Here is a 41,812-nt window from a genome sequence, read left to right on the forward strand (position 1 = left end):
TCGATCTTGTCCATTGATCGGTATAAGGAAGCATTTCCATTTTTATTTGTATTACCCAACCAATACTTAATAAAAATCCAGCTGTCCATATACTGAATAAAATGGCTGCAGATTTATTCTTCATGCTATCTCTCCTTCTGTTCTCTCTTTTATGCTAAACAGGTTTACTGAAAATAACAACGGTAAATATACATATGGAAGCAAAATTTTATATTCTCTTATATGAATAATATATTTCAACACACGAAATATATTATTCTACAGTACAATTAATTAGTGATATAATAAAATAGATTGGAAATAAAATGAGATTTCACACAATTCTCAGTCGTACTACAATACTTAAGAGGTGATCAAATGTTATCAGCTATTCATTCGCTAATTGATAACACATATGAAGAAATGGTTGACATTCGCAGATATTTGCATCAGCATCCGGAATTGTCATTTCAAGAAACGGAAACAGCTAAATACATTGCGAATTATTATGAAAAATTAGGTATCCCATATGAAAAAAATGTGGGCGGAAATGGTGTTGTAGCCACACTTAAAGGGGCAAAACCGGGGAAAACAGTTGCCTTCCGCGCTGACTTCGATGCCCTGCCGATACAGGATGAAAAGGATGTCCCTTATAAATCACAGGTTCCGGGTGTCATGCACGCTTGCGGCCATGATGGACACACAGCTATTCTGCTTACATTTGCAAAGGTTATGCAGCAGTTTCAGAATGATTTGGAAGGAACCATTGTTTTTATTCATCAGCATGCGGAGGAGTATGCCCCGGGCGGAGCCAAGCCAATTGTTGAAGCAGGCGCCTTAAAAGATGTAGATGCTGTATTCGGGACACATTTATGGGCTCCTCTCCCGCTTGGCACTATATACTCTTCGCATCAGGCAATCATGGCCGGTGCAGACCGGTTTGAAATTACCATTCAAGGGAAGGGCGGACATGGCGCTATTCCACAGGATACAAAAGATGCTATTGTAATTGGTGCTGAGGTGGTGTCACAATTCCAGCAGATTGTCAGCAGACGATTAAGCCCGCTGGCATCCGCTGTTATCTCTATCGGCATTTTTGAAGCAGGAAATGCTTTTAATGTGATTGCAGACCAGTCGAAGCTGGTTGGAACAGTCAGACATTTCGATATTGCTGTTCAGGAAAAAATCATTGGAGAAATGGAACAAATTCTGAAAGGGATTTGTGATTCTTTTGGCGCTTCCTATGAATTTAACTATGTTAAAGGGTATCCGCCAGTTATTAATCATCCGGAACAAACGGATCTCGTCCTGGAAGCAACAAAGGAAATTGACGGGGTAGATCTCACTGCTATTACAGAACCATTAATGGTCGGAGAGGATTTTTCTTATTATTTATTAGAAAAACCCGGCTCTTTCTTCCTGACAGGTGCTAATCTGGAAGGTAATGATTACCCGCATCATCATCCTAAATTTGATATTGATGAAAGATCAATGGTCATTGCTGCAAAAGCGTTCGCCAATATTTATTTATCTTATCAGGATCAAGCAAAATAAAAAACAAGCTGACGGCTATATCACATGGCCCTCAGCTTGTTTTTTATACTTTATCTAATTTAGGTTTTACATAGAGCTTAATATAAGCCCAAACAAAGGTAAGACCTCCAAGTAATATGATCAAACTTCCCAGCCACTCCAGCTGGAAGATAAATAAAAAGGTAAAAGCAAATGCCTGTACATAGCCGAGCTTCCGAATAATCCGGATAACAGCTGTCTGCTTCAAACCCGGGTCAACCGGATAAAGATCCAGCCACATTTGGGTACGGTGATGCTGATAAAGAGTCATCATTTGAAAGACACTTAAATAGATAAACAGAATAGCAAATACCATTTTAATCCAAATGTTAGGAATCACCCAAATAAAAATACCGCCAATGACGACAAGCCGGATATACATTCCTAAATAATCCCCGCTGCGCAGAAAGGAAATCTGATATAAATAATCATAGGTTGCCGACCGTTCAAATGGAATTCTGCTGATAAACGTTTTCGTCAGCCAGTCCCTTCTCTTTACTTTATTTTTCAAATGCGGAACATCTGCAAATAAATTAGCAATACGGTAAAAGGATTGTAAACGGATCTGATCCTTCTCAATCAACAAGTCCCAAAAAATTCCGGGCTGCTTCGATGCGACAATAAAATCATATACAATAACCAGAAAAAGCAGCACAATCGTTATAACAGCATATAAAGCCTGCCCCTCAATAACAAAATAGGCTATGACAATATTTAGCAGCGTCCGTACTGTTAAATCAATAGTTCTTGAGTTTTTATCCCGGACTTTCAGCATGTACCAGTTTATCAGCATATTCATCCCTTTTAAAAGAAGAAATAAAAGAACTGTAACAAGAAAAACACTCCCTGCCCGTTCGTCGAAACTGGTAAAATACAATGGACTGAATGCAGCGGATGCTAACACAATCAAATATGTCTGAATGACGAAGCTATAAATTATACTATTACGGAAATACGGACCCATCTGCTGTTCTGCCGCAAGAAGAAATACCAGATCCGGCTCCTGCAGCAGCGTCCTTATTGGATTATAGCTTATCATCAGTCCTAATACGATTCCCATGATAATGCCTGTCGGGAAATTAGGCGGCAGCTGTTCCAGCCACTGCTGATAGTAATAAGCTGTTGCAGCTATGAAAAAAAACATAGCAAATGCAATATGCCCGTTAAACATATACTTTAAATACCTGCTTAAATTCTTCACATGTGCAGATAAGCGTTTTTTATAGAATGCATGGGAATCAAACATGATCATCTTCCTTTGTCAGCTGAACATATAAATCATCCAGTGTTGCATCCGGCATCTGGAACTCTCCACGAAGTTCCCCCAAGGTCCCTTCTGCCCGTAATTTCCCATCATGTAAAATGATAAAACGGTCACAGTATCTTTCCGCTGTGGCCAGGATATGTGTGGACATTAACACCCCTGCCCCCTGCTGCTTCATGGAATCCATCATCTGCAGATAAGATTGGATTCCCAATGGATCCAGTCCAACAAATGGTTCATCGACAATATAAAGCGGCGGTTCAATAAGAAAAGCACACATAATCATGACTTTCTGCCGCATTCCTTTTGAAAAATGAACCGGGAACCAATTCAATTTCTTTTCGAGCCGGAATTCTTTTAAAAGCTTAGGCAGCCTCTGCTCAAACACCTCTTCCTCAATTCCGTAAGCCATTGCGGTCAGCCTGAGATGTTCGTATAAAGTCAGTTCATCATAGAGGATAGGCATCTCAGGAATATATGCCATCTGATTACGATACGCTTCCGGATCATTCTGAAAGCTTTTTCCCTGAACCAGCACTTCTCCTTTTTTGGGCTGCATTAAACCGATAATATGTTTAATGGTTGTACTTTTTCCAGCCCCATTTAGTCCAATGAGTCCGACGATTTCTCCTTTATTTAAATCAAATGATATATCATGTAAAACATTTTTATGGGTATAGCCCCCATATAAGTTTTCTATATGTAATAAGGTAGTCACCCTGTCATCCTCCTTTGTTCATTACTTTGATTTTATCATCATTCCAGAAAGATTCCAAAATGAACCGTTCTACAAATTACGGGAGCTTTTGCTAAAGATATTAGCTGATAAGTTATATCTCGTATTTAAAGAAACCTTTTACACTTCCTTCTTTAAGAATAATATAGAATCCTTTACTTTACCCGGCCTAACTCTTTACAATAGAAAAAAGAATATTTTTTTCTATTGATAAGGAGGAACAAATGATGGCTCATGAAGATTGTATTTTTTGCAAAATTGTCGATGGAGATATACCTTCCGCAAAGGTCTATGAGGATGAAAAGGTATATGCTTTCCTCGATATCAGTCAGGTAACGAAAGGACATACACTTGTTATTCCAAAGGAACACTCAAAAAATATTTATGAAACTTCACCAGAAACAGCAAAAGAACTATTTAGTAGAATACCCGCTATTGCTAAAGCCATTCGTGATGCATACCAGCCGCTGGGAATCAATCTGCTCAATAATAATGAAGCAGCAGCAGAGCAGTCAGTTTTTCATCTGCATGTACATTTAATCCCGCGTTACGGCGACGGAGACGGTTATTATCCAAACTGGACAACACATACAGAGGACTATTCATCAGAGGATTTACAATCTGTTGCTAAAGCAATTAGCGGGCAGATAAAGCAATAAAAGCAGCAAATTTAGTTCTTTTTATTTTAATCAGTATTTGATATACTGGCTGTATCCTTTCGCGGCTGGCAATAAGCGCACAGCCGGAAAGCAGAGTTTAGAAAAGCAGAGGAGAGTTAAGTAATGAAGACAAAAATTTTAACAATGCTTGCCCTATTGGTGAGTATCGGAACCGTATTACATCTGGTAATGCCCCCGCTATTATTTGGAGTGAAGCCTGACATGATGCTGGCAATGATGTTCTTAGGAATTATTTTATTCCCCAAATGGAATTATGTACTTCTGATTGCATTTGCAACTGCAGCTATTTCCGCATTAACTACAGCTGCTCCTGGAGGACAAATCGCTAATCTGATTGATAAACCAATAACCGCAATTGCTTTCTTCCTGTTGTTTTTACTGGCAGGAAAGCATTGGAATACAAAGGTGACGGCATCTGTATTAACGTTTGCAGGAACACTGATCAGCGGCAGTATCTTTTTATCCGTAGCACTTTTTATTCTTGGATTTTTAGATGGCGGTTTTCTCGCTTTATTTGCAGCTGTTGTTCTTCCTGCAGCAGTAATGAATACAGTAATCATGTTAGTTGTCTATCCAATTGTGGAAGGTATTTTGAAACGAAGTAAGATGGCTGCGGTTTAAATGAAGAAGAGTGGAAAAGAAAAATCCTTTCCCCCTTTCTTCGTCTTCAAAGGCATTCGTTCCATTTTTATTTGAACGAATGCTTTTTTCTTTTATTGCAACGCATATTTATCATATATTCACTGTTTTGTGTTAAGATAATGGTAAGTTAAAAATATTAACACTAGCAGAAAATGATTCCATTTCCTATAATAAGTATGTATGGTTCATTTTATGAACCTCCTATTTATTGTATAATGTTTAATTACATGTGGTAAAAGGAAAAGGTATATGGAAAGAAGAAAGGAGTGCGTTTCCTATGTCTAAGAAAAAATCATTAACTATCGGATTCCTGGTCGGAGCATCTGTCAGCGCTGGTATTGCATTACTAAGCACACCTGAATCCGGTAAGGACATCCGCTTAAGAGTTAAAAACCAATCCTTAGAATTAAAAGATTTACTGATGAACTTAAAAGAGGACAGTATCCGAATTAAGGAACAGCTGCTTCGAACTTCTAAAGAAGGTGCCGTTCTGGTCAGAGAATTGACAGAAGAAATGCGAAAATCTGTGGAAGACTGGAAAAACGCGGTAGAGCCTCAGCAGGAAAATATTCATCAATCGCTGGAACAAATTGAATCAAGTATTCGTGAATTAGAAGAAAAAATTAAAAACACAAATGCCAATTCATAAAAAGAAAGCTTTTGCCTGAAAACCGTCGGCAAAAGCTTTCTTTTTTCTGCAGTTAAACGGGGATACCACCTTCTGTGCCCAAATAAAATTTAGCAATATCTGGATATTTATTATAATGAATATGAAAAGCTGTACTCAGAAAACTGGGCATCTTTTCACTTCCTTCGATAAAGAAATTAGAAACCTGTATAACTTTATTACTGTTCAACACTATTTGTTTTTGATAGAGTTATAGGAGTATCATTATTGTAAAGGGGCGTTACATAGAACATGGCTATCTTCTATATTATTTTTGGTTTTTTAATATTACTTATTTTTAATGTCATGATCAGTGCTATTTGTACGAAGATGGGACTGTCCAGACAAAAGTCAGAAAGGATGGACCGGGTCACGAACATGATACTGGTAGCTATGCTTGTTTGTTCATATATCCGCATTTTAAATGTGACAGTTTAATGTGATTTTTAAGTAAATTGTTGAAAATATTTATTTAAAATGGAAAAGTATGATATATTAATCATGGTAAACAATAAAAGTAATATTAGGAAAGAGTAGGAGTGTATATCAGACATGAAAAAATGGACATTAGCAGCAACAATATCTGCCAGCTTGCTTGCATTGGCTGCATGTAATTCTTCGGACGGCGATGTAGTTGCAACTACGGACGCCGGCGATATCACGAAAGAAGAATTTTACGATGAATTGAAAGACCGTAATGGAGAAGCTGTTCTTGAAGAGCTTGTTACTATCAAAGTTCTTGAGGATAAATACGATGTTACTGACGATCAGGTAAATGACGAAATTGAAAAAATGAAGGACGAGTTTGGCAGTCCGGAAGAATTTGATTCCATGGTAGAACAGCAATTTGGCGGTGAAGAAGCTCTTAAAGATCTTGTTTATGTAGGAATGCTTCAAGAAGCTGCTATTTCTGAAGATATGGATATCACTGATGAAGATTTAAAAGAGTACTACGATAAAAAGAATACAGAAGTAGAAGCACAGCATATTCTTGTGGAAGATGAAGAAACAGCTAATGAAGTAAAACAGAAATTAGACGATGGAGAAGATTTTGAAGATCTCGTTGCTGAGTACTCTACAGACAGCGGCAGCGCAGAAAATGATGGCAGCCTTGGTTACTTCTCCGCCGGTGATATGATTCCTGAATTTGAAGAAGTTGCGTTCTCTATGGAACCGGGTGAAATCAGCGACCCTGTACAATCTCAATTTGGTTACCACATCATTAAAGTAAACGATGTACGTGAAAAAGAAGAAACAATCGGAGACTTCGACGAATTAAAAGATGAATTAAGAAGTGAATTAGTACTTCAGCAGGCAGACCAGGAAAAAATCCAGGCAAAACTTCAAAAAATTATCGAAGAATCTAATGTAGATGTTAAGGCAGAAGGACTTGAAGATTTATTTAAACAAGAAGATGCTGATACAGATGCAGATTCTTCAAAAGCTGAAGAAGAATAAATAAAAGTCTCTCTTAAACAGTACTTTTATAACACTAAAAAACAATCGCCGTTAAAAGCAGCGATTGTTTTTTTAGTGTCCGTATAGAATCAATGTATAATTCCCCTCTCCTGCTCTATCTTCTCTGATAATTAATCTGCTTCTGTCTCCGGTAAAACGATAGAAAAACATTTTATCGCAATATGAAGTTAACATTGTTATAATATAGAAAAACATATTGTAAAATAATTTTATATACTAAGTAACAATGATAATTATTGTTACATGAAAGCGTTCTTAGCAGAAGATCCTTTATCCCCGTATCATTTTTATTGGACTCTTTAATGTCCACTATAACAGTATCCGACTCGACGAGGTGAATATAATGCGTATTACCATGAAAGAAATAGCTAAAGAAGCCGGTGTATCCGTAACGACGGTTTCCCATGTAATTAACGGCAGTAAAAAAATAACCGAAGAAACATATAACAGAGTAATGGACATCGTAAATAAATATAATTACGTCCCTAACTACTCTGCAAAAAATTTAAGAAATAACACAACGAAAACAGCCGGGCTCATTGTTCCAAGCTTCCCGGACTCTTTTGTTACACAGTATATAAATGCTATATCCCTTAGAGCAAAGGAAATGAACTACAATTTACTTTTTGTAAACACAAATGAAGATGTAGATTATGAAGAATCTACTTTAAAACTGTTCAGCTCCCAAATGGTGGATGGCATTATTCTCGCCCCCGCCGCAAGCTATTCCAAGCCTTTTCCATATGATATACATAGTATCATGAAAAACCTGCCCGTTGTTTTAATCAGCAGATATCATGACGCATTGTCAGATACACCTATGGTCTGTCAGGATGATTATCAGGCCGGATTTGATGCAGCAAAGCATCTTCTGTCACATGGGCATAAAAAAATGGTCGTTGTGTATGCCATGGACGATATTGGCCCGACTTTTAACCGGATTAAAGGATTTAAAACAGCATTAGAACAAGAAGGGCTGACATTAAATCCTGAACAAATTATTGATGGAGAAGCAACGGTTCAGGGAGCTGAGAAGGCTGTTAAGAAATTAATTAACAATCAGCCGGATATTACAGCAATGTTCCTGTTGAATGATTCTATGACCATTGGGGCTATCTCCGCTTTGAAGGATATGAATGTTTCCATTCCAAATGACATGGCAATTATCGGTTTTGGTGATTTCCCTTCCGCATCTATTATCAGCCGGCCGATTACAACAATCAGCGCTTCTGCGGAAACGATGGGAAGAACTGCTTTTGATATGCTTTTAAATAAAATAAATAATCCAGACTATAATAATAAGGTTATTGTTCCAACTTATTTGATAAAAAGAAAATCCTGCGGTTGTTAGGTTAAACGTTTTTCTTTTGTTTTTCTCCTTTTTCCTATATACTTTAAATAGCTACATATATGAAGGAGGAGATTACCATATCATCGTTTAAAAAGAACACCGTAATCAATATCACTGAGGATCAGACTATCATTGAATTAAGCTATTTACTTCAAAAATATGATTGTGAAGTGTTTATTCGTAATGAATCAGGCAACCAAATTCATGAAGTAAACCCTAAAAGTGTTTTAGGCCTCGCAACACTGCAGCTGAGAAATGGTGTGGAAGCTACTGTACGCGCAGAAGGAAAAGATGCTGAGGAAGCTGTTTTGGAGGTTATCCGTTTCTTTGGAGGCGAATAATAAACCATTCAGCAATAACGAAGCAGGAATGTAAAAAACCATCAACATAATGGTTTTTTTACATTCCTGCTTTTAGTTTTCTATCAAAGTCCGGACACTTGCTTCTTTCATAATTCGCTCTACAATATCTGCAGCAGTCTGGATAGAACCTGTCAGCCCGCCCTTGCCAACAACAACCAGTCCATCAGAATAACCACCGATAATTACACCTAAATCAGCTTGCGGGATAACATAATCGAGCAGCTTAATGCCAACTGCTTCAAGCGTTTTTAAGATATGAACCATCGTATCCCCGCCCGTCATATATATCCCTTTAATTTTAGACGTCTGCAGCAATATACCTTTGGTAATTTCACCTAATGCCTTATTAATGTTGTCCGCAGACTCACCTGGCTGCAGCCCGTTTCTTTTTTCCACTGCTTTTAAGTCAACTCTTTCATTCGTAACGGATGTTTCGATAATAAGCGCCTGCGGTGAAGCTTTCTTTAAATGATTAACTGCTAAATCAATTACACGCTTTATTTCTTTAGAAGACACCTCATCACAGCAAATTAAATCTTTTGCAATCACTGGTATTTGAATGACATTCTCTTGCCTGGATAAATGATGAATCTGTTCTTTCGTTACAGGAGAAGCACTCCCGGCAACAGCAAGAACTGTTCCGTTTCCTTGTTCAGCAGAAGCAATCTCCTTATCGAGTGCTTCCACTTCCTTCTTAAACCCATTATAATAAGCCATTCTTTCTGTGAAAGGCCCCGGATCAATCATCAGCACATTCCATTTCAAGCCTGAAATAACCTGTGCAATCAAATCAATATGCTCTAAAGAAACAGCATCAGCAATGATAATTTTCGCACCATTATTACGAGCTGTCCTTAAACTTTTTTTCAGAGATTCTTTACCGGCTAATATGGTATTTAATGAAATGGTTTCAACGGGATAATCAGTTTGCTTTTTTATTAATGTAGGACAATGCGACTCTTCAACAGGTGTACGGACATCTTTGGCTACTGGTGTCTGCGATAAAGGTACACTATCAATAATAGAATACCCCCCTACTAAAATACGTTTGGACTGCGGCATCGCCGGAACCATCATACCAATTGTGTCCTCATCCATCAATTCCAGCATAGCTTCTACCTCTGCGCCGATATTACCTCTCAGTGTTGTATCTATTCTCTTGGATAAGTATGTGACACCGTTTTCTTTCAAGCTGATAACGGCTTCTTTTACCCTTGCTTTTGCATCTTCTTTTTTTATTGCTCTGGAATCAGTTGTTAATATAAATGCTTCCTGTTCTTTATCCTTTGATAAATTATCTGAATCAAAATAAGCTGCAACGGGTATATTCGATCTCGCTAATAAAACACCCACCGTTGTTGCACCTGTTAAATCATCAGCAATAATACCTAATTTGGACATTTCCGCACCTCGTTTGTCTAACCATCTATAGAAATAAAAACAGGAAAGTCTCCCTCCCTGTTTTTACCACTATTTATATGGAGTAAAGTCTGTCAGGATGAAATTGCTATTTATCCTTGTAATGCTTTTTGTTGTTTTTTCCAATATTGAACCGGAACTAATGTAGATTCAATCATACTTACGGATCCTGCAATTCCTTTACCGGCAATATCAAATGCCGTTCCATGGTCTACAGAGCTGCGCATAAACGGAAGTCCCCAAGTAATTGTGATAGATTTTTCAAAATCATATGTTTTACAAGCAATATGCCCCTGATCATGATAAAGAGATAAAATTGCATCGTAATTTCCTTGTAATCCAAGGTGGAATACAGAGTCAGCCGGTACAGGACCTACAACATTCATTCCTTCTTCCTTCGCAGCTTCCACTGCAGGAATTAAATGATCCTTCTCTTCTGTACCAAACAGTCCATTATCAGAAGCATGCGGGTTTAGTGCAGCAAGTGCAATTTCCGGGTTTTCGTATCCAATGCCTTTTAATTCTGTATCAATTTGACGCAAAGTATCTAAAACAACATCTTTGGTAGCGTAACTGCAAGCTTCCACCAGTGCTTTGTGCCGGCTGACAAAGAATACTTTTAAGTTGTGGCAGTTAAACATGGTAAGTGCATAATCAGAATTCGTTAAATCACCAAATATTTCTGTGTGCCCCTCATGCTTACAGCCGGCTAATTTAATCGCTTCTTTATGAATTGGAGCGGTAGACACAATATCGACCTCTTTATTCAGCCCTAGTTCTATTGATTTTGCCACGTAATCATATGCCATTTCTCCAGCCAGCTTTTGTACCTTCCCGTATTCAATTTGCGAGCAGTCATATTCCTTCGGCTCCAGTACATCAATAGTGCCATAAGTAAATTTCGCTTCTGAAGGAGAATCAATTTTATTAATTTCAAAATCACTGTTCTTTATCTCTAAAGCTCTATTTACAATATCCACAGATCCGATAAGAAAAGGATTACATTCGTCATAAACCTTTTCAGTAAGCATTGTGTCCACCGTTATTTCCGGCCCTATCCCAGCCGGGTCCCCCATTGTAACTGCAACAACTGGTTTCTTTAAATCTCCGCTCATTTAAACTACCCCTGTCTATTTAAAATTTGGTTAAACGTTTTTATAACATATATTTTATATATCTAATCACCATATGTCAATACCTTTGTTTTATCGTTTAACCAATTCTAAAAGCAAAGGAAATCACTTGGTCTTTAAAATACTGGTGTTCTTGCCAAGGAGATGTCCGCTGTGGGAAGTCGCTTTCCGCGGGCAACGCCTCAGCCTCCTCAAAAGAAGACCACTTTCTGCGGGGTCTTCACCTGTTGCTTTTCCCGCAGGAGTCGACTTCCCTTCGCTCCCATCTAAGAAGAAATATGTTTTATTTACTTTTTCACTAAGAAATAAAGCTATTTTTAGCGAAGCTTTTTGATAGGACGTGTAATCGCAAAAGCTCTTCGGTGGGACGAGTAATCGCATTCCCAGTCCCAAAACGGAAGGAAGTTCGATTAAGTTCGCGACGTCAAGGGGTTGCGATTACTCCCCTCGTGAAACCTGTTGGAGCGGCTATCCTCAGCATTTTATGCTTTCTTACTCTTTAAAAAGACTGACTAATCTTTTATCTCAGATAGCCAGTCTCTAAATAATTTTTCATCTTAAGTTATACAATCAGCTTCTCGGGACCAGGTCACAAGCCTCCGCCGGCATCCAGTATTTATCTTTTCCATTCCATTTTATATTACATCCGAGCGGGTTGGTGACTGGTGTTGTTATTTGTTTTCCTGCAATTGCTTCCTCCAAGGCATTTTGTAAATCATTCACCTTTGCATCCTCTGGATTTTTAGGATTATCCAGGCCTCTGCCGGTATATACGAGTTCCCGGTCTTCATTAAAAATAAAAAAGTGCGGTGTTTTCAAAGCTCCATAAGCTTTAGCAATTTCTTGATTTTCATCTCTGAGATAAACCCAAGGAAATCGTTTTTCCTCCATTCTTTCTACCATAAAATCATAGGAATCCAATGCCTTTGTTTCCACACTGTTAGAATTAATTCCTACAAAAGCAACCCCTTTATCATTAAAGTTATCAGCTGTTTCTCTTGTTATCTCATCAGAGCCAATAACATACGGGCAGTGATTACATGTAAAAAATACAACCAGTATTTTTGCATCCTTAAAATCATTTAAACTATAATATTTTCTATCCGTTGCCAGAAGAGAAAAATCCGGGGCCTTCGTGCCAAGTTCAATAGTGTATGACATCCTCATTCCTCCACATAAATATTTTTTTAAACGTTATCAGAATTTTTGTGTTTCGTCAATGCAGGTTTCTCAAATACAAAAGCACTATATTATTCCTTCCGTTAATGGAATAATATAGTGCTTTCGCAGCTTCGTATTTCATTCCTGTTCTCTTCGTTTCATCCGTTCTTCCTGAATACGCTCCATATATATTTTACCTTCGCGCTCAATAAACTGTCTATCCAGCTTTTTCTCTGCCAAAAATGCACGTACTGCCATATATCCACTCAAAAAAATTAATAGAATCACTGCAAAAACCCAAATTGGAATCGAGCTCATCTTACATCCCCCTTGTCCATTCCTTACTAAATATATATGAACAAGTTAATAGAAAATGACATGAACTTCATTTTTATCCTGCAGATACACTATCCCGGATTGAAAATTACTCAAAGGACGGCTTGTAAAAAGAACGATTATCCATTGCAAAAAGCCGTTCTGTAAATTCACCCGGCTGAACTTTATCTAAAGCTTTATCCAGCATATTCATTTTCGCATCAATTAAGTCAATGATATGCAAAAGCTCTGCCTCTTTAACCATTGGAGGCTTCGGACTCCCCCACTCTGCTTTCCCATGATGACTCAGAATCAAATGCTGCAGAATAAGTACTTCTTCCTTTTCTTCAACCTGCAGCTCCTTAGCCATGTCTGCTATTTCCTCTACCATAATCGTTATATGACCAAGCAGTTTTCCTTCGAGTGTATACGTCGTCGACACAACACCCGATAATTCCTTTATTTTTCCTATATCATGAAGAATAATACCTGCATACAATAAATCTTTATTAATGGAAGGATAAAGCTCGTGAAGCTGCCGTGCAATTCCGAGCATACTGACAATATGATAAGCCAATCCCGATGCTACATCGTGATGATTTTTCGCAGCGGCTGGATAAAGGAGTAATTCATGCTGGTATTTTTTCACGAAGCCCCGTACGATACGTTGTAAGGTAGGATTCTTCATTTCAAAAATAGCTTCTGTCAGTTTATCACCCAGCTCTTCCTGGCTTAAAGGAGCCTTACCGACAAAATCACTTACCTGAACCTGATCTGTAGGCTGGGACAGGCGAATGGAATGAATCCGCAATTGGTTTTTCCCCCGGAATTGGTTAATATCTCCTGTCACATGAATAATCTGCTCTGCCAGCAAATTTTCTTCATCTTCTTTGGTTGCATCCCACAGCTTTGCTTCCAATTCACCAGACTCATCACGGAGCATTAATGTCAGGAATGGCTTTCCATTGCTCGTTGTACCTTTCGTCGCTTCATTTATTAATAAAAATCCTTCAAATTTATCCCCGACGGTTAAATTTGCAATGCCTTTTTTCATTTTAATTCCTCCTTCCAAATCAATAAAACTTCTTTATACGGAGAGATGAATGATATCTCCGTTTGCAGCCTCGGCCAGCTCCCTGCGGCATGTAAATAAAATCACCTGCTGCTCCTCTGCCAATCTTTCCAGCACCTTTTGCATTCTCTCTGTACGATTCATATCAAAATGTACAAAAGCATCATCCATGAAAAATGGCAGCCCAGACGATTTTGCCATCACTTCATTAATCGCAAATCTCAAAGAAATATACAGCTGATCCTTTGTCCCCTGAGACAGCTCCTCTACGTAAAAGCGCTGTTTTTTCTTACTGTTTTCTACCTGAAAAGTTTTTTCCGCTGCTGGTGCATATATTGTATCATATTGGTTTGCTGTAATCTCTTTAAAATAGATTTGTGCTGTTTCTATAACAAGGGCTAAATACTTGTCCTTAAATTGATTTTTAGCAGCTTCCAGCATTCGTAAAGCCGTTTTTTGCACTGCCCAGTTTCTCACCAGGTCCTCCAGTTCTTCCTTTTCCATTGCCAGCTGATGCATTTGCAAGGATATGTCTTCCTCTGATTCGAGCTGCTCTATCCGCAATCTCTGTTCTGCAATCCGGCTTTTTAATTGTTCTAATTCTTCTTCAGAATCAGTCAGTGCTAATTCCAGTTCTTTTTTATTCTTATAATAATTCTCAGCCTCTAAGGGTGCATCCGTCAATTCCTGCTGCCATTCTTCAGGAATCAATATTTGGAGTCTCTCTCTCAGCTCTTCTTGACGCTCATAAAGCTTATTATAACGCTCTTTTCTTGTTTGTTTTTCAAAATAGCTTTCTTCGGACTCTGTCCCGGATGCTTTTAAGAGTGCATCTCTTTCCTCCACATAACGATTTCGTTTCTGTTTCAGTATCATCTGTTTGTTCAGAACATCCTTTATGAATTGAGTAAGCTGCTGAAGCTCATGCTGATGCTGCTGTTCCTGCTGCTGTATCTCCTCTAATGCCAGCATCATTTCTTCCAGATTGGTCTGATTGGCTAATCTGTTTCCCTTAAACCAATGCTTCACCTGGTCAGAAAACCCATCGATCCTTTCTGTTACTCTATCCAGCTCTTTTTTAAAGCTCTGTTTATCATTGGTCAGCTGAATCAGCTTTTGTAAGAGATGATAGATATCCTGCCAGTATAAAACATCCACAGCCTGTAAAAAGGGAAACCGATTTTGCTGATCAACAATATTCTCTTCCAATCTGTTTTGCTGCTCTGCTAAATCAAATCGTACTGCTTCATTTGTCTCCAACTGATTACGTGTATACTGCAATCTGTCTTCTAATGAATGCAGCCTGCGCTGTAATTCCTCCTGCTCTTTCAGGATTTCCATTGCCTCCTGGTACTCGGATTCTGTCACATCGATTTCCTGACCCGAATGATCCGTCTGCTGCCCTTCCTGCTGCTTTAATTGTTTAATATCCTGCAGCTGTGTACGCCGAAAATAATATACCCCCGCAATGATGGCGAGACTTATCAAGTACAACCAGGGAATGTCTACTGCAAAACCGGTCAGAGCACCGGTCAAAGCTATTACTGTTCCAATAATAACAATCATCCGCGCTTGCTTTTTCTTCTCCTGAATCATTCTCCCAAGCATTTGGTACATATTTTTTTGCTGACTTCCATCCTGATGATTCCTCTGTTTATAGGTATTTATCCGCTGATTTAGTTCTTTTATGTGTGCTTCAGCAAGCAGTTCCTGATTTAAATTCTTCTGCTCTTTTTCTATCCCGGATTCTTCTTGTAAAAGCTGTTCTTTTTTCTGAATGCTTCCGGTTAGTTTATCCTGTATATTTTCCTGTTCTTTCCGCAAGGCTCCCCATTCTTTTTCAAGATAAAATGGCAATTCCTGCTGCTCCAGTTCTTCAGTTGTTATATGAATCTGCTTCTCCTGAATCATTTCTGCTATTTCACGTGTTTTAAAGCTGTAATCCTGCTCTAAGGTTCTCTGGCGTTCCCGCATTAATGTTATTTCTGCTTTTTGATTCAAAAGATGGTTTAACTGCTCTTTTTCCTCATTTTGCAGTGACGCTGTTTCTAAATCCTGTTTTTTCTTTGTATAAGTTTCCAGGGTAGCCTGGTGAGATTCAAGTTCTCTATTAATATTATTTATATCTGTATGCAGCGTTTTTATTTGCTCTTGATTATCTAATGGAAAATTACGGACATCAGCCAGCTCTTGAAGCTCTCCGGAAATACGATGTATTTCTTTTCTGACAGGCAGTATTTTTTCCATCAGCTGTTCTTTCTCAAGCTGTTCATTTTTTTGCGCAATCTGCTCTTTTTTTAATTGGTGCTTTTTCTCCAGTGTATCGATTTTTTCTATCTGTTCTTTATATGATTTTTCAAGCTTTTTGCCTTCTCCCAACTGCTTATCCATGGCACGTATCCCGCTTAATTTTTCATTAATAACCGGTTTTGTACCAGACGGTTTAAATTGCTTTTGTAATTCGGACTGCAGTTTCTTCTCTACCTTATAAACCGCTGCTGATCCTGTTAAACCGATACTTAATAAAAGTTCATTTATATCCGGTTCCTTCATATTTTGGAAGACAGCTAGATCCTGGCTGGAAAAGGAATAAATCGATTGAAAGGCTTCTGCACTCATATTCCCCAAAAGCTCCCTGAACCAGGCTTCATCCCTTTCTTCTCCATTGTCAGCAAAGTATTGCACTTGCGCAGCATCCAGCCGTTCAATCCAGATAGTTCCTTCACAAGGGTGATCTATAATCATCCTCCCGCCCAGCTTACTGCTTGTTTTCGGACGATAAAAATCACATTTCTTTTTTGTCATCCCGAAGAGCATATATAAAATAAATTGATGCAAGGTTGTTTTTCCCGATTCATTATCCCCAAGAAGTGTTATCAGATTGGAATTGGAAAAGGAAAACGTCTGATCGACCCACTTGCCAAATCCGTAAATCGTTATTTCCTTTATTTTCACTCCATTCTCTCCCTTCGCAGTAACACATTCAGCAGCTGATAGGCATCCTCTTTAACAGCCTGCTCCTCTTCAACGGATAAGGAGGATAGGAATTTACGCGCATTTCGATGATGATAAATTTCATTTAAGCCTTCTTGAATAAATGACGTATCTGCTTCTTCCAATATATCTTTTAAAAAGGAGTCCTCCAGCCAGGTCGATTCTTTCTCCAAAACCATCCGGTAATGGTAAATGTACTGCCAGGGAAATGCTTCAGACACAGATTCATTTATCACTTCAATTAACTCCTGAATAAATACCTCGTCCGGTGTGAACCCTTCATTTTCTTTTGCTATTATTTTTAAATACAATAAGCTGGGTACACTATTTGCCGGCAGCTGCTTTATAATGGATTTTTCTACATGTGAAGGAGTAAGGCACTCTTGGATATCTACCTCTACTTCTTCATAACGGATCGCCTGAAGCGGTAAAAATGTCTGTTCTATATTGTGCTTGCTTAAATGTATAAGGTAACAGCCTTTTTCCCCCGTTTCCTTCCGGTGCCTCCCCTGAATATTACCCGGATAAATAACCGGCGGATTGGAATGCAGCTGCTGTCTTTTATGTATATGTCCCAATGCCCAATAGTCCATTCCTTTATTTAACAAGTCCTTTATTTGAAATGGTGCATACGAATCATGTTCCGTATTCGTTGCCACACTGCCATGCAGCATGGCAATATGAAAGGGATATTCCCCGGCGGCAATCTTATACTCTGCTGACTTATTCTCATATACCGCCCTGTTTGCATAACTAAATCCGTATATCGCAGCAGCTGCTTCACCATTTTTATAAAAAGGAATACATGTTACTGTCTCCTTAGAAAAAATATGTACATTATCAGGATATTCCACATCAAAGGAATCACCTTTCATAAAATCATGATTGCCATAGGATAAAAACACATCAATATTCTGTTCGTCCAGCCTCTCAAAGGCACGCCGCAATCTTATTTGCGCTTTTAAACTTTGTGATTCATGGTCGTATAAATCACCGGCTAACAAAACAAAATCAACGTTATGGTTTATCGCTTCATCGACCAGATGGTTCAGAGCGGTAAACGTACTTTCTTGAATTTCTTTAAATATATTTGCAGGTACATGTCTTAAGCCTTTAAATAAGCTGTCTAAATGTAAATCTGCTGCATGAATAAAAGTAACCGCAGAATCCACAATCTCCACTCCCAGTTTAATGATATCCTTATTTTAACAGAGCTAATAATAGAATGCACGTTCTATCATCAAATAAAAAAGCCTGCCCGGGGCAGACTTTTCAATCCATATTTTATTTTGTAAACTGATGAAGCACATCCATCAGCTCTTCAATCGCTTCATCGCCTTCTCCAGACTTCACCGCATCACTGACGCAGTGTTTGACATGACGTTCAGCTACTTCAAATCCTACACGCTTCAACGCAGAATTGATCGCGCTGATTTGGACAAGAATATCCACACAGTACCTGTCTTCATCAATCATCTTTTGAATGCCGCGTACCTGGCCTTCAATTCTTTTTAATCGATTGGTAACTGCTTTTTTCTCTGTTTCTGTTCTTGGTTTCAATGTATGCTCATGTAAGGAATCCATCGTATCCCTCCTTTTGTCTTCATCTTTAAAATACCACCCTACCGTATATATGTCAACGAAGAAGCGTTCACTTAAAGGCTGGGAGTATAATGACTCAACTTTCGCACCTTAAAAAATAGCTTGCTTATCATAGAGACAGGCGCTGATCATTCCTTCCATCTAGCTCTTGACAAAGCATAAACTCTATCTGGAAAGCAAGTAACGTGTAAGACCGCCGCAGCTAGCAGGATATTATATTATTCCTCTTTATAGTAATTGTATAAGATAAGCTCTTTTATTGGCAAATACATTTATATAAGCTGAAAGAAAGATTAAAAAGAAATTATTAGAGAACAGGAAGCAGAATAGATAAAAATTTGAAATATAAGTGAACCTTTTTGTCTGTTCAACTGTATAAGTTAATAAAAGCATGAAAAGGAGTCGATCATTTATGGCTTTGGGCTGGTTATTAGGCATGATTGCAGCAGCAATTCTCGGGACCACTTTTGGAATCATGATTGGAACAATGAATAAAAAAGTCACCCGGGACAGAAAGGGAGACATTGATTTTAGCAAGTCGGACATTTATTTTCACTGGACAAGATGGGATTATGCTATCATTCTGGCTGCGGTTTATACATTTTTATGTATAGCAGGTTTAATGTTATTTCTGCTTCGGGGTGATAACATTGACAGCCCCTGGATACAGTTTTTTATTCATCAGACATTTGTGTTTTCATTATTAACATTTATTTGGTTCATAACCAGAATCGCATTTGCATTTAGAGGAATAAAAGAGCGGTGGCCTGATGAGTCCAAGTAAAACGGCCACATCCGCTGAAAGTGAAAATCGGGATGAAAATACGATGGAGGAACTATTTGTTACATATAAGAGGATGTTCAAAAAGACCAATAAAAATGACACGGCGAATTTCTGCGTTGACGGGAGTTTTACAATACTCACGTATTTAAAAGCATACGCTCCGTTTGTAAAACTCCCGTCGCCTTGAACTTCTTGGTCCTATTCATCGGACTTTTTGAACACACACTACAAAGCACAAATTTATCAGTTTATTTTCCGATATTGTCAGGAGGAACAGCTGTGTCTGGACCTGGTACAGGATACATTTGTCAAATTTCATAAGTATCAGGCAAACTTTGATGAGAGAAAGTCCAGTATCAAAACTTATCTGTTTCGTATTGCCTATCAGCTGATGATTAACAGACTTAAAAAACGCAATAGAATGAGAAAAATACTGCCTTTTTTATATGTGCTCAATCAGCTTTAGAGCTTATCATACGAAGATAAAATTACAGTTCAGACTGTCATTCAACAGCTCCCTAAAGAGCGGCGGGCAGTTATTCTTTTAACTTACTATTATGATCTTACACAAAAGGATATTTCTGAAGTGCTTGAAATTCCAATTGGAACGGTAAAATCACGGCTGCATGCTTCGCTGAAAAAATTAAAAGTATTATTGGAGGGTAAAGAATGAGTAAAAGAGATATTCCAGATCAGCTTCAGAACAGACTGGATGAGTTTCATGTGGAAGTACCGGAAATTCCGATGAAAAGCAGTAAACTGGAACGGTTGGCAAACTGGATTTATAGTCCTGCTAAGGATCCGCTGGAAATATTCCGTATAAGCGGGATTTCCATTACTCATCTTGCTTTCTACCCATTAATTTTTGTACTGTTTTTATTTTTTGCACCCATTTTCTTTATTTGAATTTAGCAGCCTCAAATGAAAAGCCTCCATATTCGCTGGAGGCTTTTTGCATCTATTCTTTTTTCGATAAGTTTATCGCACGTTTTAAATCCTTTAAAGAACCCGACTTTCCATACATCAGCACGCCGCCTTTGTAAACTCGTGCTGCCAATGCACCAATTGCAGCGATAGTCAGAACAAGGAGACCGATGGACAAGCCAATTTCCCAGATTGGGATATTCAGCATACCAATTCGCAGAAACATAATCATCGGAGTAAAGAACGGTATATAGGATGTAACTGTAATTAATGTGGCTTCTGGCATACCAAGACCAAATATCGCTATAAAAAAGGCTATCATTATTAGCATTGTCATTGGCATAACCAACTGATTGACATCCTCAATACGGCTTACTAAAGATCCTAACATTGCAGCAAGCGTTGCGTATAAAAGATACCCCAGAATAAAGAAAATAATCGCATATATATAAATAGCCGGATCATTATTCGATAATCCCATTATATCGAAGAATCCGCCTGCCATCGAATCTTCATTCGCCTGAATAGCAAAATAGCCTCCTCCAAACAGAATAACGATTTGTGTCAATCCCAATAAGCCGATACCGATTATTTTAGCGAACATATGGGTAATCGGTGGAGCACTGGAGATAAGCAGCTCCATGACACGGGAAGATTTTTCCGTTGCCACATCTGTTGCAATCATCTGACCATAAATGACAACCGTCATATACAGAACAAATAACATTGCATATACCAAGCCTCTCGACTGGTTCATTTCTTCTGCTGTTCGTGCACTATCATCAAGCTGTTCAGCTTGAAATGATACAGGAGCATAAATAGTTTCCAGCGTCTCCTGATCAATCCCGGCCTGTTGTGTACCGACAACTACCTTCAGCTGCTGTAAGGTTTCCTCAACGGCTGTTTGTTCTCCTGTTTCAGAAATACGATTTGCATAGTACTCTCCTTCAGGAAGATTATTTTCATCTGTTGTAATGACCAGCAATCCATCGTACTCCTCACTTACTACCGCCTCCTTTGCTTCTTCCTCTGTTCCTTCAAACTTTTCAAAGGCTATTCCTGTGCCTTCACTTAGACCGCCTTCTTCGAGATACCCGCCATAACCTTCAGATTCATCAATAACAAGCACGCTTTCAGACGAGTCTTCATCACTTGAAAACATATCAATAATGGAAGATATATTTGCAAAACCAATAATGATCGCCAATGTAATAGCCGTTGTAATAATAAATGATTTCGCTTTAACTCTGGAAAAATATGTGTGCCCGACAATCGTCCAGAACTTATTCATAAGAAGCACCTACCTTTTCGATAAAAATATCATTTAAGGATGGTTCTTCTATTTCGAATTTCCGGACAAATCCTTTCCCTTGCAAACTTGAAAAAATATTCTGTGCCACCTGCTCATCCTCAATCTGCAGTGCACATCCATCCGGCAATTCTTTATAAGAAGCTACACCTTGAAAATCCTTTAAATATTCCGTTGAAAAATCACCGCGGATATCGAGATTTTTCTTTCCAAAGCTGTGTTTAATGTCCCGTAATGATCCATGAACAACAGGAGTCCCTTTTTGCAGAATACAGATATGCTGACACATTTCCTCTACATGCTCCATCTGGTGAGAGGAGAAAACAATGGATGTCCCCTGATTTTTCAAATCCTTGACAGCCCCTTTTAACATCTCGACGTTAACCGGATCTAACCCGGAAAATGGTTCATCTAATATTAATAGCCTGGGCTCATGAATCACAGCAGAGATAAACTGTATTTTCTGCTGGTTCCCTTTTGATAATTCCTGCACTTTTTTATCTAAGTACTCTGGCACTTTAAAACGTTCCAGCCATTCATCCAGTTTTTTGAGGATATCCTGCTTTTTCATCCCTCTCAGCCGGCCTAAATAAATAATTTGTTCTTTGACAGTTAATTTGGGATACAGACCTCTTTCTTCCGGCAGATAGCCAATTAAATGACTTTCATTATAAGAAATCGGCCCGTCCTGCCAAGTAATATCTCCTGACGTTTTATCAAGCAATCCAAGAATCATCCGGAAGGTTGTCGTCTTCCCCGCACCATTTCCGCCTAAAAAGCCAAACATCTCACTTTCCGGTATTTCAAGAGATAAATTGTTCACAGCAGTATGATTTCCAAACTGCTTTGTTACATTTGATAATTTCAGCATAATCTCTCTCCCTTCCCTTTACTAACTTATACAGTTGAATTGTTGAAAAGGTTCATTATTTTTCTAAGTTTTATTTATTCCACTTGTAATACGTACAAAGTATAAAATTGTTTCACTATATTATATTTCATTATCCATTTTCACCAGACACTTGTTTCCAAAACTTTATCCTTCAAAAAATGAATTGATATTCATTGCAATATTCACTCATTTTGATTTACAATTTATAAATAAAGCGATTTCAATTATTGGAGGGTGTATCATGGCTGCATATTATTTAACGGTATTTTCAAAAACGGGGGAAAAGCTGCTGGATGAGCAATTTGAAGCTTCGAATGATTTAGATGCGAAAGAAATAGGAAAAGGTAAGCTTGAGAATGAAGGCTACGCTGAACATACCCATCGCTGCGTCAGTCCAAGTGCTAAACTGGTCCTCTTCCATCGTTAAAAAAAATATCCCACTGCTATATTACCTTTTGTAGCAGCGGGATATTAATCAAAACTGTTTATTCTGCGGCACCATAGAGTTCTTCTAATGGTTTTGTGATAATTTGAGAAATCTCATTAATCACGTTGTTTAGTTTTTGCTCTTCTTCCATTAATTTTGAAATTGCTTCATGCTGTTGCACAGTCTCAACAACTTGTCTTGCTTTTTCAATTTCTTCTTCGGAAATATCTAAGCCTTGCATATGCTTCTCTTGCAGGTTAAGTTGTGTTTCACGGAAGTTTTCAAACATTTGCTTTGCAGCAGGGTCAGACATCACTGCATCATAAGCCTGTTTTAAATCCTGGAATTCTGTGCTTTCACGAAGTGCTTGTTCTAATTGATTTGCTTGCTCTTGTAAATTTGCCATAAAATATAATTCCTCCTTCATCGTCTCTTGCTACTATAACAAAGCTGTTAACGTATGTATAGCCATATCTATTTGATGGCATGAAAAAATTCTACAGCTATATTTCATGTATAATAAAAAGGAGAGCTTATACTTTCAAGGAAAAATACCGTTACATTAATTATTATTTATCTGTAAGATTTTTTCTTCATACATAAATGAAAAAGGAGAAATAAGATTGAATTTACAACGATTAAAAAGACTCTACCCAAGTTTAATAAAATTGCCTAAAAACCGCGGGGATATTAACCCTGAATATCGATGGTACCAATTTGAAAATACAATTATCGGTATCGATAATAAAGAATTGACTGAAAGAGACAGAATGCTCTTAGGCACCTTTCTTCCCGCTTATCAAATTCAATTACCGATCCAGACATCTAAAGAGAAGGAATGGGAAAGCCGTATTCAGGAAAAAAAGAATGAAAACCTTGGAAAAGAAGGACGATATCGTTTTATTTTCTTTCAAATTGAAAAAGGACAGGTTGATCTGGAAACATTTAAACAAACCCTGCAAGAATTTTTTTATGGGGATTTATCCATTCTTTGGAATAATGGAAATAAAGGTTTTATTATTGAAGATCGCGAAAATTATTTGGAAGAAGATTTAGCTTATCATCATCTTGCGGATACATTAATGAGTGAATTATATGTAAAGACTACTTTCTTTATCGGTCCTTACTTGGAAAATGACTGTGATTTAGAAGACTATATCCAACAAATCACACAGATGGCAGAAGTGAGCTTCCGTAAAATGGATACTGCTGTCATTGATTATACCCAGGGGTACCCTTCTTTTCTTATTGAAACCCTCTCTTCTAAAGAGCAGCAGCAGCTAAGTCAATGGATTTTAAAAGAGTTTACAATAGATCAGGAAGCATTGGATACTATTCAAATGTTCATTGAGTGTAATTTAAATGTTTCAGAAACCGCAAAAAAATTATACATTCACAGAAACAGCTTACAGTATCGGCTTGATAAATTTCATGAGAGCACAGGCATTGATATCAAACAATTCAATAAGGCTTTTACCGTTTATTTAGCCATTTTGGCAAACATGCACAATTCCCGCACATAATTTTGTGCAACATTTCCATATTGTTTTTACAGCTTTTTCAGTAAAATAAAACCAGATATTAAAACGCTTTCAAACATAAGCTTTTGAAATTTAAACAATTGAAGGAGATGTAAGCATGGCAGAATTAAAATTAGAGCATATTCAAAAGAAATATGATAAAGATGTATTGGCGGTAAAAGATTTCAATCTACATATTCAGGATAAAGAATTTATTGTATTTGTCGGCCCATCCGGCTGCGGGAAATCGACGACTCTGCGTATGATTGCCGGTCTGGAAGAAATATCTGATGGAGAATTGTACATTGATGAAAAGTTAATGAACGATGTTGCACCAAAAGATCGCGATATCGCTATGGTATTCCAAAACTATGCTCTATATCCGCATATGAATGTGTATGATAACATGGCGTTTGGACTTAAGCTTCGTAAATTCAAAAAAGAAGAAATCAAACAGCGCGTTGATCAAGCTGCTAAAATTTTAGGTTTGGAAGCATACTTGGACAGAAAACCGAAAGCATTATCCGGGGGACAAAGACAGCGTGTTGCATTAGGACGTGCGATTGTCCGTGATGCAAAGGTATTCCTGATGGATGAGCCTCTATCTAACCTGGATGCCAAATTACGTGTGCAAATGCGTGCAGAGATTCAAAAGCTTCACCAGCGTCTGCAAACGACTACCATCTATGTAACACATGACCAGACGGAAGCAATGACAATGGCAACAAGGCTGGTTGTTATGAAAGATGGTGTTATCCAGCAGCTTGGAGCTCCAAAGGATGTGTATGATTTACCGGAAAATATTTTTGTAGGCGGGTTTATTGGCTCTCCATCCATGAATTTCTTTACCGGAACACTGGAAGGAAACAAATTCAAAATTGGCGGCAGCACTTTCTTAATCCCAGAAGCGAAGCTGATACCTCTGCGTGATCAGGGATACGAAGGAAAAGAGCTGATTATCGGAGTTCGTCCTGAGGATATCCATGATGAGCTGGTATTCCTGGAAGCGTCTCCTGATTCAAAAATAACTGCGAAAATTGAGGTTGCTGAATTAATGGGGGCTGAATCTATTCTTTATTCCAGCATCGATGGTCAGGAATTCGTTGCACGTGTTGATTCCCGTACAGATGTACAAGGCGGAGATGAACTGGAGCTTTCTTTTGATATGAATAAAGTCCACTTCTTCGATAAAGACAATGAACAGCGTATACGTTAACACAATTCTAAAATAAAAAAATTGGTAAGGGGGAGCTCATAATGAGCTCCCCCTGTCAGCCAGTAATATTTTTTTAAATAAAATTATTTACCATGCATTTGTTGTTGAGCAGTTTGCACTAAACGTTTAGTGATTTCCCCACCTACAGAACCGTTTGCACGAGAAGTTGAATCTGGACCAAGGTTTACACCAAATTCTTGAGCGATTTCGTACTTCATTTGATCAAGAGCTTGTTGTACTCCAGGCACTACTAATTGGTTTGAATTGTTATTTGCCATAGTTATCACCTCCTGTAAACATATCATCTGCATTTTTTCTAAACTTATGATAGTTAATTATTGGTAATTAATAATAGCAAATAACATATCTCTTTCATTTATAGGTTTCTCACTATATCCAAACACCTTCTTAAACATCTTATAAGCCCTTTACGCATCTATAAATGTTTAAGAAAAACCAAGAAAGTCACTTAGTCTTTAAAAAAGGATGTTACACCTTTACCTCTTCAAATGCTTCTCTTATTTCCTCCAATAATGCGGAATCGGATAAAATCTCATACCCCGTACAAGCTAATGCCAGCGCACCATTCATGAGGGCCTGTTTCCCGGCTGGACTGATTGTCTGATCCGCGAACGCTTTCGTATGCAGCACCAATGAAGGGTCACCGATTCCAATCGATGGATGTATTGCCGGTGCAACCCTGCTGACATCTCCCATATCCATAGAAGCTTTCAGAAGCTGCGGGGGATATACAGTTTCACCAGTTGCTGCTTTTAAATTTTTTGTAAATATATCTGAAAGCGGCCGGTTAGTTACCATATTATCATAACTGCCTTCCTGTTCTATTATTTCCATTTCCGCACCAGTCATTAATGCTGCACCTTTTGCAATCTGCATGACCTTCTCTTTAGTTTCATCTAAAATCTGGCGTGACTGTGCCCGGATATAAAATTCAGCTGCTGCCAAATCCGGAACAATATTCGCTGCCTCCCCGCCTTTCGTGATGATCCCATGAATACGGACATCATCCGGTAAATGCTCTCTTAAAGCATTTATACCATTGTATAATTGAAGAACACTGTCAAGCGCATTAATTCCCTCTTCAGGTGATGCGGCTGCATGTGCTGCTTTTCCGGTATATTTAAATTCCAATGCATCATTTGCCAGCGAAGCTCCACTTTCTCTGGATACTCCTTCGGGATGAAGAATCATCGCCACATCAACGTCATCAAAGATACCCTCTCTGCTCATTGGCACCTTTGCTCCATTTGTTTCCTCTGCCGGTGTACCATAAACAACAACTTTTCCTCCTGTTTGATTAATAACCTTACTTAAAGCTATTCCGGCACCTGTACTCATCGTTCCAATTAAATTATGTCCGCAGCCATGACCAATTTCTGGCAGCGCATCATATTCTGCCAAATAAGCAATAACAGGACCCGGCTTGCTACTGTCATACACAGCTTTGAATGCAGTAGGACGGTTAATAATATTTGTCTCCACTTGAAATTGATTTTCCTTCAGTAAATCCGTTAAAAGCTCCATGGATGCAAATTCTTCATCTCCCAGCTCCGGATTATCATACATTTTTTCACTTATATCTAATAATTGTTGTTGCATATCTGTTAATTTTTCTTTCAATATTTCCTTCATCTGAAATTTCCACCTCAGCTTTTATATGATTTGTAAAATGGAGAACGCATGACTCTGCGCTCTCCACTGTCTTTTAATATTCTAACAGATCACTTTTTCCAGGGCGGAAAAGCTCATTTGCTACTTCTCTTTGATATCTGTTTTGTTTTTCAGATTCCGTAAACAAGTGCTGTACATTTTTTCGGCACAGCTGTTCAATATCATCTATTACAGCCTGAGGTGTCGGATCTACAAGACCGAATACTACTACATCATAGGCGCGGACAGATCCTAAATTCACTACATAATCATTTACTAAATAAATTCCTTTTTCTCTAATGATTTTGTCTCCTCCTGCAGAAAGTGGTATATTTGCCGCTTCTGCAATCAGGCTTGCATTGACTTTATCGGCGTTGGATTCATTAATCACATCCTCCAATGCACAAGGAATCAAAATATCTGTATCAACATCCAGCCATTCATTGTTTGGTCTTACATGGTAGTCTGATTTAAAATAAGCCTGATCCATTTCACCATATTCATTTTTATGTTCAATAAGGGAAGGAATATCTAATCCTTCCTCACAGGTCACCAATAAATTGGCATCAGAAATCCCCACCACTTTGTAGCCCAGGTGATGCAATTTTAATGCACAACTGGCACCAACACAGCCGAATCCTTGAATCACAACTTTTGCTCCAGCCTCCCCATTCGTAAACTTCCATGCTTCATCTGTTGCAAATGCAGCTCCGTAGCCTGTAACAATGTCATTTAAAAGAAGTCCATCCATTTTTTGTGTTAACAAATAATCATAGTCTTTTATTCCTTTTAATACGACTGGATCCTCTTTCATGGTTTTCGTCAGCGGAATATCAATACCAAATTCGTGGAAGACTTCCAGAATATCTTCGTATTTTGTTCCTAAATCATTTCCTAAGGACACACCATTATCAATATACGGCATCATAGCAATTAAGAACCGTCTCAATACACCAAGCGCATCCGGTGCTTTATAATCATAGGCAATTCCCGCTTTACATCCGCCAGTTGTTTCAGACCCGCTTGCTACATATTTATAAGCCATTGCTTCAGCCAGCCGGATCACTTCTTCTTTCGTTACAGAAGGATGCATTCTGGTTCCTCCGCCAGAATATCCTTTCTTTAAATTTTGGACCACAAGCCAGCCTTGTGCATCTGTCTCTGTGTCATTCCATTCTACAACTAAGTACGGTTTTAACATTTCTCTTCTCCTTTTTTTCTTTCAAATTATTTATTGCCTTCAAACCAGTCAATTCTTTCCGGGTTCATACTGATATTGATTTGCTTTGTCTCCTGATATTCATCCAGGCCATATTTCCCCAGACTTCTTCCAATACCGCTTGTTTTATATCCTCCCCAAGGAGACCTTACACTGGATAAATGGTAGGTATTCACCCATGTAATGCCCGCACGTATCTTTTTAATGATACGGATGGCTTTTGGCTGGTCTTTGGTAAAGACTGCACCAGCAAGTCCGTAATCGGTATCATTTGCGATTTGAATTGCATCCTTTTCATCTTTAAATTTCTGAATAACAATAACAGGTCCAAAAATTTCTTCCTGGACAATACGCATATCACTTGTAACATCCGTAAATACTGTCGGCTCGATGAAAAAACCCTTCTCCAAGCCGTCCGTTTTCATTCGGTTGCCGCCTAAAGCCAGATGTGCACCCTCTTCTATTCCAATTTGAATATAATTTAAAATACTCTCCATGTGCTTTTCGCTGACAATCGCTCCCATCTCTGATTTTGTATCATTTCCAGGGCCAACACGGATGGCTTTCGCTTTTTCTATATATTTTTCTATAAATTTCTCATAAATATTATCTTGAACAAGCAGCCGGCTGCCAGACGTACATACTTGTCCTGCCCCCATAAAAATACCAAATAAAGCATAATCCACTGCTAAATCAATATCTGCATCACCAAAAATAACATTCGGTGATTTCCCGCCCAGCTCAAGGGAAACTTTCTTTAAATTTCCTGCCCCAGCCTGCATAATCTGTTGTCCGACCTTTGTGCTGCCTGTGAAGGAAACAATGTTCACATCATTACTTTCAGCAAGTGTCTGTCCAGCAACAGCTCCTGTTCCCAGCAGCAGCTGTGCAACGCCTTTAGGTAAGTCAGTCTGTTCTATAAGTTCATAGAGCTTGACTGCTGTTACCGGTGTAATTTCTGCCGGCTTTAAAATAATGGAATTCCCTGCTGCCAATGCAGGAGCTATTTTCCATACACTCATTAGAAGCGGGAAATTCCATGGTACAATTAAACCGGCTACTCCCATTGGTTCCTTTACAATCAGGGTTTGCAAATCTTTATCGGCCTCAAAGGCTTCCTCCGTTTGATTATGCAGCAGACCGGCGTAATACCGGAATGTGTTTACAGCGTCTTCCACATCAGCCTCTGCTTCTCTTTTTGTTTTACCGTTATTTATTACTTCAAGCTCTGCCAATTCTTTCAAATTCACTTCTATCTTATCCGAAATCTGAAGCAGCATCTCTGCTCTCGCTGCCGGCGTCTGTTCCGACCAGACGCCGCTTTCAAATGTTCTTTTAGCAGTACGAATCGCTTTTTCTGTTTCTTCTTTTGTCGCTTGTGAGGCTTTGGCAATAACCTCCTGAGTTGCAGGATTAATCACATCCTGCATATTCGGATTAGCAGAATCGATCCATTCTCCATCTATATACAGCTTTAAATGTTTTGTCATATTACGATTCTCCTTTGATAAAAGCTGATTGATCCCCAGCAAATTTATTATTGATGCGGACGGAATGATTGTATATATTCTGGTGAATCTTCATATTTCAAATCACCAATTTTATTAGCATCAACAACTACCATATAGGATTGATTGCTCGTAAGTGCTTTTTGCAGAACACGATCAAACTCCCCGACAGATGTTACTTTTTCTGCTTCAAAGCCCATTGATTTTGCCATCATAACAAAATCAGGGTTCTTCAAATGGACAGCTGTCTGTCTGCCATATGCTGCATCCTGATAATACTGCAGGATTCCGTAACCACCGTCGTCAAACAGCAAAACAATGATCGGTGCATCTTCCTGAACGGCTGAAATCATCTCTCCGGCATTCACCATAAAGCCTCCATCACCAGCTATTAAAACAACCGGCTTTTCCGGCTGAGCTATTTTGGCACCGACGGCCATTGGCAATCCCTGTCCAATTCCGCCACCAGTCATATGCAGATAATTTCCAGGCTCGTGAATATCTACCAGTTTGTTTCCCCATATGTATCCATGCATCGTTACATCCGTTACTAAAATGGTGTTTTCCGGTAATTGTTCGTTCATCATACGGGCAACATCTCCATAAGGCTGAATCGTTTCGTTTAAATCATCACGGACCGCTTTGCGGCATGCTTTCACCTCTTCAACATAAGAGATGTCAGGCTGCAATTCTTTTTCTGCAAGCGTTTTATTTATTGTTTGTAAAATTGCTTTCGCATCACCGACTAATCCGTATTTTGTAGCATAATTACGATTAAACGCATGTGGATTCAGATCAATATTGATATGGTTATCCGGTAAAGGCAGCGTAGCTTCAGCGGTTTCCGTTTCACGAAATCTGACGCCGATGCTGATAAGTAAATCTGATTTTTTTAGAAGCTCTGTAAATTGTGGCGTTGCAGCAAAATTTCCGATACAAAGCGGATGATTTTCCGGGATGCCGCCTTTTCCGGACTCACTTGTTACAACTGCCGGGTAAAGCTTTTCTACGAATGTTAAAAGCTCTTCAGATGCACCGGAATGAATAATGCCATCGCCGGTCCAAACAATTGGTCTTTTCGCAGCTATAATTGCTTCTATGATTTTTTCCGGCACCTTAATTTCTGTATTCTCCGGTTGTATTTTTGTCTCAATAATCTGATTTTGCGGGATAATTTGTGCTTGAAAATTTGTTGGAATCGATACAGTGACAGGTCCTTTAGGAACTTCCAGAGCGTCATTAATTGCCGTCCGCATAAATGGTGTAATCTGACGGGGTAACCGTAATAAGTAAGATGATTTACTAACACCATCCATCATTTTTTGCTGGTCTTTACATTCATGAATGTAGCGCAAATCTTTTCCGATATAGTTATAATCTGCTTCTCCTGTAATATGAAGCAGCGGTGTTCCTGAATTCCAGGTTTCCGTTAATGAGCCTGCTCCATTACCTGCTCCGGCCCCTGTACTGGTAAGCACAACACCTAATTTACCTGTTGTGCGCGAATAAGCATCTGCCATATTAACAGCTCCGCTCTCTCCCCGGGCAGTCGCCATTCGAATCGAGCCTTCCTTGAGCATTGCTTCATAAATAGGCATGTTATGGATACTGACAATTCCAAAAATTACATCTACTCCTGCCTCGACAAGTTCTTTCACAATTGCATCAGCAACTGTAAATTCTTTCTGTTTTACCATGATAATCCTCTCCTTGCTGCCTGTATGCTTTTCCCACCTTTTTCATCGGACACTTCCATTACAGTTCCTCTTCAAACAGCGCAGTAAAATATAACTGGCTGTGCAGATCCGATTAACTATTTCTATGATTTTATAATTATTCTCAGGTAAATCCTCTCTTCAAAAATAAATAATAGAGAAAAGAAAACAATAGACCGATTATAAGCGAGAAAAGAGTCCAAATGGAAGTTTTAATTTATGTTCAGCTTATAGTACCCTTCAAAAGATTGCAAGGGAAGTGAAGGGATTTTCCCGGTGTTTCCCAGGTTTTGATAGCGATTTCATCATATACAGAGAGTCTCGTTCTGCATAATGGATTTTCACACAAAAAAGTTTACTTTCACACACATATTCCGTTTTTTTCTACTCAAAAAAACTGTTGAGCTTTAAAATAGAAACTCAACAGTTTTTCCAGTTTACTTGCACTTATTTCGGGTGTGTCATTTCTTCTGGTTTCACATATTCATCAAATTGCTCAGCTGTCAGTAAACCAAGCTTTACAGCTGTTTCTTTTAATGTTGCATTATCAGTAAAGGCTGTTTTTGCAATTTTCGCAGCATTTTCATAGCCGATATGCGGATTTAAAGCTGTTACCAGCATTAACGAGCCATGCAGGTTTTTCTCGATTTGCTCCAGGTTTGCTTCAATTCCTACAGCACAACGCTCATCAAAGGAAAGAATGCTGTCTGCCAGTAACTGACTGGACTGTAAGAAGTTATAAGCGATGACCGGTTTGAATACATTTAATTCAAAATTCCCCTGACTGGCTGCAAATCCGATTGCTGCGTCATTCCCCATTACCTGTGTCGCAACCATAGTTACTGCTTCACTTTGGGTCGGATTTACTTTTCCTGGCATGATAGAGCTTCCCGGCTCATTCGCAGGTATTGTAATTTCTCCAATCCCGCAGCGCGGTCCACTTGCTAACCAGCGGACATCATTAGCAATTTTCATCATATCTGCGGCTAGTCCCTTCAGTGCCCCGTGTGCGTAAACCGTTTCATCATGACTGGTTAGGGCATGGAATTTGTTTTTCGCAGAAATAAAGGTTTTTCCAGTATACGCTGAAATAGCTTTACAAACCTTTTCCGAAAAATCCGGATGTGCATTTAAACCAGTTCCTACAGCTGTTCCGCCAATAGCAAGCTCACGCAGATGCTCGTTACTTTCTTTTATCATGGTGTATGATTTTTCCAGCATCCGGTGCCAGCCGCTGATTTCCTGGCCTAAAGTCAATGGTGTTGCATCCTGCAGATGAGTTCTTCCAATTTTTACAATATCAGCGAATTTATTTTGCTTTTCTTCCAAGGTTTTCTTTAATTGTTGAATGGCAGGCAATACTGTATCTTCCAGCTTCAATACAGCTGCTACATGCATGGCAGTAGGATATGTATCATTCGAGCTTTGCGATTTATTCACATCATCATTTGGATGAAGCTTTAATTCACTTCCCTGCTCTTTTAACCATTCATTTCCTACATAGGCCAATACTTCGTTCACATTCATATTTGATTGTGTGCCGCTTCCTGTTTGCCAAACTACCAATGGAAAATGTTCATTTAATTTATCTGCCAATACCTGATCAGCAGCATATTTTATTGCTTCTGCTTTTTCTTCTTCCATTAAGCCCAAATCAAAGTTAGCAATTGCTGTACTTCTTTTTAAAATTGCAAACGCTTTAATAATTTCTACAGGCATTGTTTCCTGACCAATCGGAAAGTTCTGCTTACTGCGCTGCGTCTGTGCTCCCCAATATTTGTCTGCCGGGACCTTGATTTCCCCAATCGTATCTTTTTCTATGCGATAATCCATCCTGATTCCTCCTTGAACTTTTCCTGAATCCATATCTAGTGTACCAAATTTTTTCATTTTTTTCGATTTCTTTTTCGTGATATGATAAAGGTAATCTTATTTTCAGAAATCGTTCTCTATTCACCTACCTTAACCTGACAGAAATGAGGAATAAAACATGCCGAATATATGGACCCATATTTTTTTTGCAGAAGATGCTTGTAATTCACTATCATTTGATATACCTGATTCTCCTGACAGACATGCCTTATTTCTGGGCGCACAAGGTCCCGATCCCTTCTTTTATTATCGATTCTGGCCTTGGTTCTCCGGTCAAAAGGCCGGGCATGATATCGGTAATGCGTTACATATAAATGAATGCGGGCCTTTTTTAATGGATCTTATTGAAAAGGCACACAGACAATCAAACGAGGTAAAAGCTTATGTAATCGGTTTTATCACACATCATTTTCTGGACCGGTATACGCATCCCTATATCCATTATCGTGCCGGTTACAAGGGCAGCAAACATCAGATGCTGGAAACGATTATTGATACCAAAATGGCTTTAAAACATCGGCAAATGGAGATTTGGAAGCATCCGGCATATGAAGCGATTTACGTCGGCAAAACACTGCCGCCGGCCATCCTGCATCTATTGGATGAAGCTATCCGGAAAGTTTATCCTGACCTTTCCTTTCAAACAAGCACAATACAGGCTGCATATCAGGATATGATCACCGCACAGAAGCTTTTTTCGGATCCTTCAGGTTTAAAAAACAGGCTGTTGAAGCCATTTATCCGTTCCTATTCACATCAGCGGACAGATGAAGTTATCGATTACCTTAATGAAGAAAAAACGGCCTGGATTCATTCAGCTACGGGGGAGTTACACGAGGAAAGCTTTGAAGAATTATATACTGATGCTTTAAATGATGTAGTCAGCGTACTTCCTCTGGTGATGGACTATTGGAATGAAGCTGAAGAATCCACAAAAATACAGCTGATCCGCCGTATTGATAATATTTCATATGATACCGGCACACATATAGCAGATCATTATACAAATCGTTTCAGTGCACCAATTGTATAATAAAAAGAAGCACATGCTATTTGATTTCATCAGGTCAAACAGCATGTGCTTCTTTTATTTTTATGCTATTTATTGCGGACGTATTTTTACTTCCTCATTTTTATTCGAAGCTCTTTTCGCCTCTTCTATTCCTTTATCAATATCTACAAATTTCAGGAGAAGAATTCCAATAATAAAGAAGAAGATAAGTGACAGGATTCCTAAACGGCTATTTCCGGTCAGCTGCCCGATAAGTGCAAACATAAACGGGCCGATAACAGCTGCAAATTTGGATGAAATCCCGTAAAACCCAAAAAACTCAGCGTGTTTGCCAGTCGGAATCATTCTTCCAAAAATAGATCGGCTCAATGATTGCGCTCCACCCTGAACCATACCTACGATAATCGCTAAAATATAAAAATGTAATGCTGTACTCATAAAATAACCAATAATGACTATTCCTAAATAAACATATAAGGTAATAAATAGAGCTTTCTTTGCTGTAATTTTTACCGCCAGCCAGCCGAAAAAGAATGTAAATGGAATCCCGACAAACTGCGTAATTAATAATGCAATAATTAGATCATTTTGACCGATGCCTATTTCACTTCCATAAACCGTTGCCATACGAATAATGGTTGAAATACCGTCATTATACAGCCAAAAAGCAATCAGGAATATAATCAGCTGTTTGAATTGCTTCATTTCCCGAAAAGTATTTCCTACTCGTGAAAAGCCAATCGATACATATGATTTCGTCCGCTCCACTTTTTCTTTTTTCTCTTCTTTTATATTTTTAAGCAGCGGAACCGTAAAAATAAGCCACCATATCCCTACAGAAGCAAGTGAAATTCTGGTAGCCCACTCTGTATCTGCAATACCAAACCATGACGGATTTAATATCATCATGACATTAATGGCTAGCAGAATCCCTCCGCCAATATATCCATATGCAAAGCCTCCTGATGATACTTTATCCATTTCTTCTTTTTCAGCAATCTCTGGTAAAAAACCATCATAAAATATATTTCCGCCGGAGAACCCGATTGAACCAACAATAAATAATAAGGAAGCAAGCAAATAATCTCCTTCGCTGATAAAAATCATGAGGATACTTGCGATAATCCCCATAAATGAGAAAAAACGGAGAAATTTTTTCTTTGCTGCGGAAAAATCACTGATAGCGCCCAGAATTGGTGCAAGGATTGCCACAATCAAAACAGAGATAGATTGCGAATACCCCCAATAACTCGTTGCTAAATGGTCATCCAGACCCGAGGCAGCAACAGTTGAATAATAAACGGGCAGCACTGCAGCCATAATCGTTGTCGCAAATGCAGAGTTTCCAAAATCGTACATCATCCAGCTGCGCTGTATTTTCTTTTTCGATTTTGCGTCCATCTTATCCCCCCTTACTTGCATTATAATGGATTTATTTGGTTTATCCTATCAGTTTTTTTAATCAATGTGAATTTACTAAATATTCACTTCGGTAAAAAGATATGATTACAGACAGAAAAAAAGCATAGGCACGCTTTAAATTGCGTCCTATGCTTGTATTCTTAATCTTCCCAAACATATTGTTTGTAAGCTTTACTATATTTCTTAAAATCATTATAATTATTTGTTTCAATTGCATGATTTATTTTATCTTCCAAGTGAGACTTATTCCAGTTAAAACAAAGCTCGTCCAATAATAATTGTGCATACAGCTGCTCTTCAAACGCCAGTTCTTTTCTTGCTGTTAACGGCTCTCCTACATATTGAAAAAAGCGATAAACGACTTTTTCTTGTTTCACGGAAAATTCCCCCTTAAGCCTTTTTCCCATTATGCACAAACTTTCTATAAATTTCAACTAAAAAATATTTTAAAATATTTTTTCCCGAATTATTTTTCAAATAGAGAGCCACAATAAATACTGCCTGAGTAATGTTTTTTTCCCAAAGGAAAATATGCTTGCAGCTTTCAATAACTCTTCCTGTGGTCTGTTATGTTTCTCTAGACCCACCACTAGGTGATTTGATAGACTATATAAGCTATCTTTTTAAAACACGAACTAAAAGAAATTCTTCATCGCTAATTAATGAATATTAAAATATGGTGGGATTAAAATGAATAATCATAATGAAAACTTAAAAACCGGGGAAAAAGGGGCCTGGTTAAGCATCATTGCGTATATCTTCTTAGCTGTTATGAAGCTTTATATTGCTTCCATCGGAAATTCCGACGGCTTACGGGCGGATGGATTAAATAACTTTACAGATATTATTGCTTCAATTGCCGTATTAGTCGGATTAAAAATAGCACGGAAGCCGGCAGATTCTGTACACCGTTACGGCCATTACCGGGCAGAAAGTATCGCTTCTTTATTTGCAGCTTTTATTATGATGCTTATCGGGCTTCAGGTTATATTTACCGCCGGCCAGACGCTGTATCTATCCAACTACGCACAGCCGGATATGCTGACAGCCTGGGTTGCTCTCTTTGCAGCCTTCGTTATGTTCGGTGTTTACAGCTATAATTTGAAGCTGTCAAAAAAAGTAGGAAGCAGTGCACTTTTCGCAGCGGCAATGGATAACCGGTCCGATGCTTTTGTAAGTGTAGGCGTGTTTATCGGTATTATCGGAGCACAATTTGGACTTTTTTGGTTAGACCCTGCCGTTGCTGTATTAGTCGGGTTAATCATTTGCAAAACAGCCTGGGATATTTTTAAAGACTCCACCGTTACGTTAACAGACGGATTTGATTATAAGAAATTGGATGAAATGAAGGGTGCTATCCGGACATTTAAAAATGTACGGGATATTGTTGACATTAAAGGACGGATTCACGGAAACCAGGAGCTTTTAGATATAACTATCCTGGTGGATCCAACACTGAATGTCGTTGACAGTCATGCTATCACAGAGCGTATTGAAGATTATCTGTATAAGGAATACGGAATCAATCACGCATTAATTCATATTGAACCTTATGAAAAAGACAAAGAATGAACGTAGCAAAATCTGTTATTGACAATTCCAGTAAATTAATTGTATAGTCATTATTAACAATTATATCGTTTTGACAGTAAAAGTCCGAAGTAGAACATTATATGACCATTTTCAGAGACAAGGCGGGTGGTGAAAGCCTTGGTGTATAATGGATTGAATTACAGGCTTTGCATTCATACTTGTCATTGCAATCGAGTGGATGTGCTTATTTTGTGCATCAATCAGGGTGGTAACGCGGAGATATACTTCGTCCCTATTACAGGGAGCGGAGTTTTTTTATTGTCTAGGAAATTATAGAATTATTGCCTTGTGGATAACTATTTATAGAAAAACAGCCGCATCCAGCTCCGAGCGCCAAAAACTAGGAGATTTCACGTCGCGCCCTACGATAAGTCAACATCGGTTCGTTACCTCACCGTGTTTCCTTTATCTCAGTTGCGCCGCTCCAATCTCTACGTTTTTAAGCAGGCGCTCTGCGCTTTTGTTCTTCTGAATAAACTATTCTTTATCCATAACACAAAAACCAATATTTAATACAAGAATCCCAAAACAAACCACACCAAAAAGCATTTCCATCCCCAAGCACTCCCTTCACATATGTACATACTATTATTTAATATACCTATTCTAATACCATCTTATCAATATCCTGACATAAAATAAAGAAAAAAATGTGATTGCATGTTTTTCTGCACTGCAATTACCTGAACGATAGCATTCGGTTCCGAGAAAAACTGGGTAAACGTCTATACACATTTTATCTATCTGCATACAGTAATACTGTAAGTTCAGGAGGTGAAAAGCATGGGCTATGGATATGGTGGTGGCTACGGTTATGGTGGCGGCTATGGCGGCGGCTACGCTGGCGGCTTTGCGTTGATTGTTGTTCTTTTCATTTTACTAATCATCGTAGGAGCTGCATTTTACTGCTAATCAAAAAATGGCTTGTGCTGAAGGCACAGGCCATTTTATTTTACATGATCAACATTTTCCCCTTTTTCAATGGCTGCTTTAACCAATAATAATTCTTTCCTTCGGATAATTAAATTTTGCAGGATCCTTTTTACGTTTAAATATCATTAGAAAGGTAAGTATACCAACCCGGCCAATAANGCCGCATCCAGCTCCGAGCGCCAAAAACTAGGAGATTTCACGTCGCGCCCTACGATAAGTCAACATCGGTTCGTTACCTCACCGTGTTTCCTTTATCTCAGTTGCGCCGCTCCAATCTCTACGTTTTTAAGCAGGCGCTCTGCGCTTTTGTTCTTGGTTTAAATAAATGATTCACTTCTATCTGTAATTTTTATAGAAAAATAGCAATACCATATAGAATGTAATTTCAAGAGGAGGAAATAAAAATGAATTCAATTGAAGCAAAACATAAACCTTCATTAGCTGTTTCCATCATTTTTCTTATATTGATTGTAGCAATTATCGGCTTTTTTATGATTGGACTGGGGGCTAACCCCCATATCCCTATTCTAATAGCTATATTTGTTTTAATCGGCTATGGTTTATGGAATAAAGTCAGCTTTCAAGCACTTCAAAATGCGATGGGTTTAGGAGCCGGTTCTGCAATGGGCGCAGTATTTCTCTTTTTTGTTATCGGTATTTTAATCAGCAGCTGGATGATCAGCGGTACAATTCCCGTACTGATGATGACAGGTCTATCTATTATTACGACAACCTGGTTCTATGCGATAGTATTTGCCGTTACAGCAATAATCGGTATTTCCTTAGGAAGCTCGTTAACAACAACCGCTACAGTCGGAGTCGCTTTAATCGGAATGGCCGGTGCCATGGATGCCTCCGTGGCAATTACAGCAGGAGCAATAGTTTCCGGAGCCTTTTTCGGTGATAAGATGTCTCCTTTATCGGATACGACTAACCTTGCTTCCACGATTGTCGGTGTAGATTTATTTGAGCATATCAAACATATCAGTTTAACTACCATACCTGCATTTATTATCTCATTTATTATTTTTGCAATTTTATCACCAGGTGCCTCATATGCCGATAACAATATTGCCCAATATCAGGATGCTTTACAGGCTGTCGGTTTGATTCATTGGAGTTCATGGATTCCATTGATTGTATTAATCATTTGTACTATTTTTAAACTTTCTGCTTTTTTATCGTTATCTATCAGCAGTGTGATTGCAAGCATAATAGCTATCGCAGTTAATAAATTCCCATTTAGTGATATTCCCAAAATTTGGTTTGGCGGATATACAGGGGACTCTGATTTTGATCCTGTAAATGAATTAATTTCAAAAGGCGGACTGGATAGTATGTTTTTCACCATCGCTTTGGTGCTTCTTGCTTTGAGCTTTGGCGGATTACTGTTTGTTACAGGTATTTTGCCGACCATACTCGAAACACTTCAATCCAGGCTCAGAAAAACCAGATCAATCATCGCTTCAACCGCCGCCACAGCTATTGGTGTAAATGTTTTTATCGGAGAACAATATTTATCCATTCTGTTAACCGGGGAAACATTTCAGCGGATTTATGAACGGGCCGGGTTAACAAAGAAAGCATTGTCTCGAACGTTAGAGGATGCAGGGACAGTGATTAATCCGCTCGTTCCCTGGAGTGTGTGCGGTGTGTTTATTGCAAATGTTCTTAGTGTTCCCGTACTGACCTACCTGCCATTTGCATTTTTCTGTTTGTTAAGCCCGGTCATTACTATTTTGTTTGGCGCGAGAACAGCTAAAAAGTAAAAAAGAATCCCCAATGAACAAGGCTTCAACGCACTCATTGGGGATTCTTCTATTTCTAAAAATTATTTATCCTGCTCTGTTAAAATAATTGCTTCATCCTTTGTGATAACAATTTGATGTTCAAATTGGGCAGAACGGCCTTTATCGACTGTTCTGGCAGTCCAGCCATTATCACCCATCTTACTGCGCCAATCACCTTCATTAATCATCGGTTCAATTGTAATAACCATGCCTTCTTTTAGACGGATACCTTTATTTGGCAATCCGTAATGCGGGACATGCGGATCTTCATGAATGGTAGGGCCAATCCCATGACCTGTAAAATCACGTACAACGGAAAATCCTTCCGCTTCGGCATAAGTCTGAATGGCATGGCCGATATCACCTAAACGATTTCCGTGTTTCGCCTGAGCAATCCCTTTATACAATGCTTCTTTCGTTACGTCAATCAGCTTCTGTCCTTTTTCATCTACATTCCCCACGGCATATGTCCAGGCTGAGTCAGCTAAGCCGCCGTTTAAATTAACAACCATATCAACTGTTACAATGTCACCGTCTTTTAAAGGCTTATCATTTGGAAATCCATGACAGATTTCATCATTTAAGGATGCACAAATTGCATAAGGGTAACCGTTATAGCCTTTTTGCTCCGGTGTTGCGCCATGCTCCTCTAAATATCTTTCCACAAAGGTATCTAATTCCAGTGTTGTTACGCCAGGCTTAATACGCTTTGCAATTTCCTTATGTGTTGCCACCAGCAAATCTGCTGCTTCCTGCATTTGCTGTACTTCCCGTTTACTTTTTCTAGTTATCATTCACTTTTCTTCCTTTCTATGTTCTATATACGCGATACTTTATGGGTAATAAACTTATTTTAAATGCTGTTTCGTATCCATAGTCCATTGTAAATTTTAACACAACCGTTCGGAAACGAACAGAAAGTTAACTTTCTTAGTCTTATAAAAATCGATATTCTTGATGTATACATTGTATAATTATATTAGGAACATTTTATGATTAAAGTTAGAAAATCCCTATTTCTCTAAACTTAAACAGCATGTTACGATAAAGATATATTTTTTCCGCTGTTCAATTTCTTATCTTAATAGCTCAACTTTTGCACCTGATAATAAGCATCTATACCTTACCATTCCAGGATGAACATGTGCTTCATTATCCTGGTTACATTTTGTCAATTCATCCTTCTGCGGAAATGGAGATTGTGTATAGCGCCGCTCCGACCAACCACTACGCTTTCCATGGGGACGGCTTCAGCTAACTTGAAAAGAAACCCGCTTTTCAAGTGGATCTTCAGCTCGCCCTGTTCCCATAGGAGTCTGCGTGGTTGGTCTCCGCTCAGTTAGGCTTCTACAGCGTATGAAGGAAATCATAGCCTGATGGAGTTAGCTGAAGAGCATGCCCCTAGGAAAGCAAAACGATCCGCCGCAGCGGTGGCCTTACACGTTACCTTCTTTCTAGATATAGTTTATGCTTTGTCAAGAGATAGATGGAAGAAATGATCAACATCTAAAACTATGATAAGCAAATTATTTTTTAAGGTGCGAAAGTTGAGTTAATAAATAATATATGTATAAGCT

The 41,812-nt window shown here is 38.6% G+C and carries 41 protein-coding genes and 2 pseudogenes (1 of these 43 running past the window's edge); 19 read left to right on the top strand and 24 right to left on the bottom strand.

Annotated features, from left to right (window positions below; genetic code table 11):
- Window positions 1-124: the 5' portion of a phosphatase PAP2 family protein gene (locus BN1068_RS13150; protein ID WP_077603307.1), read on the bottom strand. The gene continues 527 nt to the left of window position 1, outside the view; only the first 124 of its 651 coding nucleotides appear in the window; it begins with the start codon at window positions 122-124; the stop codon falls past the left edge of the window.
- Window positions 125-357: 233 nt separating this feature from the next.
- On the opposite strand from BN1068_RS13150, the gene BN1068_RS13155 reads away from it, so the two are divergent.
- Window positions 358-1,533 (top strand): M20 family metallopeptidase, encoded by a 1,176-nt coding sequence (locus tag BN1068_RS13155; RefSeq protein ID WP_077603308.1) that lies wholly within the window; start codon window positions 358-360, stop codon window positions 1,531-1,533.
- A gap of 43 nt (window positions 1,534-1,576) precedes the next feature.
- Here the strand turns inward: BN1068_RS13155 and BN1068_RS13160 are convergent, their stop codons facing one another.
- Together BN1068_RS13160 and BN1068_RS13165 are read right to left on the bottom strand one after the other, a co-directional pair.
- A complete protein-coding gene (locus BN1068_RS13160; protein WP_077603309.1) occupies window positions 1,577-2,797 on the bottom strand; it encodes an ABC transporter permease in 1,221 nt (406 codons plus the stop codon).
- Window positions 2,790-3,533 (bottom strand): ABC transporter ATP-binding protein, encoded by a 744-nt coding sequence (locus tag BN1068_RS13165; RefSeq protein WP_077603310.1) that lies wholly within the window; start codon window positions 3,531-3,533, stop codon window positions 2,790-2,792. Before BN1068_RS13165 ends, BN1068_RS13160 begins: the two co-directional genes overlap by 8 nt.
- A gap of 224 nt (window positions 3,534-3,757) precedes the next feature.
- On the opposite strand from BN1068_RS13165, the gene BN1068_RS13170 reads away from it, so the two are divergent.
- The 7 genes from BN1068_RS13170 to BN1068_RS13200 all read left to right on the top strand — a co-directional run bounded on the left by BN1068_RS13170 (window position 3,758) and on the right by BN1068_RS13200 (window position 8,711).
- Complete coding sequence (locus BN1068_RS13170; protein ID WP_260052131.1) at window positions 3,758-4,210, top strand: HIT family protein; 453 nt, start codon at window positions 3,758-3,760, stop codon at window positions 4,208-4,210.
- 123 nt (window positions 4,211-4,333) lie between these two features.
- On the top strand, window positions 4,334-4,852 hold the full coding sequence (locus BN1068_RS13175) for a tryptophan transporter (protein WP_077603312.1): 519 nt from the start codon (window positions 4,334-4,336) through the stop codon (window positions 4,850-4,852).
- 298 nt (window positions 4,853-5,150) lie between these two features.
- Complete coding sequence (locus tag BN1068_RS13180; protein ID WP_077603313.1) at window positions 5,151-5,522, top strand: YtxH domain-containing protein; 372 nt, start codon at window positions 5,151-5,153, stop codon at window positions 5,520-5,522.
- A 270-nt stretch (window positions 5,523-5,792) separates the two neighbouring features.
- A complete protein-coding gene (locus BN1068_RS13185; RefSeq protein WP_077603314.1) occupies window positions 5,793-5,978 on the top strand; it encodes a hypothetical protein in 186 nt (61 codons plus the stop codon).
- 114 nt (window positions 5,979-6,092) lie between these two features.
- On the top strand, window positions 6,093-6,998 hold the full coding sequence (locus BN1068_RS13190; protein ID WP_077603315.1) for a peptidylprolyl isomerase: 906 nt from the start codon (window positions 6,093-6,095) through the stop codon (window positions 6,996-6,998).
- 364 nt (window positions 6,999-7,362) lie between these two features.
- On the top strand, window positions 7,363-8,370 hold the full coding sequence (locus BN1068_RS13195; RefSeq protein WP_077603316.1) for a LacI family DNA-binding transcriptional regulator: 1,008 nt from the start codon (window positions 7,363-7,365) through the stop codon (window positions 8,368-8,370).
- 59 nt (window positions 8,371-8,429) lie between these two features.
- On the top strand, window positions 8,430-8,711 hold the full coding sequence (locus BN1068_RS13200; protein ID WP_254846774.1) for an HPr family phosphocarrier protein: 282 nt from the start codon (window positions 8,430-8,432) through the stop codon (window positions 8,709-8,711).
- 72 nt (window positions 8,712-8,783) lie between these two features.
- On the opposite strand, the gene BN1068_RS13205 is transcribed toward BN1068_RS13200, so the two are convergent.
- From BN1068_RS13205 to BN1068_RS13240, 8 genes are all read right to left on the bottom strand, one after another.
- Window positions 8,784-10,133 carry a four-carbon acid sugar kinase family protein gene (locus BN1068_RS13205; protein WP_077603317.1) on the bottom strand — a complete coding sequence of 450 codons (1,350 nt, stop codon included), beginning with the start codon at window positions 10,131-10,133 and terminating at the stop codon, window positions 8,784-8,786.
- A gap of 110 nt (window positions 10,134-10,243) precedes the next feature.
- On the bottom strand, window positions 10,244-11,266 hold the full coding sequence (gene pdxA, locus BN1068_RS13210) for a 4-hydroxythreonine-4-phosphate dehydrogenase PdxA (protein ID WP_077603318.1): 1,023 nt from the start codon (window positions 11,264-11,266) through the stop codon (window positions 10,244-10,246).
- Window positions 11,267-11,854: 588 nt separating this feature from the next.
- Window positions 11,855-12,445, bottom strand: coding sequence for a thioredoxin family protein (locus BN1068_RS13215; RefSeq protein WP_077603319.1), 591 nt, complete (start codon window positions 12,443-12,445; stop codon window positions 11,855-11,857).
- A gap of 138 nt (window positions 12,446-12,583) precedes the next feature.
- Window positions 12,584-12,763 (bottom strand): sporulation YhaL family protein, encoded by a 180-nt coding sequence (locus tag BN1068_RS13220; RefSeq protein ID WP_077603320.1) that lies wholly within the window; start codon window positions 12,761-12,763, stop codon window positions 12,584-12,586.
- A 106-nt stretch (window positions 12,764-12,869) separates the two neighbouring features.
- Window positions 12,870-13,814, bottom strand: coding sequence for a 3'-5' exoribonuclease YhaM (gene yhaM / locus BN1068_RS13225; RefSeq protein WP_077603321.1), 945 nt, complete (start codon window positions 13,812-13,814; stop codon window positions 12,870-12,872).
- A 33-nt stretch (window positions 13,815-13,847) separates the two neighbouring features.
- The gene (locus tag BN1068_RS13230; protein ID WP_077603322.1) at window positions 13,848-16,787 is read right to left on the bottom strand and encodes an ATP-binding protein; all 2,940 of its coding nucleotides are present in this window, start codon (window positions 16,785-16,787) and stop codon (window positions 13,848-13,850) included.
- Window positions 16,784-17,998, bottom strand: coding sequence for a metallophosphoesterase family protein (locus BN1068_RS13235; RefSeq protein WP_077603323.1), 1,215 nt, complete (start codon window positions 17,996-17,998; stop codon window positions 16,784-16,786). Before BN1068_RS13235 ends, BN1068_RS13230 begins: the two co-directional genes overlap by 4 nt.
- Window positions 17,999-18,110: 112 nt before the next feature.
- Entirely contained in the window at window positions 18,111-18,410 is a 300-nt protein-coding gene (locus BN1068_RS13240; RefSeq protein WP_077603324.1) for a metal-sensing transcriptional repressor, read from the bottom strand.
- Between the two features lie 430 nt (window positions 18,411-18,840).
- Here BN1068_RS13240 and BN1068_RS13245 point away from each other — a divergent pair, with 430 nt between their 5' ends.
- The 4 genes from BN1068_RS13245 (at window position 18,841) to BN1068_RS13265 (ending at window position 20,118) form a co-directional block, all read left to right on the top strand.
- On the top strand, window positions 18,841-19,212 hold the full coding sequence (locus BN1068_RS13245) for a hypothetical protein (RefSeq protein ID WP_077603325.1): 372 nt from the start codon (window positions 18,841-18,843) through the stop codon (window positions 19,210-19,212).
- A gap of 214 nt (window positions 19,213-19,426) precedes the next feature.
- Window positions 19,427-19,678, top strand: a complete 252-nt coding sequence (locus BN1068_RS24285; protein WP_077603327.1) for an RNA polymerase sigma factor — start codon at window positions 19,427-19,429, stop codon at window positions 19,676-19,678.
- A 21-nt stretch (window positions 19,679-19,699) separates the two neighbouring features.
- Window positions 19,700-19,885, top strand: a complete 186-nt coding sequence (locus tag BN1068_RS24290) for an RNA polymerase sigma factor (RefSeq protein ID WP_077603328.1) — start codon at window positions 19,700-19,702, stop codon at window positions 19,883-19,885.
- The gene (locus BN1068_RS13265) at window positions 19,882-20,118 is read left to right on the top strand and encodes a hypothetical protein (protein WP_077603329.1); all 237 of its coding nucleotides are present in this window, start codon (window positions 19,882-19,884) and stop codon (window positions 20,116-20,118) included. The genes BN1068_RS24290 and BN1068_RS13265 overlap by 4 nt, the downstream gene beginning before the upstream one ends.
- Before the next feature lie 52 nt (window positions 20,119-20,170).
- Here the strand turns inward: BN1068_RS13265 and BN1068_RS13270 are convergent, their stop codons facing one another.
- Window positions 20,171-21,427: an ABC transporter permease gene (locus BN1068_RS13270; RefSeq protein ID WP_077603330.1), complete on the bottom strand. Its 1,257-nt coding sequence runs from the start codon at window positions 21,425-21,427 to the stop codon at window positions 20,171-20,173.
- Window positions 21,420-22,319 (bottom strand): ABC transporter ATP-binding protein, encoded by a 900-nt coding sequence (locus BN1068_RS13275; protein WP_077603331.1) that lies wholly within the window; start codon window positions 22,317-22,319, stop codon window positions 21,420-21,422. The genes BN1068_RS13270 and BN1068_RS13275 overlap by 8 nt, the downstream gene beginning before the upstream one ends.
- Before the next feature lie 259 nt (window positions 22,320-22,578).
- On the opposite strand from BN1068_RS13275, the gene BN1068_RS13280 reads away from it, so the two are divergent.
- Complete coding sequence (locus BN1068_RS13280; RefSeq protein WP_077603332.1) at window positions 22,579-22,764, top strand: YhzD family protein; 186 nt, start codon at window positions 22,579-22,581, stop codon at window positions 22,762-22,764.
- A 58-nt stretch (window positions 22,765-22,822) separates the two neighbouring features.
- Here BN1068_RS13280 and BN1068_RS13285 read toward each other — a convergent pair whose 3' ends face one another.
- Window positions 22,823-23,170 carry a YlbF/YmcA family competence regulator gene (locus BN1068_RS13285; RefSeq protein ID WP_077603333.1) on the bottom strand — a complete coding sequence of 116 codons (348 nt, stop codon included), beginning with the start codon at window positions 23,168-23,170 and terminating at the stop codon, window positions 22,823-22,825.
- 217 nt (window positions 23,171-23,387) lie between these two features.
- Here BN1068_RS13285 and BN1068_RS13290 point away from each other — a divergent pair, with 217 nt between their 5' ends.
- A complete protein-coding gene (locus BN1068_RS13290) occupies window positions 23,388-24,287 on the top strand; it encodes a PucR family transcriptional regulator (RefSeq protein WP_077603334.1) in 900 nt (299 codons plus the stop codon).
- 115 nt (window positions 24,288-24,402) lie between these two features.
- Window positions 24,403-25,500, top strand: coding sequence for an ABC transporter ATP-binding protein (locus tag BN1068_RS13295; RefSeq protein ID WP_077603335.1), 1,098 nt, complete (start codon window positions 24,403-24,405; stop codon window positions 25,498-25,500).
- 83 nt (window positions 25,501-25,583) lie between these two features.
- Here the strand turns inward: BN1068_RS13295 and BN1068_RS13300 are convergent, their stop codons facing one another.
- The 6 genes from BN1068_RS13300 to fumC form a co-directional block, all read right to left on the bottom strand.
- Window positions 25,584-25,778 (bottom strand): alpha/beta-type small acid-soluble spore protein, encoded by a 195-nt coding sequence (locus tag BN1068_RS13300; protein ID WP_077603336.1) that lies wholly within the window; start codon window positions 25,776-25,778, stop codon window positions 25,584-25,586.
- Between the two features lie 211 nt (window positions 25,779-25,989).
- Window positions 25,990-27,153: a M20 family metallopeptidase gene (locus tag BN1068_RS13305; RefSeq protein WP_077603337.1), complete on the bottom strand. Its 1,164-nt coding sequence runs from the start codon at window positions 27,151-27,153 to the stop codon at window positions 25,990-25,992.
- A 73-nt stretch (window positions 27,154-27,226) separates the two neighbouring features.
- Entirely contained in the window at window positions 27,227-28,372 is a 1,146-nt protein-coding gene (locus BN1068_RS13310) for a Glu/Leu/Phe/Val dehydrogenase dimerization domain-containing protein (protein WP_077603338.1), read from the bottom strand.
- Window positions 28,373-28,398: 26 nt separating this feature from the next.
- Window positions 28,399-29,880, bottom strand: a complete 1,482-nt coding sequence (locus BN1068_RS13315; RefSeq protein ID WP_077603339.1) for an aldehyde dehydrogenase family protein — start codon at window positions 29,878-29,880, stop codon at window positions 28,399-28,401.
- A gap of 47 nt (window positions 29,881-29,927) precedes the next feature.
- Complete coding sequence (locus BN1068_RS13320; protein ID WP_077603340.1) at window positions 29,928-31,595, bottom strand: thiamine pyrophosphate-binding protein; 1,668 nt, start codon at window positions 31,593-31,595, stop codon at window positions 29,928-29,930.
- 465 nt (window positions 31,596-32,060) lie between these two features.
- Window positions 32,061-33,446: a class II fumarate hydratase gene (gene fumC, locus BN1068_RS13325; RefSeq protein WP_077603341.1), complete on the bottom strand. Its 1,386-nt coding sequence runs from the start codon at window positions 33,444-33,446 to the stop codon at window positions 32,061-32,063.
- 157 nt (window positions 33,447-33,603) lie between these two features.
- Here fumC and BN1068_RS13330 point away from each other — a divergent pair, with 157 nt between their 5' ends.
- Window positions 33,604-34,518, top strand: coding sequence for a zinc dependent phospholipase C family protein (locus BN1068_RS13330; RefSeq protein WP_077603342.1), 915 nt, complete (start codon window positions 33,604-33,606; stop codon window positions 34,516-34,518).
- 69 nt (window positions 34,519-34,587) lie between these two features.
- On the opposite strand, the gene BN1068_RS13335 is transcribed toward BN1068_RS13330, so the two are convergent.
- Both BN1068_RS13335 and BN1068_RS13340 read right to left on the bottom strand, forming a co-directional pair.
- Window positions 34,588-35,898 carry an MFS transporter gene (locus tag BN1068_RS13335; RefSeq protein WP_077603343.1) on the bottom strand — a complete coding sequence of 437 codons (1,311 nt, stop codon included), beginning with the start codon at window positions 35,896-35,898 and terminating at the stop codon, window positions 34,588-34,590.
- Window positions 35,899-36,059: 161 nt separating this feature from the next.
- On the bottom strand, window positions 36,060-36,296 hold the full coding sequence (locus BN1068_RS13340; RefSeq protein WP_077603344.1) for a hypothetical protein: 237 nt from the start codon (window positions 36,294-36,296) through the stop codon (window positions 36,060-36,062).
- 313 nt (window positions 36,297-36,609) lie between these two features.
- Between BN1068_RS13340 and BN1068_RS13345 the strand changes: the two genes are divergently transcribed.
- Together BN1068_RS13345 and BN1068_RS23995 are read left to right on the top strand one after the other, a co-directional pair.
- Complete coding sequence (locus BN1068_RS13345; RefSeq protein WP_077603345.1) at window positions 36,610-37,491, top strand: cation diffusion facilitator family transporter; 882 nt, start codon at window positions 36,610-36,612, stop codon at window positions 37,489-37,491.
- An 852-nt stretch (window positions 37,492-38,343) separates the two neighbouring features.
- Window positions 38,344-38,424 (top strand): annotated as a pseudogene (locus BN1068_RS23995) (YjcZ family sporulation protein); the annotation flags it as partial.
- Between the two features lie 78 nt (window positions 38,425-38,502).
- On the opposite strand, the pseudogene BN1068_RS24000 reads toward BN1068_RS23995, so the two are convergent.
- A pseudogene (locus BN1068_RS24000) lies at window positions 38,503-38,601 on the bottom strand (hypothetical protein); the annotation flags it as partial.
- A gap of 248 nt (window positions 38,602-38,849) precedes the next feature.
- Between BN1068_RS24000 and nhaC the strand changes: the two are divergent.
- The gene (nhaC, locus tag BN1068_RS13355) at window positions 38,850-40,214 is read left to right on the top strand and encodes a Na+/H+ antiporter NhaC (protein ID WP_077603346.1); all 1,365 of its coding nucleotides are present in this window, start codon (window positions 38,850-38,852) and stop codon (window positions 40,212-40,214) included.
- A gap of 62 nt (window positions 40,215-40,276) precedes the next feature.
- On the opposite strand, the gene map is transcribed toward nhaC, so the two are convergent.
- A complete protein-coding gene (gene map, locus BN1068_RS13360) occupies window positions 40,277-41,029 on the bottom strand; it encodes a type I methionyl aminopeptidase (protein WP_077603347.1) in 753 nt (250 codons plus the stop codon).
- Window positions 41,030-41,812 lie beyond the last annotated feature (783 nt).

The sequence above is a fragment of the Oceanobacillus sojae genome, from assembly GCF_900162665.1.
GTDB classification, from domain to species: Bacteria; Bacillota; Bacilli; order Bacillales; family Amphibacillaceae; genus Oceanobacillus; species Oceanobacillus sojae_A.

Coding starts and splice junctions, on each gene's coding strand:
- BN1068_RS13155 (WP_077603308.1), top strand. CDS start 358: ATGTTATCAGCTATTCATTCGCTAATTGATAACACATATGAAGAAATG.
- BN1068_RS13160 (WP_077603309.1), bottom strand. CDS start 2,797: ATGTTTGATTCCCATGCATTCTATAAAAAACGCTTATCTGCACATGTG.
- BN1068_RS13175 (WP_077603312.1), top strand. CDS start 4,334: ATGAAGACAAAAATTTTAACAATGCTTGCCCTATTGGTGAGTATCGGA.
- BN1068_RS13180 (WP_077603313.1), top strand. CDS start 5,151: ATGTCTAAGAAAAAATCATTAACTATCGGATTCCTGGTCGGAGCATCT.
- BN1068_RS13185 (WP_077603314.1), top strand. CDS start 5,793: ATGGCTATCTTCTATATTATTTTTGGTTTTTTAATATTACTTATTTTT.
- BN1068_RS13190 (WP_077603315.1), top strand. CDS start 6,093: ATGAAAAAATGGACATTAGCAGCAACAATATCTGCCAGCTTGCTTGCA.
- BN1068_RS13195 (WP_077603316.1), top strand. CDS start 7,363: ATGCGTATTACCATGAAAGAAATAGCTAAAGAAGCCGGTGTATCCGTA.
- BN1068_RS13200 (WP_254846774.1), top strand. CDS start 8,430: ATGAAGGAGGAGATTACCATATCATCGTTTAAAAAGAACACCGTAATC.
- BN1068_RS13205 (WP_077603317.1), bottom strand. CDS start 10,133: ATGTCCAAATTAGGTATTATTGCTGATGATTTAACAGGTGCAACAACG.
- pdxA (WP_077603318.1), bottom strand. CDS start 11,266: ATGAGCGGAGATTTAAAGAAACCAGTTGTTGCAGTTACAATGGGGGAC.
- BN1068_RS13215 (WP_077603319.1), bottom strand. CDS start 12,445: ATGTCATACACTATTGAACTTGGCACGAAGGCCCCGGATTTTTCTCTT.
- BN1068_RS13220 (WP_077603320.1), bottom strand. CDS start 12,763: ATGAGCTCGATTCCAATTTGGGTTTTTGCAGTGATTCTATTAATTTTT.
- yhaM (WP_077603321.1), bottom strand. CDS start 13,814: ATGAAAAAAGGCATTGCAAATTTAACCGTCGGGGATAAATTTGAAGGA.
- BN1068_RS13240 (WP_077603324.1), bottom strand. CDS start 18,410: ATGGATTCCTTACATGAGCATACATTGAAACCAAGAACAGAAACAGAG.
- BN1068_RS13245 (WP_077603325.1), top strand. CDS start 18,841: ATGGCTTTGGGCTGGTTATTAGGCATGATTGCAGCAGCAATTCTCGGG.
- BN1068_RS13265 (WP_077603329.1), top strand. CDS start 19,882: ATGAGTAAAAGAGATATTCCAGATCAGCTTCAGAACAGACTGGATGAG.
- BN1068_RS13270 (WP_077603330.1), bottom strand. CDS start 21,427: ATGAATAAGTTCTGGACGATTGTCGGGCACACATATTTTTCCAGAGTT.
- BN1068_RS13280 (WP_077603332.1), top strand. CDS start 22,579: ATGGCTGCATATTATTTAACGGTATTTTCAAAAACGGGGGAAAAGCTG.
- BN1068_RS13285 (WP_077603333.1), bottom strand. CDS start 23,170: ATGGCAAATTTACAAGAGCAAGCAAATCAATTAGAACAAGCACTTCGT.
- BN1068_RS13295 (WP_077603335.1), top strand. CDS start 24,403: ATGGCAGAATTAAAATTAGAGCATATTCAAAAGAAATATGATAAAGAT.
- BN1068_RS13300 (WP_077603336.1), bottom strand. CDS start 25,778: ATGGCAAATAACAATTCAAACCAATTAGTAGTGCCTGGAGTACAACAA.
- BN1068_RS13305 (WP_077603337.1), bottom strand. CDS start 27,153: ATGAAGGAAATATTGAAAGAAAAATTAACAGATATGCAACAACAATTA.
- BN1068_RS13310 (WP_077603338.1), bottom strand. CDS start 28,372: ATGTTAAAACCGTACTTAGTTGTAGAATGGAATGACACAGAGACAGAT.
- BN1068_RS13315 (WP_077603339.1), bottom strand. CDS start 29,880: ATGACAAAACATTTAAAGCTGTATATAGATGGAGAATGGATCGATTCT.
- BN1068_RS13320 (WP_077603340.1), bottom strand. CDS start 31,595: ATGGTAAAACAGAAAGAATTTACAGTTGCTGATGCAATTGTGAAAGAA.
- fumC (WP_077603341.1), bottom strand. CDS start 33,446: ATGGATTATCGCATAGAAAAAGATACGATTGGGGAAATCAAGGTCCCG.
- BN1068_RS13330 (WP_077603342.1), top strand. CDS start 33,604: ATGCCGAATATATGGACCCATATTTTTTTTGCAGAAGATGCTTGTAAT.
- BN1068_RS13335 (WP_077603343.1), bottom strand. CDS start 35,898: ATGGACGCAAAATCGAAAAAGAAAATACAGCGCAGCTGGATGATGTAC.
- BN1068_RS13345 (WP_077603345.1), top strand. CDS start 36,610: ATGAATAATCATAATGAAAACTTAAAAACCGGGGAAAAAGGGGCCTGG.
- nhaC (WP_077603346.1), top strand. CDS start 38,850: ATGAATTCAATTGAAGCAAAACATAAACCTTCATTAGCTGTTTCCATC.
- map (WP_077603347.1), bottom strand. CDS start 41,029: ATGATAACTAGAAAAAGTAAACGGGAAGTACAGCAAATGCAGGAAGCA.